The following is a 56,079-nucleotide window of genomic DNA, read 5'->3' as shown; positions in this document are numbered from 1 at the left end:
TCTATCCGCAATATTCGGCAACGACGACCGCGACGGTGAACGACAAGTTCTTCGAAGCGCTCATGAAAAAGCGCTTCCAGCCAGCGGTGCGCATCGTCCCGTCTTACGAGACGGAACCCGTTTACATCGAAGCACTGGCCCGCTCCATCGAGAAACATCTGGAAACACTTTCCTTCAAGCCGGAAGTGGTCCTCGCATCCTATCATGGCATTCCGAAAAGCTATTCGGACAAGGGCGACCCCTACCGCCAGCAATGTCTTGAAACATCGCGCCTGCTGCAGGCCCGGCTGGGCCTTGATGACAGCCAGTTTCGTTCCACATTCCAGTCGCGCTTCGGCCCGGAAGAATGGCTCCAGCCTTATACCGACGAAACGGTGGAAGAACTGGCCAAGCACGGGGTCAAGTCGATGGCCGTTCTCAATCCGGGTTTCGTGGCCGACTGTCTGGAAACAGTTGACGAGATCGGCAATGAGGCTGCTGAAGAATTTATGGAAAACGGCGGCGAGAATTTCAGCCATATTCCTTGTCTCAACGACAGCGAAGACGGCATGAAGGTCATCGAGACACTGGTGCGCCGCGAATTGCAGGGATGGGTGTAAGGCAATAGGCGATTAGGGCAGTATGTTTGCCGCGCTAAAGCATCTATTGTCATATTGCCCTACTGCCTTAATGCCTTAAAAGGGAAACAATCAATGACCGGTTTCGATATCACGCTGCTCATTCTGGCCGCACTGGTTCTGGCAACGCTGTTTGCCGGTATCAAGACCGTGCCGCAGGGGTTCAACTACACAGTCGAGCGGTTCGGACGCTATACGCGCACCCTCAATCCCGGCCTCAATCTGATCGTGCCATTTTTTGACCGTATCGGCGCGCGCCTCAACATGATGGAGCAGGTGCTTGATGTGCCGACGCAGGAGGTCATCACCCGTGACAACGCCATTGTCGGCGTTGACGGCGTGGCTTTCTATCAGGTGCTGAACGCAGCACAGGCAGCCTATCAGGTCGCGAACCTGCAATATGCGATCCTCAATCTTACGATGACCAACATCCGTACCGTCATGGGTTCGATGGATCTCGACGAGCTGCTGTCGAACCGCGATGCCATCAATGATCGTCTGTTACGAGTCGTCGACGAAGCTGCCCATCCGTGGGGCCTCAAAATGACCCGCGTGGAAATCAAGGATATCAATCCGCCGGAAGATATCGTCACCTCGATGGCGCGCCAGATGAAGGCAGAGCGTGACAAGCGCGCGCAGGTTCTTGAAGCCGAGGGCGACCGCAACGCGCAGATTTTGCGCGCCGAGGGTCAGAAGCAGTCACAGATTCTCGAAGCTGAAGGCAAGCTGGAAGCGGCCAAGCGCGAGGCAGAGGCACGCGAGCGCCTCGCGGAAGCCGAAGCGAAAGCCACCACCATGGTTTCCGATGCCGTTGCCAACGGCAATGTACAGGCGCTTAACTACTTCGTTGCACAGAAATATACGGAAGCTCTCAGCAATATTGCCAGCGCCAAGAACCAAAAGGTCGTGCTGATGCCGCTTGAGGCGAGTGCCCTTATCGGCTCGCTCGGCGGCATTGGTGCAATTGCCAAGGAAGTCTTTGGTGATGGCAGCAGGCCGGTAGACCCGGCACCGCAGCCGCCGACCCCTTCCCGCCCGCGCAGCGTTCCCTCCGCAGGGCGCTAAAGCTGCTCAAAAAAGAAGAGAGGGCGCCATGATTATCGAATTTCTGTCCGGCCTTGGCATATGGAACTGGCTCGTTTTCGGGCTGATCCTGCTCATTCTGGAAATCTCGGCGCCCGGCTTCTTCTTCATCTGGTTCGGGCTTGCAGCACTTGTAACCGGTGCGCTCGCCTTTCTCTTGTCTTCGACGACAGGGTTTGGCTGGCAGTTTCAGACGGTTGTGTTTCTGGTTCTGGCCGTCATTTTCGTGCTGGTGGGGCGTCGCTTTTTTGGCTCACGCAGCACCGATGCAGACGAGCCCTTACTCAATCGCCGCGGTGAACAGCTGGTCGGCCAGCGCGCGACATTGACCGAACCGATCATCAATGGTCGCGGGCGTATCCGTATCAACGATACGATGTGGCGCGTGAAGGGCCCTGATCTGCCAACCGGAACAGAAGTCCGCGTTGTGGCTTTTGATCCGGTCTCGCTGGAGATTGAAGTGGCAGAATAAGGCAGTAGGGCAATATGTCTGCCCTACAAAATATAATGCCTCAATACTCTATCAAGCAGCGCCGATCCGCAGCAGGTCGTGGAAATGCACAAGCCGATCGGGCGTCCGGCCTCGGTGACGATCAGTGCGCCGATGTGATTTTCATTGATGGTGTTGAGTGCTGCCGTCGCCAGCATGTTCTGGTCAACCGTCTTGGGCTTGCGTGTCATGACGTCGTCAACCGCCAAAGCCGCAAGGTTTCGGCTCAGATTGCGCGATATATCGCCGTCTGTGACGATGCCTGCCAGATCACCACCACCGTCGACAACCACAACACACCCAAAACTCTTCTGCGCCAGAACCTTCATCGCGTCCGGCAGAGAGGTGCCCACTTCCACCAGCGGGAGGCGTTCGCCGCGATGCATGATATCGCGGATATGGATAAGACTTGCCCCCAACGAACCACCGGGATGAAATGTCTTGAAGTCACTCGGGGTGAAGCCGCGCGCTTCCAGAAGTGCTATTGCCAGCGCATCACCGATGGCAAGCTGCATCATGGTTGAGGTCGTGGGTGCCAGACCATGCGGGCAGGCCTCGGCAGTTTTCGGCAAGAGCAGCACGACATCCGCAGCACGACCAAGCGCAGAATCCTCACGTGAGGTGATCGCGATCAATGGAATGCGGAAGCGCTGCGAATAATTGACGATCCCCTTCAATTCTGCCGTTTCACCCGACCATGAAATGGCCAAAATAACATCGTCGCGGTCGATCATGCCGAGATCGCCGTGATTGGCTTCCGCCGAATGAACGAAGAATGCCGAAGTACCGGTCGAGGCAAAAGTAGCAGCGAGCTTGGAGCCGATATGGCCGCTCTTGCCGACGCCCGTAACGACCAGACGTCCGCGCGAGGCGACGATACGCTTCACCGCTTCGACAAAGGGGCCGGAAAGGCCGTCATTCAGCGCTTCTTCAAGCGCTGCGAGGCCCGCATTTTCGGTCTTTATGGTGCGCAGCGCCGAAGCAATAGTCGCTTCCGCATCTGCCGGAGGGATGATCTGATCGAGCTTTTCCATGGCGGCAAGGGTTAACTTTTTCACAGTCGGTTGTCCAAACATTTGTGCAGCGAGCATCGCCATGAATTCAGCCGCAGCAACCAAGAATTAACCATGTGCCTTTACCGTTCATCTACCACGTTGCGACGGTTTGAAAACACGACATGCTATTTGCCAAGACCCCTTCTGGCGGTTCGACGCCCATTGCCCGCAGGCTGCAATGCCTGTTTTTGTCGGGCGTGGCGATAGCAATCTGTCATGGTTCTGCATTTGCTCAGGAAGCCTATCTGCGCGGAAGCGTTGCCGAGGACGTGCTTTCAGCCTCCTCGCCGGAAACGCTCGCAAATCGTGGGCTTGCCGCCCCCGGATATGATGACGGCACCAGCGAGACGACCGACGACAGTTATACTCCGCCTGAAAACACGACAGCGGCAGACCCGACCACCACAACACAAACCGCTCCGACCGTTCCCGTGCCGCAGGACCGTCAGCCGCTTCGACCCGACAATATTCGTGTTGGCTCGGTCGATACCGACGCAAGCGACGAAACGGGCCGGGCACAGCGCGAAAATCTCCGGCAATCGCCCGAGCAGGGGCGCAGCTCCACGCAGGAAGCCGATCCGTTCGCGCCGGTCGGCATTCGCACCGGTTCGTTTATCCTGCGACCGTCGCTGGAACAGGGTATCCGTGTCACGACCAACGGCGACAACAGCGCAAGCGGTTCCAGCGCCGTTCTCAACGAAACCACGTTGCGGCTCAATGCACAGTCGGACTGGGCGCGCCATCAGGCAACACTCGATGCTTCGGGCACATGGGCCAAGTCCATTTCGGGCGAAGACGTTTCCGAACCGCAGGTCGATATTCAGGGCAAACTGCGTTTCGATCTCGGTGATCAGACGACCGTCAACACTGGCGCAGGCTATCGGCTGCGCCGCGAAAGCGCGTCAAGCCCGAACGGGGTCGTCGGCGCATTGCAACGGCCTCTGGTTCACACACTCAATGGAAGCCTCGGCGTCGAACGAGACATGGGCCTGATCTTCGGCAGCGCAACCGGACGGGTCGAGCACAATATTTATGGCGATGCGGAATTGTCCTCCGGCGGCACGGTCAGCCAGAAGGATCGCGACAACACCTATGCCAGCATTACGCTGCGCGGCGGTTTCAGCTTGTCCCCGGCAATCAAGCCCTTCACTGAAGTTGAGCTGGGCAAGCGCATCTTCGACGAGAAGGTAGACAGCAACGGCTATGAACGCAGCGGATCACAATTTGCCCTGCGTGGCGGTATGATGCTGGATATGGGCGAAAAGCTGAACGGCGAATTCGCCGCCGGTTACATGCGCGCCAACAGCGATGATTCTCGTCTTGGCGACATCAGCGGACCGTCGATCAATGCAGCGCTCAACTGGTCACCGCTACGCGGAAACGATGTAACCCTCTATGCGCAGACAATGGTCGATACTTCGACCACGCCCGGCATTGCAGGGTCGCTCCTGCATTTTGCCAGCCTCGATGTGACGCACCGCATACGTTCAGACCTGAGCCTCAATGGCAGGCTCGACGCGAATATCCGGCAGAACAAGGATGGCACCGGAACCGACTACACGATCGGTGCGCAGATCGGGGCAACCTACTGGATCAACCGGTTTGTCGGGCTGGATGCGCGCCTGCGTCACGAATTCCTGACAAGCAAGATTTCCGATCGCGAATATACCGCCGACAGCGTCTATCTCGGCGTGAAGGTGCAGCGTTAGAGCATGTCTCCCGAAAGCGGGAACCGGCTTCGGATAAAGACATGATTGAAAACAACAGATAGAGCATTTCCAATGATTCAATCAAAACAGGAAATGCTCTAGTGTGGAGATAGGACAGCACCCCTTTCGGGATGCCGTATTATCGTGAGTTTAAGCGAGCCAGAACAGAATACACGCCATGCCGAAGCCCAGAAGCCCGATAAGGGTTTCCAGAACCGTCCAGGTTTTCAGCGTTGTCTTGACGTCCATATTGAAGAAACGACCGACGAGCCAGAAACCGGAATCGTTGACGTGGGAGAGCATGACCGACCCAGCAGCAAGGGCGATCACCACCGCGGCGGTCTCAAGTCCGTGATATCCGGCAGCCTGAACGGCAGGCTGGATAAGCCCGGCAGCCGTTATCAGCGCTACCGTTGCCGACCCCTGTGCTACGCGCAAAATCGTTGCGATCAGGAAGCCTGCCACGATGACAGGCAGTCCTGTATCGGCGAACGCATTTGACAAGGCGTCGCCAATGCCGGAAGCACGCAGAACACCGCCAAACATGCCGCCTGCGCCCGTAATCAGGATGATGGAACACACCGGACCGAGCGCCGAATCGAGAATGCGTTCGACGCTGGCTGCATCTCTGCCGCGCCGTGGCCCGAGCACATAGGATGCCACCAGCACTGAAATCAGGAGAGCAACCGGCGTCGATCCGATCATTCGCGCCAGCTGATACCAGTTTGCATCGGCACTGACCCAGCCTTGCGCGCGGGCAAAATCGAGCCCCGTATTGATGAAGATCAGAACCAGCGGCAGCAGAAGCAGCAACATGACCAAGCCGGAACTCGGAGGATTGACAGCTTCTTCTCCGTTTTTCCCGGCATCAAAACTATCGGGGATCGGAAGTACGATCTTCTTGCCGATCCATGCACCAAAAAGGTGCCCGGCAATGAACCAGACAGGTATGACGACCACGATCCCGACGAGGATGAGAAGCCCCACATCTGCACCCAGAAGCTCGGATGCGGCCACCGGGCCCGGATGCGGCGGCACGAAAACGTGCATCACCGAAAAGGCCGCTGCGACCGGAATACCGTAGAGAAGCAAGCTTCCTTTAAGGCGCCGTGCGACGGTGAAGACCACGGGAAGCATCACGACCAATCCCGCATCGAAAAAGATAGGGAAGCCGAAGATGAGCGACGCGATGCCAAGCGCCATAGGCGCGCGCTTTTCGCCGAACCGTCGGATGAGATCGTCGGCCAGTGCCTGTGCGCCACCGGATATTTCAAGCAACCGGCCCAGCATTGCGCCAAGACCGACCAGAAGTGCCACCCCGCCAAGGGTTGACCCGAAGGCGGAAGTGATTGTCGTCAGAATATTGCCTGCCGGGATGCCGGTCGCGAGCGCCGTCAAGAGGCTGACGATTATAAGCGCTACGAAGGCATGGACACGAAACCGGATGATGAGCAAAAGCAATAATAGAACAGCGCCCACCGCGATCGAGATGAGCGCGCCTGCACCCATCGTCTGCTGGAATTCCTGCATGCTTTATTCCTTATGAGGGGGAGGAACCTGTTTGACCGATTGCACCCAAAAGATGTTTCACACTTTTTTGGGTACGTACTAGGCCAAAAGCCTATTGTCATTGTCAAAAAAAGCAAGTTTCACGGAAATAATACCCGCGACCATAAAAAAACGCCCCCTTTGCAGGGGGCGTGACCAGAGATTTGACTGGTTATATCAGGCTGGTTTGATGGTGTTCAGCAGATTGCCGATCGAGCTTTCGACGGAAGGCCGAATGTCGTTGCGCCACAACGCAAAGGCAACGTTGGCTTCAATGAAACCAGCCTTGGAGCCGCAGTCGAATGTCAGGCCCTGATAATCGAAGCCGAAGAATTTCTGTGCGTCGGCAAGCTTCAGCATGGCATCCGTCAACTGGATTTCGTTGCCAGCGCCCTTTTCCTGCTTGCTCAGAAGTTCGAAGATTTCCGGCTGCAGGATATAGCGACCATTGATGTAAAGATTGGAAGGCGCCGTGCCCTTGGCAGGTTTTTCAACCATCTGCGTGATTTCGAAACCGCTGCCGATGGCTTCGCCCTTGCCGACGATACCGTATTTATGCGCTTCTTCCGGGTCGCATTCCTGCACGGCGATGACGTTGCCGCCGGTCTTTTCGTAAAGCTCGACCATCTCCTTCAGGCAGCCCTTCTTCGACTGCATGACCATATCTGGCAGCAGGAGAGCGAAGGGTTCATCACCGACGAGCTCACGAGCGCACCAGACTGCATGGCCAAGACCGAGCGGCACCTGCTGGCGGGTGAAGCTTGTCGTTCCCGGCTGCGGCTGGATATCCTGAAGATGCTCCAGTTCCGCCTTCTTGCCGCGCTCTGCGAGCGTGGAATAAAGCTCAACCTGCGCATCGAAATAGTCTTCGATGACCGCCTTGTTGCGCCCGGTGACGAAAATCAGATGTTCGATACCAGCTTCGCGCGCCTCATCGACCACATACTGAATGACGGGCTTGTCGACGACCGTCAGCATTTCTTTGGGGATGGATTTGGTGGCGGGCAGGAAGCGGGTGCCAAGACCTGCAACAGGGAACACGGCCTTGCGAATTTTTCGGATCGAACTCATTCCTCTCCTCGATTTCACTATTTCAGATTTACTATCAAAGCATTGAAACGACTGAATTTCAAATAAGGCCTTTTCATTAAAGAACGACGAAATTGCGTGACCCATCCCATCACATTCAATGACCCGACCTTAATGTTGCTTGATTCAAAAATTTTTCGAAACTTTAGCGAATTTTAAAGCAAGGCCGCGATGGTAAACCAATTGCTAACCGACAGGTTCTAAATTGAACGTTCAACGGTTCGATCCGGAATTTTCTGCTGGCTCAAATTCAACACAGGATGGTATTAATTGAATAATGCAATCCGGAGCGGGCAGAATCCAGGTCGAAGGGAAACGCGCCGGTATCGGCTAAATTTGATTGCAGAAGGGAAACACAGAATGCTGCGATTTCCATTCACGGTGGGCCAGACGATGAAGCTGAAAGCAGCTGCAACGGTTGCGATAGCTGTGCTCGCCTCAACGCTGACGACCGGTTCCGCACTGGCTGATGCGAAATTTCGCCAATGGGTCGCCAGTTTTCGCCCTGTCGCCATAAATGCAGGTGTTTCGCCTTCCACGTTCGACCGCGCATTTCGCGGCGTGGATGCGCCAGACCCGGTCGTGCTGCAGAAGGCCCGCTATCAGCCCGAATTCACCGAACCGGTCTGGAACTACGTCGATAACCGCGTGAACGAACATTCCGTTTCGGTCGGCCAGAACATGGCGCGCAAATGGGGTCCGTGGCTCCAGCGCATCGAACAGCGTTTCTCGGTCGATCGCAATATCCTGCTCGCCATCTGGTCGATGGAGAGCAATTACGGCGAAATTCTCAAGCGTGATGACGTCATGCGCGATGCCGTCCGTTCGCTGGCAACGCTTGCCTATGCAGACCAGCGTCGCGCCAAATATGGCCGCACACAGCTGATTGCTGCAATGAAGATTCTCCAGACCGGCGATATTGACCGCGGCCATCTTTCCGGTTCCTGGGCCGGTGCGCTCGGCCACACACAGTTCATCCCGACGAGCTATCAGGCTTATGCCGTCGATATGGATGGCAATGGCAAGCGTGACATCTGGAATTCGATCCCAGATGCGCTGGGCACAGCGGCCAACCTCCTGCATCGCAATGGCTGGCAGCCAGGCCGTAGCTGGGGTTACGAAGTAGCACTGCCGCAAGGACGCAAGTTCCCTTCCGGCTCACTCTCGATTGCCGAATGGCAGAAGATCGGTCTCGTTCGTGCCAACGGACGCGCCTTCCCCGATCCGAGCGAAAAAGCAACACTGAAAGTGCCGGATGGCCGTCAGGGGCCCGCCTTCCTGATGACAAAGAATTTCTTCGTCTTGAAGCGCTATAACAACGCCGACAAATACGCACTTGCTGTCGGCCTGCTTGCCGACCGCATCGGCGGCTATCAGGGACTTCGTCAGGACTGGAATCGCCCATTCACGCCGATTACCATGGACGAGAGGCAGGAATTGCAAACGCATCTGAAAGCGCTCGGCTATTATGACGGCAATATCGATGGCAAGATCGGCTCCACTTCGCGGGCGGCAATCGAAGCCTTCCAGCAGCGCAACGGACTTCAGCCGGACGGTCATCCGAGCAAGGAAGTTCTGTCGGTCCTGCGCCGTCGCTAGACTGTCGGGTTAAATTATCAAATGGGGCGCGCTTCTGATCAAGTGCGCCCCATTTTGTTTTTCCAAACAGCCAAGCTAATATACAGGCCATGAAGGCAAGACTGATGCGCGAAAATCGGATTGGGAGACGAATGGTGAACGCTGCTGGCGTCCTGCTGGCAGTCGCAGCTCTGCTGTTCTCAGGCATCGTCACGGCTTCTGCACAGGAACGTCCGCGCACGCTTTTCGATCTCTTGTTCGGCTCGCGGCAGGCACAGCCACAGCGCCAATATCAGCAGCCCGCTCCACAACGCGCCCGGCCAAAGGCGAAGCGGCCCAAGACCACCTCTCCCGCTTCACGACCGACGCCACCACCGGCTGCGACCCCGGCAGTCGAGTTCGTCGAGAAAAAGCCAGATGCCAAAAAGGTTCTTGTTGTCGGTGATTTCATCGGCAACGGTCTGGCCGAAGGCCTTGATGTTGCTTTCGCGTCGGACCCCGATCTTCAGGTTGTAACCCGGATAAATGGCTCCTCCGGCTTTGTGCGCAACGATCATTTCGACTGGCCCGACAATATCGGCAAGATACTGGACGAGGAGAAACCGGCTGCTGTCGTCGTGATGATCGGTTCCAACGACAGACAGGCAATCACCGAGAAAGGCTTAAGTCTGCCAGCCCGATCCCCGGAATGGAATGAAGAATATCAAAAGCGCGTCGCCGCCTTCATCAAGGTGATCAACGACAAGCATTTTCCTCTGGTGTGGATAGGGCAGCCACCCTTTCGCCCGAAAGGCATGTCGCAAGATATGCTGGCGCTCAATGAAATCTATCGCACCGCCACCGAGAAGGCGGGCGGAAAATTTGCCGATGTCTGGGATGGTTTTGTCGATGAGGATGGTAATTTCACCCAGACCGGCTTCGATATTAACGGTCAGACCGCGCGTCTGCGCGGCAATGACGGCATCAACATAACTTCGGCAGGCAAGCGCAAGCTCGCCTTCTATGCGGAAAAGCCGCTTCGCGCCTATCTCGGCGGTGCAAAGGAAGAGGACCAGCCCCTGCCCGCGGCAGGCACGCATGACCCGTCCAAGCCGGTTGATCGCGTGGCACCGGTCAGCATTCGGGACGTTGATAAGGACGAAAGCGGCGTTTTGCTTGGTGGCAACATCACAGCGCGTCCGCAAGCCACACGGCCAGCCCGGACTGAGAGCAAACCTTCACCCGGACGAGCGGACGACTTTTCCTGGCCACAAAAGAGCTCAAATCCCTAAATTATTGCCGCTCCTCAATAGGATTGAGCTATCAGCTGATTGATAGTCCGCGCCTTTCTCTATCCGATATGATTCTAATTGCTACATTCTGCGCTGTTCACAGGAGCGTTCGCATCGTCTATCAGAAGGCGCCGTCTGCCTGAAAAGGCTGGACAGGAAGGGCGCTTTTCCTCGCGCGAGCGGGAGTAGTTTCCAGCGTCCGCCAGAAACAAGAGGCGTTTGAATGAATATCGCATCAAAGCCTTCTGTCGATCCACATCGGGAGGAGGAACCCCATCTTGCACGCAATCTGTCCAACCGACACCTGCAGCTGATCGCCATTGGCGGCGCCATCGGCACCGGCCTTTTCATGGGTTCGGGCAAGACCATTTCGCTGGCAGGCCCGTCGATCCTGCTGGTTTATGCCGTGATCGGCTTCATGCTGTTCTTCGTCATGCGCGCATTGGGCGAAATCCTGCTGTCCAATCTCGAATATCGCTCCTTTGCGGATTTCGCAGGCGATTACCTAGGGCCGTGGGCACAGTTCTTCACCGGCTGGACCTATTGGCTTTGCTGGATTGTGACCGGTGTGGCCGACGTGGTTGCCGTTTCGGGCTACGTCTCGTTCTGGTTCCCGGAACTGGCGCTCTGGATACCGGCGCTCGGACTGATCTTCACGCTTCTGGCGCTCAATCTGCCGACCGTGCGCAATTTCGGTGAAATCGAATTCTGGTTTGCCCTCATCAAGATCGTCGCCATTGTCGGGCTGATCATCGCGGGCGTGTATATGCTCTCGACCGGCTTTACGCTTCCGAATGGAAGTCAGGCATCGGTCGCCCATCTGTGGAACCATGGCGGGTTCTTCCCTAATGGCTTCCTCGGCTTCGTTGCCGGTTTCCAGATCGCGGTTTTCGCCTTCGTTGGCATCGAGCTCGTTGGCACCGCCGCCGCTGAAACCAAGGACCCGGAGCGCAATCTGCCCAAGGCAATCAATTCCATCCCGATCCGCGTGGTACTGTTCTATCTCGGTGCGCTGTTCGTCATCATCACCGTCATTCCGTGGGATCAGGTCGACCCGAATTCGAGCCCGTTCGTCGCCATGTTCTCGCTCGCCGGTCTCGGCATCGCAGCCCATGTCGTGAATTTCGTCGTGCTGACTTCAGCAACGTCGAGCGCAAATTCCGGCATCTACTCGACCTCGCGCATGATCTACGGCCTTGCCACTTCCAAACTCGCGCCGAAAGCGCTCGCCAAACTCAACAAGCGGCAAGTACCGGTCAATTCGCTGTTCTTCTCGTGCGTTTTCCTGCTCGCAGGCGTGGTTCTGCTTTATGCTGGCCAAAGCATCATCGAAGCCTTCACCATCGTCACGACGATTTCGGCGCTGCTCTTCATCTTCATCTGGTCGATCATTCTGGCGTCTTACCTGCAATATCGCCGCAAGCGCCCGGACCTGCATGAAAAGTCCACATTCAAGATGCCCGGCGGACGCGCAGCCGTCGTGATGGTCTTCGCTTTCTTCGCCTTCATTCTCTGGGCGCTGGCGCAAGAGCCGGACACTGCAGCCGCGCTGAAAGTCACGCCGCTCTGGTTCGTGCTTCTCGCCGTCGCGTATCTGGTGATGAAGTCGCGACGCAGCCAAGGCTAAAAACAAAAAGCCCGCCAATCTGGCGGGCTTTTCATTTCTTTGGGTCTCTCTTAGCGCGGTAGAACGGAACTACCCATCAAATCAGCATCGATGGCGTGCGCTGCCTGACGGCCTTCGCGGATTGCCCAGACAACCAGCGACTGGCCGCGGCGCACATCACCGGCTGCATAGAGCTTGTCGACATTGGTGCGGTAGTCACGCTCATTGGCCTTGACCGACTTGGAGCCGCGACGGTCGGTCACGATGTCGAGCTTTTCGCCCAGTTCCTTGACCACGCTGTCTTCTGCCGGTCCGGCAAAACCGATTGCGATGAAGGCCAGATCGGCCTTGATGAAGAATTCCGTTCCGGCAATCGGCTTGCGCTTTTCATCAACCTGACAGCACTTCACATGGGTGAGGCGGCCGTCTTCGCCGATGAACTCCAGCGTTGCCACCTGAAACTCGCGGGAAGCACCTTCCGCCTGGCTGGAAGAGGTACGCATCTTGGTCGCCCAATAAGGCCAGACGCTGAGCTTGTCTTCCTTTTCCGGCGGCTGCGGACGAATATCAAGCTGAGTGACATTGACCGCGCCCTGACGGAACGCCGTGCCCACGCAGTCCGAGGCGGTATCGCCACCGCCGACCACAACGACATGCTTGCCGCCTGCCAGGATCGGAGCCGAAGTCCAGGCAACGGATTCGATATTTTCGCGCCCGACGCGGCGGTTCTGCTGAACCAGATAAGGCATGGCATCATGCACGCCTTCAAAATCTGCACCCGGAATACCCGCCGGGCGCGGCGTTTCCGAGCCACCGCTGTAAAGCACGGCATCATAGGTATCGAGGAGACCGCGCAACGGCTTGTCGACGCCGATGTTCACACCGCACAGGAAGCGAACGCCCTCGCCTTCCATCTGCGCGACGCGGCGGTCGATGAGGTGCTTTTCCATCTTGAAATCAGGAATGCCGTAACGCAACAGACCGCCGGGGCGGCTTTCGCGCTCATAAACATCAACCATGTGACCAGCACGGGCCAGCTGCTGCGCAGCGGCAAGGCCAGCCGGGCCAGAGCCGATGATGGCAACCGACTTGCCCGTCTTGTTGGCGGCTGGCTGCGGCACGATATGGCCGAGCTCATAGGCCTTGTCGCCCAATGCCTGCTCGACCGTCTTGATCGCAACCGGCGTATCCTCGAGGTTCAGCGTGCAGGCTTCCTCGCAAGGGGCCGGGCAAACGCGACCCGTGAATTCCGGGAAATTGTTGGTCAGATGCAGGTTGCGGATCGCCTGATCCCAATTGTTGTTATAGACGAGATCGTTCCAGTCCGGGATCTGGTTATGCACCGGACAGCCCGTCGGGCCATGGCAGAACGGAATGCCGCAATCCATGCAGCGCGCCGCCTGCTTCTGCACTTCGCCATCCGTCATCGGAATGGTGAATTCCCGGAAGTGACGGATACGATCCGACGCTGGCTGGTACTTCGCTACCTGCCGGTCAATTTCAAGAAAACCAGTTACCTTACCCATTCTCTTACTCCCCTCGGCCTGCGACCAGCGCGTGGTCGGCTTTGCCGGAAGTTGCCCTGTCTGCCGCATCATCTTCCAATGCGCTGGCATGCAAGGGCGTTGTTATCTCTCATGTGGCTAAGGGCACCCGACCCAAAGGCCGGGTTCCACTTTTCAGGATCATGTCCTATTCAGCCGCGACACCGATCCGCATACGCTCCATGTCTTCCAGAGCACGGCGGTATTCGACCGGCATGACTTTCACGAATTTGGGACGATAGCTCTCCCAATTGTCGAGAATATCTTTCGCCCGCGTCGAGCCGGTGTAATGCAGATGATTGGCGATCAGCTGCACCAGACGTTCCTCGTCATGATGGGTCATGTTGGCCGAAACGTCCACACGGCCCTTGTGCATGAGGTCGCCGCCATGGTGATGCAGCTTTTCGAGGATGTCGTCTTCTTCCGGAACCGGTTCCAGTTCGACCATCGCCATGTTGCAGCGCTGGGCGAAATCGCCTTCCTCGTCAAGCACGTAGGCGACGCCGCCCGACATACCGGCCGCAAAGTTGCGACCCGTCTGACCGATAACCACGACGACACCGCCGGTCATGTATTCGCAGCCGTGGTCGCCCACGCCTTCGACAACCGTAACCGCGCCGGAGTTGCGGACGGCGAAACGTTCGCCTGCAACGCCGCGGAAGTAGCACTCGCCTTCAAGCGCACCGTAGAGCACGGTATTGCCGACGATGATGGAGTCCTCGGCAACGATACGCGTGTCTTCCGGTGGACGGATGACGATGCGGCCACCCGAAAGGCCCTTGCCGACATAGTCGTTGCCATCGCCGATCAGCTCGAACGAGACGCCGCGCGCCAGGAACGCACCGAAAGACTGGCCAGCCGTACCGCGGAGCGTAACGGCGATGGTGTCTTCCGGCAGACCCTTGTGGCGGAAGCGCTTGGCAACTTCGCCGGAAAGCATCGCACCGGCAGAACGGTCGACATTCTTGATATCGATGTCGATCTTGACCGGCTGGCGGTCTTCCAGTGCGGGCATAGCCTCGGCAATCAGCTTGCGATCAAGGACATCCTCAATCGGGTGATGCTGACGCTCGGTCCAGTAGATTTCGTGCTTCTCGGCTTCAGGCTTGTAGAAGATGCGGCTGAAATCGAGACCCTTGGCTTTCCAATGGTCGATCATGGCCTGCTTTTCCAGAAACTCGGTCTCGCCGATAATCTGTTCCAGCTTGGTGAAGCCCATCTCGGCAAGCAAGGCACGCACCTCTTCCGCCAGATAGAAGAAGAAATTGATGACGTGTTCCGGCGTCCCCTTGAAGCGCTTGCGCAGAACCGGGTCCTGCGTTGCCACGCCCACCGGGCAGGTGTTCAGATGACACTTGCGCATCATGATGCAACCGGCAGCAATCAGCGGAGCGGTCGAGAAACCGAACTCATCCGCACCGAGCAGCGCGCCAATAATGACGTCGCGACCGGTGCGCAAGCCGCCATCGACCTGCAATGCCACGCGGGAGCGAAGCCCGTTCAGCACCAGCGTCTGGTGGGTTTCGGCAAGGCCAATTTCCCAGGGACTTCCGGCATGTTTCAGCGAGGTAAGCGGCGAAGCGCCCGTACCGCCATCATAACCCGACACGGTGATATGGTCGGCACGCGCCTTGGCAACACCGGCAGCAACCGTGCCCACACCCACTTCCGACACCAGCTTGACCGAGATATCGGCAGCAGGATTGACGTTCTTCAGGTCGTAGATCAGCTGCGCCAGATCTTCGATCGAGTAGATGTCATGGTGCGGCGGCGGCGAAATGAGGCCGACTCCCGGCGTTGAGTGACGGGTCTTGGCGATGGTCGCATCGACCTTGTGTCCCGGCAGCTGACCGCCTTCACCCGGCTTTGCACCCTGCGCAACCTTGATCTGGATCAGATCGGAGTTGACCAGATATTCCGTCGTCACACCGAAACGGCCAGAAGCCACCTGCTTGATGGCAGAGCGTTCCGGGTTCGGCTTGCCATCCGGCAGTGGATAGAAGCGATCCGGCTCCTCACCACCCTCGCCGGTGTTCGATTTGCCGCCAATCGCGTTCATGGCGCGGGCCAGCGTTGTGTGGGCTTCTCTGGAGATTGAGCCGAACGACATTGCCCCTGTCGAGAAACGCTTGACGATTTCCGTCGCCGGTTCGACCTCATCGATGGAAACCGGCTTCAGGCCGCGCTCTTCGGCGAAACGAATATTGAACAGGCCGCGAATGGTCTTTGCCTGCGCCGACTTGGAGTCGAGCATGCGTGTATATTCAGTGAAGGTCTCCGGGTTGGAGGTGCGCACTGCATGCTGCAGTCTGGCGACTGCATCCGGCGACCACAGGTGGGCCTCGCCGCGCATACGGTAGGCATATTCACCGCCAACTTCCAGCGAGGTCAGGAGAACCGGATCGCTGCCGAAAGCGTCGGTGTGGCGACGTACGGTTTCTTCCGCGATTTCATCGAGACCAACGCCTTCAATACTCGTTGCCGTGCCGAAGAAGAACTTGTCGACAAAGCCCGTCTGCAAACCGACGGCATCGAAAATTTGCGCGCCGCAATAGGACTGATAGGTCGAGATGCCCATCTTGGACATGACCTTGAGCATGCCCTTGCCGATGGACTTGATGTAGCGCTTGACCACTTCATCCTCGTCCACTTCCGGCGGGAACTCGCGACGGCGATGCATGTCGAGCAGCGTGTCGAAGGCGAGATAAGGATTAATCGCCTCGGCACCGTAGCCAGCGAGGCAGCAGAAATGATGTATTTCGCGCGGCTCGCCCGATTCCACCACCAGACCTACCGAAGTGCGCAGGCCCTTGCGGATCAGGTGATGGTGCACGGCTGCCGTCGCCAGAAGAGCCGGGATCGGAATACGATCCGGACCAACCTGACGATCCGACAGGATGACGATGTTGTAGCCACCGTGAACAGCCGCTTCGGCACGGTCACAAAGGCGTTCGATGGCGCCGTGCATACCGGCTGCCCCTTCACCCGTATTGTAGGTGATGTCGAGCGTCTTGGTGTCGAAGCGGTCTTCCGTGTGGCCGATGGAACGAATCTTTTCCAGATCGCCATTGGTCAGGATCGGCTGGCGCACTTCCAGACGCTTGCGGCGTGACGTGCCGACAAGGTCGAAAATATTCGGACGCGGGCCGATGAACGAGACAAGGCTCATCACCAGTTCTTCGCGGATCGGATCGATCGGCGGGTTGGTGACCTGCGCGAAGTTCTGCTTGAAATAGGTGAACAGCATCTTCGACTTGTCGGACATGGCCGAAATCGGCGTATCCGTACCCATCGAACCGATGGCTTCCTGACCGGTCGTGGCCATGGGCGACATCAACAGCTTGGTATCTTCCTGCGTGTAGCCGAAGCTCTGCTGCCGGTCGAGAAGGCTCACATCCTTGCGCAGCGCACGTGGTTCGACCGGATTGAGGTCTTCCAGAATGAGCTGTGTGTTGGCGAGCCACTGCTTGTAAGGGTGCTTTTGCGCGATCTGGGACTTGATTTCCTCGTCCGAAACGATGCGGCCCTCTTCCATATCGATCAGCAGCATGCGGCCTGGCTGGAGACGCCACTTCTTGACGACTTTCTTTTCCTCGACCGGCAAAACACCGGCTTCCGAAGCCAGAATGACGAAATCATCGTCCGTCACGATATAGCGCGCCGGACGCAGGCCGTTGCGGTCGAGCGTCGCGCCAATCTGGCGACCGTCCGTGAAAGCCACCGCTGCCGGACCGTCCCATGGTTCCATCAGTGCTGCATGATATTCATAGAACGCGCGGCGTTCATCCGACATCAGCTTGTTGCCTGACCATGCTTCCGGGATCAGCATCATCATCGCATGGGCAAGGCTGTAGCCGCCCTGGTGCAGGAATTCGAGCGCATTGTCGAAGCAAGCCGTGTCCGACTGGCCTTCGTAGGAAATCGGCCAGAGCTTGGAAATGTCGTTGCCGAACAGTTCCGAGTCCACCGAAGCCTGACGTGCAGCCATCCAGTTGACGTTACCGCGCAGCGTGTTGATTTCGCCGTTATGCGCAACCATGCGGTATGGGTGCGCCAGACGCCAGGACGGGAAGGTGTTGGTGGAGAAGCGCTGATGCACCAGCGCCACCGCGCTTTCGAAACGCAGGTCTTTCAGATCCTGATAATAAGCACCGACCTGATAAGCGAGGAACATGCCCTTGTAGACAACCGTACGCGCCGACATGGACACGACATAGAAGCCCTTATCGTCGCCGTCATTTTCCTGATAGATGCGGTTGGAAATGACCTTGCGCAGAACGAACAGGCGACGCTCGAAATCGTCATCCGTCTCCAGCATCGGATTGCGTCCGATGAAGACCTGAACGTGAAACGGTTCGGTTGCGGCAATATCCGGCGCCTTGGAAAGGGACGAATTGTCGACAGGCACTTCGCGCAGGCCGATAAAGGTCTGGCCTTCGGCAGCGATGACTTCCTTGACGATCTCTTCAATATGGGCACGCAATTCTGGATCGCGCGGCATGAACAGATAGCCGACGCCGTAATGACCGGGCTGCGGCAGATCGATGCCCTGGCGCGCCATTTCCTCGCGGAAGAAGCGATCCGGAATCTGCACGAGAATGCCGGCGCCATCGCCCATCAGCGGGTCGGCACCAACCGCACCACGATGGGTGAGGTTTTCCAGCATCTTGAGGCCGTTTTCAACGACCTGATGCGACTTCTTGCCCTTCATATGCGCAATAAAGCCAACGCCGCACGCATCATGTTCGTTGCGCGGATCGTAAAGTCCTTGCGCTGCGGGCAAACCCGCCGCTGTCGTTTTTCGCGTCGTTCGGTTGGGAGCGGTCGTCGCAGCTTTGACCGTTCCGTTCTGTACGTTGTGAGAAACCACATTCGATACAGATGGCGTCAAATGCGTCATCGTCATTCCCTCCGTTTGGCCCTCATCATGAGGTGCGCGATCAGTATATACCGAGATGGTGTGACAACCATCCCGCCGTTGCTTTACGTATAAAGGAAGCCTTATCGACAAGGCGTTGGACGAGGTCCCGGGCGAGCGGCAAAGCCGGTGCGAGGAACGATGTTTAGCGCCTTATTCTCATCAGGCTTGGACAGACGACACTCAGCCCACCAGAAAATGGCGCACTAGAATTCCTCCTGTCGCGGTCGGGGCGCCTGTTACCGCCAGGCTATGTGCCTGCCAGTACGGCGCCTCTTTCTGAAACTTTTCGGAGAGCGTTGTGTCGCTTCCGTCTGCATCAGCGTTTAATTGGACAGCATTGCTGTCCTAATTACGTATGACAGAATTCAAATTGCCTCACAAGATGGAAACGCAATTTTTCTCAGCAGCTTCCGTAATAAAATATCAAAAGCTGTGATTTTACTGGATTTTAATTGCGTTTAGTGGCCATTGCGTCAGTTTGGCGCGCTTTTGCCTGCCCCTTGAATGCCTAAAAAATAGGCATGTTGATGACATTTTTCGCGCAAGCCGGACCTTAACCGCTTCTGTCAGACAGGTTATAGAAACATCGACTGTGCGACAGCCCATTCAACCCATCTGGAGGAACACGTGCATTTTGCGTCAGACAATTGGGCAGGCGCCCACCCGAAAATCGCCGAGAGCCTTTCGTTGCATGCTGCAGGTTTTGCGGCAGCCTATGGCGCAAGCGAACTCGACAAGCGCGTCGAGCAGCGCTTCAACGAATTGTTCGAGCGCGAAGTGGCCGTCTTTTTCGTCGGCACCGGAACGGCCGCCAACTCGCTGGCGCTGGCCAGCGTCAACCGTCCGGGCGGCGTTTCGCTGGTGCATCGCGAAGCGCACGTCATCGAGGATGAATGCGGCGCGCCTGAATATTTCACCGGCGGCGCACGTCTGCATCCGATTGACGGCGCGCATGGCCGCATCGACCCCGAACTTCTCAAGCGCGAACTGAAGCGGTTCAATCCGGCTTTCGTTCATGCTGGGCAGCCCATGGCCGTCAGCATCACGCAGGCGACCGAAGTTGGTACGCTCTACCAGCCCGAACATATCGCCACCATTTCCAAGATCTGCCGCGATGCCGGTCTGCCACTGCATATGGACGGCGCACGCTTTGCCAATGCGCTTGTTTCGCTGGACATGACACCAGCCGAAATGACCTGGAAACAGGGCGTGGACATCGTTTCCTTCGGTGGTACGAAAAACGGCTGCTGGTGCGCCGAAGCATTGGTCTTCATGGACCCGGCCCGCGCCAAGGACCTACCGTTCATCCGCAAACGCGCAGCACAGCTCTTTTCCAAGACACGCTTTGTAGCAGCGCAATTCGATGCTTACCTGCGAGACGATCTCTGGCTGGAACTGGCACGCCACTCCAATGCGCTCGCCGCGCGCCTCGCCGGTCATATCAATGCGTCGAGCCAGATGCGCCTTGCCTGGAAGCCGGAAGCCAATGAGGTCTTCGCCATCATGAAACAGTCGGTCTATGATCGTCTGCGCAATGCCGGAGCGATTTTCTACGACTGGAACCCGCCGCATTCGGAAGTGAACCGCATCAGCGACGGCGAAATTTTCGCCCGCTTTGTGACGAGCTTCGCCAACACGGAAGAAGATGTCGACCGGTTCGCCGACTTGATCGCCTGACGCTCTTTCGTATCTGTCAAAATGAAAAAGGCGGCGCTTCAAGCACCGCCTTTTCTTATTCATTCTCAACCAAGCTTAATGCGCGGTTTTCGCCTCGATCTGCTGAGCGCTGTCGGAGCCAGCCTTGGCAACTTCGATCTTGCGCGGTTTCATCTGTTCTGGAATCTCGCGCTTGAGATCGATGTGCAGGAGACCGTTCTTGAGGCTCGCACCGGCGACTTCAACGAAGTCGGCAAGCTGGAAACGGCGCTCGAAAGCACGTGAGGCGATACCACGATAGAGAACTTCACCGATATCGGAAGCATTTTCATCCGCCTTCTGACCCTTGATCGTCAGCAGGTTGCGATGCGCTTCGATTTCGAGTTCACTTTCGGAAAAGCCCGCGACCGCCATGGTGATGCGATAGGTGTTCTCACCCGTGCGCTCGATATTATACGGCGGATAGGACTGGTTACCTTCCGGCGAAGCGAGCGTATCAAGCATGGAGAAGAGCCGATCGAAACCGACCGTGGAACGATAGAGCGGGGAAAAATCTACGTGACGCATGTATTAGCCCTCCTTTAGAGCGACATGATGCTTGTTTCAGCATGATCTGTTCCGAAGAGCGCTGAGCGCATTCGGGACCATACACGGCGGCGAAACTCCCTTATGGCGAATTCCTTGATGCCGGCGGCCCCTTCCAGGCGACCGCAAAACTCATTTGGGAATGGTTCTTTTTCATTTCAAGGCCGCGTGCGCGCGAAGCTTGCGAAACACGGGCTGTCACGCCGCGTAATAACTCCTGATCAATAGGGGCCTACATTTTGGGGGATTCGCCGCACGATGAACCCAAAATGAACATCATCTTTGGCGAGCGTTCAGCCGCTTGGGGCTAATGTCCCACCATGCCTGCTGCAAAGCGGGTTCATTAAAGGATCACGGTTATGAGAAAAGCTGTTCTCGCTTTTGCCGCACTTGCTACCGTCGCGACAGGGATTGCGACACCCACCCTTGCAGCCGATAGCGGCCTGCGCGTTCAGATTCAATATTACGATGATGACGGCTATCGTCCGCCGCGTCCATATCCGGGTCCACGCCCTGATTGGGATGGTGGCCCGGATCGCCGCCCGGGCTGGGGCGACGATTATGGTCGTCGCGACATCATGGGACCGCGTCGTATCGCACGCTCGCTGGAACGCCGCGGCTATGATGTCGGCGACATGCGCCTTAACCGCGACACCTATTTCGTGCGCGCCACAAGGCCGAACGGCCGCCGCGTCATCGTCATGGTCGATGCCTATTCAGGCCGTATTGTCGGTGAACGCCGCCCTGGCGGATACTGAGCACCGTCTTCAAATTTTCTCTACAGACCAGCTGGTGTAACGTCCCTTGCACCGGCTGTTCTTTGAGCCGGAAGTTCGTTCTCGAACTTCCGGTTACTTTTTATCATCAATTGCCCCATTATGCTGGAGTCCCATATCCCAATCTGAAGCAGAAAGGTTCGCAATCGGATGTCGGAACTACTTTTCGAAACCGATGCGAATCCGATTCCGCACGGGATTAAAGCCGGAATGCTTGAAGCGAAGGGCGGCAAGACCCTGCGCTATGCCATTCTGAAAGCCGACGCGAAACCGATACGGGGAACAGTGGTCCTGCTTCAGGGACGTAACGAATTCATCGAAAAATACTTCGAAACCATGACCGATCTGACCGCGCGCGGCTTCACGGTCGTAACTTTCGACTGGCGCGGACAAGGCGGCTCGCACCGGTTGCTGAAGGACCGCCAGCGCGGCTATGTCCGCAGTTTCGAAGACTATTCCGACGATCTCGACCTTATCCTTGACCAGATCGCCTTGCCTGACTGTCCCCCACCCTTCTACATTCTCGGCCATTCCGCCGGTGCGCTTGTGGCGCTTTCTTCGATGGCTAGACTGACATCGCGCATCAGTCGCATGGTGCTGTGTGCGCCCTTCATGGGGCTTGATGGGCAAAGGCTCAGCGATGACAATGTACGCCGTATCGCCTCCGCCTTTCGATGGCTCGGCCTCGGCCAAGTTTACGCATCCGGCGGACGCAGACTGGCTTCGCGTCCCTTTGCAGGCAATCCGCTGACCAGCGACCCGGCACGCTTCATGCGTAATATGGAAATTCCACGCCTTCACCCGGATCTTGCGCTTGGCGGTCCGACCGCCCGGTGGCTCTGGAGCGCTCTCGAAACGTCTCGGTGCATCAATCAGCCGGATTTCTATAATGGACCCACAGTACCGGTCCTCATCGTTGCCGCTGGCGCAGACCGCGTGGTTTCCACGTCGGTGATCGAACGTTTTGTCGCCCGCACGCGCAATGTCTCACTGACGACAATTACCGGCGCACGTCATGAGATGCTTCAGGAAGCCGATTTTTATCGTGAGCAGCTCTGGGCCGCCTTCGATGCCTTCATTCCGGGCTCGTCAGAGGTCGAAACCATGCCGGAGACCATTGAGCCCCTAGCCTCCGGTATTTAGAGCGATTTCGCCTGCGGTAGAAGCATTGAAATCGCTCTAAATTTTTTAAGCATTATCCGACGCAAAACCGCTTCGCACTTTTGCTGGAAATGCTCTTATCAGCTATTCAGCAGATCAAGCGCTGCCCTGTGCAGTTCCGGAGAAGCAGCTGCCACGACATCACCGCCCTTTTCCGCCGGGCTGCCATCGCGTTGCGTCACCACACCGCCAGCCTGCTCAATCAGCGGAATGAGAGCGACAATGTCATAGGGCTGGAGACCCGCTTCAACCACGATATCGGCAAAGCCGCTTGCCAGCATGGCGAAGGCATAGCAATCGACCCCATAGCGGGACAACCGAACAGCGCTTTCCAGCCGATCAAATCCCTTGCGGCTTTCACCCTTGAAAAGAGCAGGCGTCGTCGTAAACATCGTGGCATCGGCCAAGGTTGCATTCTTGCGCACCGACAGACGGCGAGGCGCGTCTTCGCCGCCATTACGCGCGAGATAAGCACCATTACCATCGCTGTAGAACAACTCGCCGGTGAAGGGCTGCGACATCATTCCCGCCGTGGCATCGCCATCGACAGTCAGTCCCAAAAGCGTGCCCCAGACCGGCAGGCCGGAAATGAAAGCACGGGTCCCATCAATGGGATCGATGACCCAGACATGGCTGCGGTCAATATTCTCCGGCCCGTATTCTTCCCCAAGAATACCATGGTCGGGAAAAACACTGCCAATAACAGCACGAATCGCACGCTCCGCCGCCCGGTCCGCTTCAGTCACCGGATCGAAACCAACGCTATATTTGTTGTCGATTTCCGTCAGCTGACGAAAACGCGGAAGCGTCTGAGCAGCTGCCGCTGCAGCCACTTCGGAAAAAAATGCCTTATCGATCAGCAACCCCGAACTCCTGTTTCCAACACATGGCGCATACTTATGCAAACCATGCTAATTTTGCCTACATAATGAGCATAATGAAATTAGCCCAAAAAATATGCGCATTTTCTTGACGTTACCGCCATTCGGACGTAACTTAAATCCCAGACAGGTTTTCCTGTCGATGCCTTTCGGGGCATTTCCTCCCTAGTCTTTGACCGCGCTCGTATCGTTCGGGCGCGGTTCTTTTTATCTGCGAGAGGCGCTCGTCGGAACGGATTATTCTGCGGCCAGAGGCGGCGCGATAAAGAGATCGTCCGGCAGGGATGTCAGGTCGCTCAGAAACCCATGCAGATCGGCACAGAGCGTTTCGAAACCGGCAAGCTTATGCAGGTTCTGCTCGTTCACATAAAGACTGCGATTGATTTCAATCTGCAGGGCATGACACGCCATAGCAGGCCGCCCGTAATGCTCCGTGATGAACCCGCCCGCATAAGGCTTGTTGTGCGCAACAGTGTAGCCCAGATCCTGCAGCAGATCGATGGCAGCCTGCGTCAGCCTTTCACTGCACGAGCGACCGAAACGATCACCGACGATGAAATCCGGACGCGATCCGACTTCGCCGGGCCGTGCGCCGCCGGGCATCGAATGGCAGTCAATCAGAACCGCATAACCGAAACGCTGACGGGTGGACTGAAGCAGTGCATCAAGCGTCTGGTGGTAAGGCTTGTAGAGGTCTTCGATACGGTAAAATGCTTCGGCGAGCGGAATGCGCCCCGGATAAATCAGCTGACCCTCACCGACCAGACGCGGCACCGTGCCAAGCCCGCCTGCAACGCGCGCCGACTGACCATTGACGAAAGGCGGCAATGGCTCGGCGAACATGCGCGGATCGAGTTCATAGGCTTCGCGATTCACATCGAGAAACGCACGCGGAAAATGCGCCTTGAGCAAGGGCGCGCCGAGCCGCATGGCGGAAGCAAAAAGCTCATCGACATAACAGTCTTCCGAATGACGTATGCTCAAGGCGTCGAGACGCGACGCTTCGACGAAAGAATGCGGGTAATAGCGTCCGCTATGCGGTGAATTGAAGACGAACGGAATGCGCTGTTCCGCCGGAGCGCATATCTCGAAGGGCGGTATCAGACTAAAATCGCGCTCCAAACTCATTCTTCACCCGTTTTCGGCCGGAACATTCAGGCCATTCGACGACGATCCACGTCAGTATTATAACAAATTACGTCAGACGGCCCATGCGTGCAAATGGCTGGCAGCCGAATCTTCCGGCCTTTGCATGGCGTGCATATGCGACAATCCTGTCACACTGAACAGCTTGTTGCCAAATACGCGCCATAACAATTAACATTCGCGCGAGCATTCATTCCATATTTACCAAAGAAGCGTTTTCTACGGTGGATATTGAGTCGTTAAGGGTCAGCTTTTGGGCGATGAACACGACACAGAATTCGGACGGAACAATGAAGAGAATCCTTCTAGCTGAAGATGACAATGATATGCGCCGCTTCCTCGTCAAGGCGTTGGAAAAAGCCGGCTATCACGTGACGCACTTCGACAACGGCGCGAGTGCCTATGAAAGATTGCAGGAAGAGCCTTTCTCCCTTCTGCTGACCGATATTGTCATGCCGGAAATGGACGGCATCGAACTGGCGCGGCGCGCGACAGAAATCGACCCGGATCTGAAGATCATGTTCATTACGGGCTTCGCCGCTGTCGCCCTCAACCCCGATTCGGACGCGCCGCGCGACGCAAAGGTGCTTTCCAAGCCGTTCCACCTGCGTGACCTGGTGAACGAAATAGAAAAAATGCTGATCGCCGCCTGAGGCGATCCCACTGATTTGCGGCCCTTTGTTTTGTCATCAACAAAAAGACGAAAAAACTTCATAAAAGGGCATTGACGGGCGCAACGCGATATGGTGTATGCGCCACATCGAATGGGCGTGTAGCTCAGCGGGAGAGCACTACGTTGACATCGTAGGGGTCACAGGTTCAATCCCTGTCACGCCCACCATTCGAACCCCTGAGTATCAAGGGTTTGTTGCAAAAGCTTCCCCACTTTCGTTTTCTTCAATTGGCCAGCTTGGGTGCATGTTGGGTGCATTTTTGCAGTTTCCCTATAACAGCATCAGTAGCGTGCATCGCGTCTGCAAGGTACTCAGGATCGAACGCTTCATAAGCGTCCGCCGTTCGGGCTTCATCGTGTCCAAGCCAAACGTCGCGCTGCTCTTTGTCGACACGCGTCTTTTCGCGACGGACCATCGTAGCCATGAAATGCCGAATCGTGCCTTGGGTGAATTGTGGAAGCCCACACTCCTCAGCATGACGTTTGAATGTCCGCTTCATGGTAGTGACCGGGAGGCCATTCCAAACCATCGGCGCGCCGATTGCATCGGCCGTTCTTTTGGCTTCTTCCGCCTCTTCCTCTGCCTTCCAATTATCCAGCCATCCGTGCAGGTTCGCTGTCAGCCGGATTTTCGGTCTATACTTATTGGTCTGCCGACGACCTGTCGGATTTAGATCGAGCACGCCAAATCTCCGATTAACCCGATCCTCGGTGTCTCGAAGGTCGATGATGGTATCAGGGCGGGCCCACGTGTTGAGCGAGAGGATGACAAACCGGAAGAGGTTCTCCTGCCGTTTGCCGATCATATCGATAAAGTGGCCAAACTCATCAAAGGTAGGCAGCCAGTCTCGCGGCTTCGGTTCCGGCACGTTAAGAAGCTCGGCAACCTGTTTTGCCTGGGTGATCACCTCAGGCGCGCTGTCGAGCAATTGAACCTCATGTTCGTTGCCAAGGCCATCACGGACAACGAGCAGCTTTTTCCCAATCTGAAATGCAGCGGAAACCACAGACAGATTGCGGGCGATGTAAGCAGGGCTGTGGCCGAACTTCTCCTGGCTCCATTGCATGAACTCTCGCTGGCGGATTGGCTCGAAAGAAGCGACATTGGCGGTCGGAAGCATTTTCTCTGAGAGAAACTCCCGAATAATTGAAATAGCGCGAAACGCTTGTTCCCCGGACGGCTTGGCCTTAACGTCATTCTCGTAATAGTGGTCAAGCGCCGCCAGCATCATCACGCGCTCGGGCGCACGTCCCGAATCTGCCTGGAGCGTTCCGACGAGTTCGATGAGCTTGTCTTGGGCTTCGCTGAGAACTTTCGTGCCAAGTGATCGGCGAGCAACTTTTCGCTTTCGCTTGTTGTACCAGTAGGCATAGAGGTTGTCGGAATTGCCCTCGGTACCGATCCAATAATCTCCATACTCCCAGAGACGTTCTGACATTCTTTTTCCTTACGAGATAAATAGGCGGCAACGGCGGACGGATGATAAAGCACGGTCCCCTTCTTGCCAGACACGTAGGCGATTTCGCCATTCTGACGGGCTCGACGAAGTTCTCGCAGACCGAGCAGCACAGAAAACCGTTTGCAAATTTCACCTTCGGTTAGCAGTTCCTCAAAGCGCGTGAGAGCGTTGTTCGCTACCATTTCGTCACCTCATATTTCAGACGTATCTCACGCATGTTGACAAGGATGGGCTGTGCGCTCGTCGGGCGCACCATGGCCCAGCCTTCGGCTATCGTCATCACACGTGCAGGGTGTTTCGTTTCACGGTTTTGCAGCCGACTGCCCGGCCTGATCTTTCGGGATCGATCAGCCATGAAGCAGCCTTTCCATTTCGCGAGCGACATCGTACAGCGACAAAATTGGGTAACTCCGCCCTCCAATGTAGATTCCGTTTTCCTGCATAACCGGTTGCAGGAACCGCTCACCGTCAATCGCGATGACTTCGAAGTCTCCCCGTCTGAGTGCTGTAGCGAGCGCATCTTCTATTTCATTGACACGTGTGATTACGGAACGACCATCTTGCATGGCTGACACTCCTAAACCCGCATCGGCATGAAGGAAATGCGGGATGAAACCAGAGAAGGCCTGAAAGAGACGAACAAGCGCCTCGATCAAGTACTCGCCGTTCTAGCGCAGGATAAAAAGGTTTGACCTGAAAAGAACCCCGCAGCGAAGAACGTGCGGGGCTGGAAGTCATGTCTCATCGGCACCCAAAATTTTATTGAGGGAATCGGATTTGTAAAGCCCCGACTTCACGCATTGGCTTAAACGGCGAGCGCTCAGAAGAATGGGGCTCGTTGCACGGCGATTGTAAGGAGTATGGCTGCTGGTAAGGCAATCGACATGCCAGCCAACTCGGTCGATGATGCTGTTCGAAGCGAATTGCTCTGAGTTGTGGATGTCATGTTACCCTCCTTTGAGCACATAAAAACACATCGTGCCGGACCCAGTAAACCCGCTTTTAGGGTTGTTACAGTGGTCACCGAGCTGCGAAAATTGCAAAAAAAAGCCCCGCAACTCGATTGCGCGGGGCTAAATGGAAGGTGTCGTATGCCTGCGTTCAAAATTTTATTCAGCGGATATGAAAAGTAAAGCCCCGACGCCTCTCCAAACGTCGGGGCCGCGCTCGGCTTAGTGTGCCTGACCTAGCTTCGCGCCATCATCCAAAGGCGTTTCACAAAACCTCGGATGATCTCAATGCCACTGACAAGGGCGAATTGTCATTCCCGCGGCCTTGGCGGCTTTGACAAACGATTTACGCGCCGTGTTCGGTAGCCCTTCCAGATCGGCAAGGCATGCCTGCAAGGCTTCCTCGTATTCCTTGCCGTGGGCATTGTGTGGCCAGTCGTTCAACAGACAGCGCGCAGCTGTCGGGGTGTCTGGTACAACGCGGTACTTTCCAATTCCATAAAGTTCAACGTCTACTGGTTTTCCCCAAGCCATATTTCCCTCCCAGAAAGGAATGCCCTGCCTAGGGACGAGCTGAGCAGGGCTGCGTCAGCGACGTTTCTAGTGGTGAAAGAAATGTGCTGGCGCTCGGCAGTGTCAATGCCACGTGAGAAACGGCGCTCGCGAGATTTTGTTCCGCGTCAAGCAAACGGATCGTATTTCGCGGGAACAGATGGCGCAGCCTGGGCGGAGGCATTGTTGTTTGCCGCTGGAATTGTCTGAATGTCGTGCCTTGTCTGATATCTCTGGTGAGCAAGACGCGCGGATAGCTCACAGATGTACAATTGGTCTCTCAACCCGCTCTCATACAACATGATGATGGTCGATGCTAATTCTGTTGGAGAATAGTTGCGGTCGCTCTCTTCGAGCATGATCGCTGCATTGCCAAAGCAGCTCCGCATGAAATTCACTTCGATGGGGTTATATATGCGGCTCGCTTCGTTAAATAGCGGCATAGTGGCCTCCCTTCAGCTAGTGCTAAAGCAACGCCCCTCACAACAATGAATGCATCCAGAAATTATGATGGATGACCGTATTCGAATCAACTCGAAAAGTCCTCGCCGGCCAGAATGTGACCGACGAGGGGACGCCTGCCGAAGCGAGCCACGCCGCTACAGACGCCGCACACCCTACTTGCAGAAATTGTGATTGTTCCCAAAAAAAAGCCCTGCCTTGAAATTTACAAGCAGGGCTGCGTCAGCTGCAACCATTTACTGACGCGGAGTTTTCCAAGAGGTTGTATAACGATTTGGCGTCTACGAAGTTCCCGCAATTCACTCCGATCTTTTCCGGAATGTCCGACAAATAGCCCGCGCGATACATCATTGATTGCTCGGGCCGCCTCCATGGCAGACCAGCCCGATTCAGATTTCTACAGGTCTCTTCAGACCACTACTGGTGGCTACAGACGGTTACAGCATTTTTGATAACCGTTCGGAAATCCAGCCTTTTCATTAACACCTGTATGACTTGAACAAGATCGTATACTTCACGGAGAGTCTGAAAGCGTTGGAGCAGAAGGGGGCCTTTTAAAATCAGCTGCTCGCTAAAGAGGGGACTGCAACGATTAAGAGGCTCCGGTTTGCTCCAGAGCCTCTGTTGTGTAAGTGGGTTGGTTATCTACGATAAGCTAAGCCACCCCAAATTCTGCCCTCGTCACGATGGCGACCACCGTGTATGGCTCCGATGTAGGCTGCCACAGCGGCCACGAGAGCAGACGCTGCAAGCAGGAATGCAGTGAGAATACCAGTTATTCTAGCCTTTTCAGCAGTTTCAGCCGCTTGAGTCTTTACTTCTTCAGCAGTTTTTGCAGCTTGTGCTTGAGCGTCGGCGACTGCCTTCTTTGCTTCGTCCACCTTCGCCTGGGCTTCCGTACGGAGCGCCTGAACGCGTTCAACCGTCTGGTTCACACGATTCTGGGCGTCATCTTGACTAAGCCCTGTCCGGGTGGCGACCTGATTTGTGAGCCAGGCGCGGTCCGCATCAGAGATTTCACCGGTACTAAGCAGGTTTCCCAGAATACTACTTATCTGACGTTGGAAATCCGCCACGTTCTGAGCTTCCTGACCGGCTACGGAGCTTCCCTGACCGTCTGTGCGCAATAGGCTATCCGTAAGATAGTCTAATGGGTTTGTTTTTAGTCCTTGAGGCAACATCTGCTCAACGGATGGAGCGGCGGCTTGTCCTGCACCCTGCGCAAGCCCGGAGACAGCTTGCCCTGTACCTGAAACGATGCCACCAGCTAACTGACCGGCGCCCTGAGCGGCGCTACCGACAACCGTGCCAGCGGTTTGTACTGCAGTCTCAGCCGCGCTTCCCACCGCTTTTGCGCCACCTGAAATAGCGCTGACGAGTAGTAGTGTGGAAACAATAGTGCCTAAGCCCCAAACAACCAAGCCATTCAGGCCGTCCCGAACGGTCAATTCGTCACGAGTTGCGGTTCCAGCGGGTCGGCGCATTCTTCCGGTGATATATCCGCCGAGCATATAAGACGCGACCGTCGATATGACGATAAAGAGCGCCGTAATAACGAGCCATACGGTGCTTATATCTCCTCCTTCATCGACGGAAAATGAGCTTAAGCCAATACCACCGGCGAATGTTGTAAGAACGGCCATTACACCTGATGCCACTGTAGCGCCCGCAAAGATTGCCGCCCAGTCTACATAGCCGCGATCACTCGTGTTTTCTACAATAGTTGGCTCTACCATCAACGTAACCCCAGAAACGAGAGGATGAACAACACGATAACGACTAGACCTACTAAATAGATAATGGAGTTCATGTTGATTATCTCCTTTCGATAAAAGAATACCCGTCCTGCATTTTTATAATGCAGCGAGTTTTTCTAACTGAGACAACTCGCTAGATAGCAAAAGGTTTCAGCGAAAGGTGAATTATTGATTCCATCAATCCTTTGATCTATCCGGATATGGCTCTTTTGGGGCCCGAAGATTTGGATTGCCCGGCGCGTTTGATTGTTCGTGTGTAGGTTTTTCCTGACGATCGCTTGGCTCGACCTGGGACGGATCAGTTGCTGATTTCTCTCTCACCAGATCGGGATCGGACCATGGGCTTCTTTTTTGTGCCATCGCCTGTCCTCCAGATTTTGAAAGCCCCGACGCGCTCTTCCCGGAGGCGTCGGGGCCGCGCTCGACAAATGAGGTGCGTGCCCTTGCCTTGCGCTTTATCCGCTGAGCTTCGTACGACCCAGCGAATAACTGAAAAATGCCCTGCCGAGGGACGAGCTAGGCAGGGCTGCGCCAGTGACGGTTTTTGGTGGTAGTAGAGGTAAACTAGCGCGAGGTTATCGTTCTTGCATCATTAAAACTCTGGGGAGGGGGAATGGTTCCGCTGTGAGCGCCACGCTATTCCTCCGGGTCTGTTCCCATCTCACCCATTTGAGCGCCCTTAGCCATGCTGGCGATGGCTCGGGCTATCTCGATGCGATCCCAACCGGCTTCTTGCGCATTGTCTATCAGGCCGAACAGCCCATCGGCCAAGGCTTCCTGACAATCCATAAATCTGTCTGCGTGGTCTCCGTCTTTCTTCGGCCCTTTCATTCCATCCTCCCTAGAACAAACTTGCCTGCGCTTCCTTATTGTCATTACTTGGTGTGAGGTCGATCAGATCAGCATCAGGTAGGGGCTTCTGCATGTCCTTGGCTTCATTCCATGGGGCGCGTAGCCAAGTGTCGATTTCCTCCGTGGTGCGGAGAATGACCGGCATTGCCTTTGGGTGAATTGGCTTCACCACGGCATTTGGCTCCGTTGTCAGAAACCCGAAGATATCGACCTCAACCGGCCCTTCCTTTTTCTTCCGCACACCCTTCCAACTTGTCCAGATGCCAGCGAATGCGAAAAGCGGCTTCTCTTCATCGAGAGCGAACCAGTGAAGCGGCTTGCGCTTGGTCTTTGGGTCCGGTTCCTGCCCGTATTCGGAGAACGATGTGGCCGGCACAACGCAACGGCTTTCGACGCCTTGCCGCCGCCGCCAGTGAGGCGAGGTGAGATTGCGGATATTCGTTACCCCGCTATCCGCTTCGCCTTTCAAATACATCGGAGGCGTCGGCATGCCCCAGCGGAGCATTGCCAGCTCTGGCTCATCACCTTTGATGTTTCGCAAAACCGGGGCTGGATAGTCGGGAAAAATATCCATCTGCGGATCAACGCGGTTTGTCAGATCCGAGAATTTCTTGAACAGGCGGCGCATGGCCTCATGTGTCGTGGTGATATTGTATAAATTGCACATGCACGCCTCCTCGTTGTGAAGAGAATAGCGCGGTTATTGCCGCCGTCCAGTGAGCGCATCTAACAGCCTCCCAGCCTTGGCCGCATGTGCATCGCCGTTAGTTTATCCGGCCATTATCCCCTCGGCATCTTCGTAATTCCAAACTGCGCATAGCCCTTTGTCGTGCAGGCCCGGCATCGCATGCGTCGGTGCAGGTCAACGAAATAGGTATGCGTTCCATATTTGCGAAGGATCATTTCTCTATCGACTGATCCAATGTGCCCGCACTGGCAACAGAACCCGTATAGCTCGTACCATTTGAACAGGTCCATGATCCGGGTCGATACCGGCATTTCGGTCAGGTAAGGTGGACGCGGTTTCATCGATCAAAGTACGTCTCCCACGGCTTGGATTTCTTGTCTGCCGGGTCGTAGGGAACGCTGCTATATAGCTGGATGAACTCTTGCTGGCCTTCCTTGGTTGGGAATTTCACAATCGAGAAGTAACGGCCTTCATGATATACGCAGTCATGCAGGCGATAAGCACCGAGCCGATGTTCGTCCGCAATCACTTCCAAAAGCCTTATGCGCAGCTCATCAGTCAAGAAAAGCACGACCTGAAACGGATAGTGCTTATTGATGAGCGTCTTTGGCGGCTCACCACGGGATCTGCCGCTCATTTCACGAACACCGTAGGCTTCCAGCCGCGTGCGAAGCCCATCGACATAGCCAGACTGGCGTATTCGATCTCTTTAACGAGAAAATCCCGATCCTTGAGAAGCGCCTCTATTGCAGCCCGCACATCGCCTTTGTGGTAAGCGAGAACCATTTCAATTTCGTCTTCGTATTCATTTTCCTGCGTAGCCGCATTCATTGTTCTGCTCCATCGAAGCAGACACACACGCCACCTAACGTGTCTGGATTTTATCAGCGCCGCTCGCTGATGTTCCTAAAATGTTCTCATTCTGAAAAAGAGTCAATCGCGATTTTGCGATTGTGAAAATCCGCCCCGACCGGGGTGGCTTTCGGTGCAGGCAAACACACCGAAAAGCGGCGGCTTAGATTGGACGTCAGATCCGCCCGGCATGACGGTAAGTCAAATGCCACACCCCGACCCTTGCGGGCGGGGGCATACTGGCCAATACAGGTTAACAAAAAATGCAAGAAGGGTTTTCTTTCACATCCGTTCATCCAGTGTCGCCGGCAGCGAGCTATACCCGGTTGCTGGGGGAGCCCTGAACACAAGAAGCTTCAAACTCAAAATTTCAGTTATGAATTGGTTCGGCCAGATACCTCCGCTTATATAAGCAAGTCCGAACCCAGTCGTGAATTTACTCCGGAAGCTTTGGCTGACCATCTGCTCAAGATTCTGATTGAAACCCATGGACGTAACAGGGATCGTCATTAACCTGAACCTCTTGTAGCGCTTCACTTAAGTTTTGGGTGAAGCTTGGGTGCAAAACCGCTTTTGTTCGTGTAGTGTTCTGCAAACGTTTATATTAGAACACCCACCAATAACCGCGTAAATTCGCGGTTCTTTGATTTCGCGATTGCGTTGACATCGTAGGGGTCACAGGTTCAATCCCTGTCACGCCCACCATTCGATCTCCTTGAAATTGTTAAGATAATTTGTGCGAACTGAACGTTTGCGCCCAGAATGAGTTTAGCTTAGCAACACGCTAGCAACTTGAAAATTATGATAGCTTTTTGGTACTAACGCAGACAAACGCCGACTTCTTAGCGCGGCTGATTTTCCCTGACGTTCCTTCTGACGATCGGTATTCAATCGTCACATTCGTACGAGACTATCGGGTTTTAACTAAAAAGAGCTCGAAAGCGGTCGTGGCTGATGCGTTGATCCAGCCATCTCATTGCCAGTCGGGATACTACCCGTCTATCGTGAAATCCAGCAGTTGATACCGATATGATGATCCGGGAGCAAAGCTCGCAATCAGCACACGGCCTTTCTCATGAAATGCTGCATCACATTTGATTAGCGTAGTACTGATGCCACGCTCGCCTATGGGCCGTTCATTGGAACCATTTGGACGGGCCTTTCGTTTTTCCTGTTTCTCTGGCCTTGGTGCTGATGTCTACAGAGAATGGATTGGGTCCATTTCGACCCGAGAGAGCGACAATGAGAAATTTTGAGAAAGCTCGTGTCCAAATGGTGGAGCAGCTTGTCCATCGCGGTATCCATGACACGCGCGTGCTGGAAGCGATGGGCACGTTGGCTCGTGAGAAATTCATCGATGAAGGCTTTATCGAGTTTGCCTATGAAGACACACCTCTACCAATCAAAAATGGCCAAACGATCTCACAACCATATATGACTGCCTTTATGATTGCATCGGCGCATCTGGGTGGGGGTGAACACGTTCTCGAAATTGGAACAGGCTCCGGCTATGCCGCAGCGATCATGGCACAGATTGCTGGTCAGATATTTACTGTCGAACGGTATTCCACCCTTGCCGAAGCCGCGCAACAACGCTTCGAAGACCTCGGCTGCGATAATATCCATGTGCGCACGGGCGACGGCAGCAATGGTTGGCCAGAAGAAGCTCCTTTCGACGCGATAATTGTTGCAGCAGGTGCTCCGGAGATCCCCTCCCCGCTCAAAGAGCAGCTCAAACCAGGCGGGCGGCTCATCATACCGGTCGGCAGTATGGCGGGTACCCAGCGCCTTTTGTGCATCACCCGTAAATCTACGGAGGAATTCGACGAGGAGGAGCTTGGCGGCGTGATGTTCGTACCGCTTGTGGGAAATAAGGCCTGGCCCGACATGGACTGACATGGACTGACATGATTTAGGCCGCGAAGAACAGGAGAAGACCATGGTAGAGAATGGATACAAACTTCAGAAAGATGGGGATGGGACCTGGTCGGTGATCGACGCCTTTAAGGGCAATCCGATCACTTTCGAAGGCAAGCTACAGATCGCATTGAATGAAGACGAGGCAAAGCGGGTTCTCGACTGTCTCAACCGACAGAATCTCGAACGCCACCCCGAAGACGGCAGCGGACGCTTGCCTTGATCCCTAGGCACGCTCGAAACACGAAGTGATCAAATGGGCCTATCTTAAACAGTCAGGAAGCGTATCGTTGATGCTTCCGAAAGGAGAAGGAGATGCCACTCTTCAACGAAGCGAGCCGCATTTATAAGCCAGAAGAAGTGAACTTCATGCGCAGCTGCTTTTCCAACACCGCATCATTCTTGAAGAAAGCGACAGGGAATATGCTGCGACTGACCTTTCGTCTGCAATCATTATGCTTTACCAGAACGGGCTGAGGGATTTGACCTACATCGCGGAACTGGCGTCGCGACTTGCTCGCAAGAGATATATGGAGCGTCACCCTGATATGCCTGTCGCAGCGAATGTGAACGTTCTGCCCGGTTCGAAGGCCCCTTCCTGAATTCCGAACCGAACTAGGGTTTGCGGGTTAGTCGCAATCAGGAATTCTGCTCAACATCTATAAACTTGTTAAAGCGGCTATCCTCCGTTTCTTCGTAGAGAAAAGCCAGCTTTCTATCGTCAAAGATGGCGAAGAAATCATCCCAATTGATTTCCTCTAGATTCTGGTCTTTTTCTGCGAAATCGATACGCAATATACCGCCTTCACTACCGGTTTCCACCATTGCGGGCCGCCCATTTCGGTCTTCAGCCCACTGGCGGATCTCATCGTGGTCACGTGTGATCTGAGCCATGGTTCTACCCTTCCGCTTTAAATTTCTTTGCTTCTTCAAGCAATTTTTGTCGATCTCTTCCAAAACGCTCGATCAACTGCCGAGCCTGCAGCGGAGAAATATCCGAGTTCTCGGCCAGGAACTTGATGTCTTCATCATCCGTCAGTGGGGTGGTTGATTTCTCGTTCATGATTGATCCTCATTTCTGGTGAGCGGGCGGCTGCACCGGCTGGTCGCCGCCCGTGCCGGTCTGTGGTCGGTCATTTTTTACCGGCGGCTTGGTCTTCGGCTGGTCGGCGGAACCTATGGGAGAAGGTGTCTGGATGCCTTGCTTTTGCGACACCGAGCCGCCACCGGTCAGGCTCCACCCGAGAAGGAGAAGGAGCAGAACTGCCACTATGACTAATGCAAAGGGCGGAAAATATCCGAGCGCTCGCGGCGAAGCCTTACGTCCCTCCTCTCGTTCACGTTCTGATCGCTTGTTCATGGCCACATCCATGAGACTATAAAATATCCGATTACAACCACGGCAATGATGAACCACCAAACCATGTAGGCTGGACCTTCACGCATCTGCGTAGTTTTTCTTGCGGATCGCGCATTCTCTTTTGATGCCCATGCGCGCAGGCCGGACGCATGACTGGAAGCGCTGCTGTCACCGGGTTTTACCGGAGCCGTTAACGGCTGTGTCCCGTGATCCTCAGCCGGTTGAGAGCTACCGCCAGCCTCTGCATCTGTTTCCATTGGCGCTACCGCAGGATCAAAGCCGGGAACCTTGTCGCCGGTTTCACCCCGTTGAATCGCGCCTCTTGCGCGAGCGCCAGAGCTTTTATCCGGTGGAACTGTTTTCATCATTATGGGCCTCTAAGCTCCAACCATGAGGAAAACCAATTGTTCCGCAGAATTTCATTGCTTCAACCTTGCCATTTCCCGCTCCATCATTCGGTGCTCCTTTTCACTCAATGAAACAATCCGAGGTTTGAAAGGTTGGGCCGCCGTCTCAATAAACGGAGGTTTCCATGAAACACGATCCGAAAACCGGCACCACCGATCAGAAGCCGAAATGGGAAGGCCCGCCGGAAAACCGGCCTCGTGGTTACGAACCCGCTGACGACGATCCCGCAAAGAAACGCGATGCCGCGGGGCACAATCTTGCCGATCCTGACCGCAAAAACCTTGCTGATGCGTTGAGTGAACCCAAGCCACCAGGAGAAAGGGAGGTGGAAAATGACAGTGTCTTCCCTTCCTCCCCTCAAAGCTATCGCGCTCAATGCCACCTTGAAGCGAAGTGCAGACCAGAATCCATCTTCGACCGACAGGATGCTACATTATCTCGATACACATCTTGTTCCTTATGGCGTGCAAACGGAGCATGTGCGGCTGAGTGAATTCAACATCGAACCCGGCGTTACATCGCGCGAAAGCGAAGACGACGAGTGGCCGGCACTCAGAACCAAAATCCTCGATGCGGATATTCTTATTTTCGGCACGCCGATCTGGCTCGGTCAACCATCAAGCATCTGCAAGCGCGTGCTGGAACGTATGGATGCATTTCTTTCAGAGACCGATGATGCCAACCGAATGCCGTCTTACGGGCATGTCGCCGTCGCGGCAGTGGTTGGGAACGAGGACGGGGCACATTTCGTGTCATCCCAGCTCTATCAGGCGTTGAACGATGTGGGCTTCACCCTGCCTGCCAACGGCGTAACCTACTGGGTGGGCGAGGCGATGCAATCAACCAATTTCGTCGATCTGGGAGAGGTACCCGAAACAGTCGTTTCCGCTACCAAAATACTGGCTGCCAATTGCGTACATCTGGCACGATTGTTGAAGGCCGCTCCTTATCCCGGTTCAGAATAACAGGAGGGTGGCGCGCAAAGCATTGTCGGCTGGCCCGGATTGACCGGCCCGGGTGATGGATGTTCAGGTATAGGAAGGGGCGGTATCTGTTCAGGTTCGTCGGGACTGAACGGCCCCTTATCTGGTTGCGGAATGGTCTCCGGCGGCTCAACCGGAATACCTTCAGGTTCATTTTCAGGAATTTCCGGCGGGTCGGACGCTGCCCCGGAACCCGCAGATAAAGCGATCGTCCACCATTCAGCGATATAGATTTTCACTGGTCCCTCCCTTGTCCAAAGCAGGTTAACTCCGATCTGGTTTGCCGTAAGCCTTGCGCAATTCTTCCTTGGCGGTTTCCAGCACTTGTTTGCGCGTTTCCGGCAAGTTCTTGCCAGCGCGGTTGATGTAGAAGGTCAGCATGGACATGGCCGAGCGAAACGGTTCCGCCTTGCGTTTGTGGCTCTTGTCAGCCGAGCGTTTCAGGGAAGCTGCGATTTCCTTCGGATCATCCTGCTCGAACACATGCGGTTCGATATCTAACGCGTCGCTGTGTTCGGTCACGTCGGCTGACCATTTCTTTGCCTGGACCATATCAAAACTCCTCTGTTGCAAGTTTCGATAACCGTCGAGGGCAGTTCATGTTCCCCTTTCACTGCTCTGCAGCCGTGACCCAGGATTACGCGCAGCTTCGCAAAGCTTCCTGCTCTTATGGAACAAAGTATCTGCCAGCTTGTTCCGGACCATTATTAACCACCCGGGTCTTCGCAATGGAGAAAGTACAATGTTCAATACTGACCCTTCAAACTGCGGGTTGCTCTTTTTCAACAAAGATCGAGTCGGCGCGGGCGAACCGTCCCAGCGCGAAACACGGGACCATCAAGCACGCCCGACGCATGAGCAGTCCAACGCACCCGGCAATCCACACCAGCCCCAACCGAACGATCCGCAAAAGAACTTCGATTTTGACGACCCCAATGGCGCGCGTCCGAATGACCTTGCCAATCCCGGTCCGCGTGTAATGAGACGCGAACGCAGCGATCGAGACTGACCGACCCCTTACAGGAGATGTAAGATGCCTGCGAAATCCAAAGCACAACAACAGGCTGCCGGCGCGGCCTTGGCTGCAAAACGTGGAGACAAATCAAAAAGTCAACTCCGTGGAGCATCCAGGGAAATGGCCAAGTCCATGAGTGAGAAAGAGCTCGAAAAATTGGCCTCCACCAGACAGAAGGGCAAGCCGGAGCATAAGTCGAAGTCCTGACAAAACGGACAGGAAATAACGATGATTATCCTGAAGTGGCTTGCCGTCATCATGTTCGCCGCCGCATTGTTCGGGCTGGGAACCCTGTTCATCACATCGGACAAGGGGGACGTCTCTCCAGAAAGTCCCACCCAACCGTCCAGCTCCCCGACGCAACCCTGATCGCGACTGCTCGCCTGTTTTTTTCGATCGCGCGAAACAAAATTATTCCTAGCGGGTTAGGTGCGCCGTCGTCGCAATTTTCAACCGCACGACAAGAACAGTTTATAACCACAAGGAGGAGCCGGAAATGGCCAGCACCAAGCAACGCAATCTCGATGACCTATTCTACGACACGCTCAAGGACATTTATTATGCGGAGCGTAAGATCTTGAAAACGCTTCCCAAAATGTCCCGGGCGGCCACTGATGAAAAGCTCAAGAACGCGTTCGAAAAGCACCGGGAACAAACCGAAGGACATGTCGAACGTTTGCAGCAATGCTTCGAGATTCTCGGTAAGCGTGCGCAAGGCAAGACCTGTGATGCCATTGAAGGTATTATCGCTGAAGGGGAAGAGATCATCGAAGAGTTTTCGAATAGTCCCGCCCTTGATGCCGGTTTGATATCTGCGGCCCAGGCGGTCGAACATTACGAAATCACGCGTTACGGCACATTGAAGCGTTGGGCCGAAACCCTGGGCCACAAGGATGTGGCGAAACTCCTCGACCAGACCCTGCAGGAAGAAGGTCAGACCGATAAGGACCTGACGAAACTCGCGGAGTCCTCTGCCAATCCCCGTGCGGAAGCCGCCTGAGCGCAGACTTTTCAAGACCGCTAGCGAGGTGATGACATGGAAAGTGCCCTATTCCGGGGTGATCCTACGGGAAAAATTCGTGTCGTTTGCCAGTCTTCCGACAGTCCTCACAATGTAGCCAGCGTGGAAGCGTTGGCTGCCCGCCTATGTTCGCTGACCGGCAGGCAATTGCGGCCCACCCTGCAAAGCTTTGACGAGAACAACGAAACGTTTTTCGTACCGACTTTTGCTCTGGTCCGCCAGGACGGGCACCCCGAAATGAGCATTGAGAACTTCTACGGCGGCATCGTTCACCACGGTTTTATGGCAACGAAACTCGTTACCCATCCACACTGGCACGACGATGACAATTTGCCGGAAGGTTGGGCAGGAAACTTTGCAGCTTGTTTACAGGATTGTGTTCTACCCGGCTTTTCGGTCTTTTCACATGGCCATGCACTGGATGCCGCTGGTGCCCTGCTAAAAAAGCACAAGGTTCGATTCAAAAATCCCTATGCGTCCGGCGGAAAAGACCAGACCGTCATCGAAACCGTTCGCGCCCTCGACGGATTTCTGGAAACCGTGTCTGATCGCGAAATTGCGAACGGGCTCGTCGTCGAAGAGGACGTTGAAAACTCTACCACCTATTCCGTCGGACAGGTCCAGATCGAAGATCACATCGGAAGCTATCTAGGCCGTCAATATACTTCGCACGACGAGGACGGGAGTAAAGTTTATGCGGGTAGCCGTTTGCGTGTGGTGCGCGGCGGCTGGGACGCTCTGCTTCACCAAGTCCAATCGCCCGTTGCACGCAGGATCGTAGAGAATGCCAGACGTTACGATGAAGCAGCTCTGCAACATCTCGGTCTCGTTGCGTCGCGCAGGAACTACGACGTTCTTGTCGGGCCGATAACGGAAAATGGCGTCCGCTGCGGCGTATTGGAACAATCATGGCGTGTGGGAGGTGCCTCCCCTGCCGAAGTTCTGGCATTGGAAAAACTGGCGCAGGACGAAACTGTTACCGCCGTACAGGCAGTATTGCGCGAGAGCTATGGTCAGCCATCTACATTCAACGAGGACGATTTCGTCGTTTACGTCGGCGACGACGATTTCGGACGACCTCTCCACAAATATGCGCGAATAGAGAAAATCTATCATGATCCGTAACGCCACCGCCGTCAGCGTCGACCAGCACGAACTGGCCGCGACTGTCATCTCTCCGGATACCACCATTCCGGGCGTTCTATTTCTGCACGGTTGGGCCGGTAGCCAGGAACGCGATATCGAAAGAGCAAATGCGATATCCTCGCTCGGTTGTGTTTGTCTTACCTTCGACATGCGCGGCCATGGGGAATTGCTGTCCAGCAACAAAACCGTAACGCGCGGTGAAAATCTTGACGATGCTATTGCTGCATATGACCGGCTGGCCAGCCTCAAAATGGTCGAAGACGGTTCGATTGTGGTCATAGGAAGCAGCTATGGAGGGTATCTCGCGACATTGCTGACCGAATTTCGGCCCGTCCGTTGGCTGGCATTAAGAGCCCCGGCACTTTATCGTGACCAGCTTTGGCAAGTCCCTAAAGCACGGCTCGACCGCAGTGACCTGCAATCCTATCGTTCGACACTCGTAAAGTTTGATGATAACCGCGCACTTCGACAGGCCCGAGAATTTCTTGGCGATGTACTGCTGGTCGAGTCCGAACACGACATCATCGTCCCACATCCCACGGTCGCAAGTTATCAAACTGCCTTCATCAATTCTCAATCGTTGACCGTTCGGATGATAGGTGGCGCGGATCACGCACTTACCGGAGACCATCATCAAAAGGTCTACAATCAGCTTTTGACCCGTTGGATCAGAGAAATGGTTCTCGGAGCACGCTAACGGAACAATGTAAGGGTTCATTGGTTGGGACAGTCCCTCAGAAACAAGGGAGCCAACGATGAAACGGTCTATTCGAAATCTCGCAGGCGCAGCCTTCTTGCTGCTCGCACCAGCGGCGTTTGCCCAAACTACACCTACTGAAGAACTTCAGACTCCCGCAGTTACCACGCCCGGAGAGAAAAATCCGAAGGCACCGGTGCCTGGGCAGAACAGTTTTACCGAGGATCAGGCAAAGGAACGCCTGACCGAAGAGGGGTTCAGCAACATTATGAATCTTCAACTCGGCGAAGATGGCATCTGGCGCGCCGAAGCCGCGCGTGACGGTCAGCCTGTCAAAGTTCTTCTCGACTTTCAGGGAAACATCACCACGCAGTGACCGGTTGTAGTCGCAACACCATAAAGGAGATGAAAATGGCTTATATCACGGGTCTATTCGACAATCACGACGAAGCCGTCGATGCCGTTAGAGCGCTCGAAGAAGCCGGGATTCCGGCTGAAAATATCAGCCTGATTTCGAATAACACAGATGGTCGATATGCAGGCGAGGCCCTGAAGGACGAAGAGAGCGCAGTCACAGGTGCTGAAACCGGCGCCGGTCTTGGTGCAGTAGCAGGCGGTGGTGCCGGGCTGTTGACCGGGCTGGGCCTGCTATCCATACCGGGTGTCGGTCCGGTCGTGGCGGGCGGTTGGCTCACCGCCACACTGGTCGGACTGGTCGGCGGAGCGACTGCCGGCGGCGTCGCAGGCGGTATTGTGGGCGCTCTCGTGGAAACCGGCGTGCCCGAAGAAGAGGCGCAGGCCTATAGCGAAGCCATTCGCCGTGGCAGTACTCTGGTTGCCGTTCGTTGCGATGAGACGGAGCGAGAGAAGGTCGAAGCTATTCTTGATGATTGGGCGCGGGTCAATATCGGCCAAAGACGCGATGCTTATATCGAAGAAGGATGGGAGAGCTTCAATGCGTCGGGCGCGCCCTACACTGCGGACGAAATTGAACGCGAACGTCAGCGCTGGGGCTAGGCGGATTGACTATGAAAGAAGTAGATCCGCGCAAGGCCCGTCAAGGTTTGAATGGACGGCGTATTCTAATGATACTCATTTCCAGCCTGATACTGGCCGTGATTGTCTGGGGCGCAGTCGAATTTTACGGGAAAATGCGCCCCGGTCGCGGTTTCATGGATGACAATAGCAAGCCGCCTGCATCCACGGAATCACAGACGCCGCCTTCGGCAACAGGTCGGCAATGACAGTACCAGCAATCACCCGTCGCCAACAGAATCTTGAACAAGTCTGCGCGGAAGCGCGGACTTGTCGGCGTTGTGAGCTCTATCAAAATGCAACACAGACGGTTTTTGGCGAAGGGCGCACCGGCGCCCGAGTTTTCTTTGTTGCCGAACAACCTGGCGACAAGGAGGATATTGGAGGAAGGCCCTTGATTGGCCCTGCAGGTCGGCTCTTCGATGCCTGCCTAAACGAAGTCGGTATCAAACGCGAGCGATGCTATATTACCAATGCGGTAAAACACTTTCGACATACACAGCGCGGTAAAAGGCGCATTCACCAGCGCCCGTCAACCAGCCACATTGAAGCTTGTCGCTGGTGGCTCCAGCAGGAAATTGAACTGGTTGAACCCCACATCATCGTTGCGCTGGGCGCAGTTGCCGCCCGTTCCCTTTTCGGAAAGCCGATGAAAATCGCAGCGATACGCGGCATCCCTCTCGAGTTCGAGAACCACCTTATCCTTGTGACGATCCACCCATCCTACCTGCTACGCTTACGTGCCCAGAGCGGTTTTGATCGCGAACGGGCGATGTTTCTCAAAGAACTGGCCAAAGTCGCGGAGTTCGAGCGCGCCGCCGAAACGTGAAGTTTATTACAGTCGTTTTCCCGGAACATCATTTGCTCTGTCTTGTTAGGCTTATGTCACGCGCGACAAATTCCACTCCCAACAATCAATGGTCTAAAACCACTGAAAGGAAAGAGAATGGCACAGAACCACACGCAAGGTGGCACACACGAACAACACGTGAAAGCCGGCCAGCAAAGCCACAAGAACGATGGCAAGCATGCGAGCAGCGGAGGCGGCGACAAGCAACAGCAGCAGACGTCTTCCCGTGGGGGAACCCATGAGCAGCATGTAAAGGCAGGTCAACAGAGCCATAAGAATTCGTAATTCAAAGGGGCGGTCTCGTGCCGCCCCATTCTCAAACCGGACTTTTGTTCGGAAAGGCTAAGACGATGTCTTTCAAGCCAAATCCCGACTACATGCTGGAGCCGGAACATCTCGTTGAGATGATACCGGCTTTGCGCGCGTTTTCCCGCACATTTTACCGTCAGAAAGAAGATGCTGAGGATCTTGTTCAGGAAACATTGTTGAAAGCACTGGCCAATCGAGAAAAATACGTTCCCTATTCGCCCCTGAAATCCTGGCTTTTCACCATCATGCGCAACACGTTCTGCACGCGTATTCGCATCCAGAACCGTGAAGCACCGGGCGTGAGCGAGTGCGTTTCACCCATAGCTTCAGTCAAAGCCTCGCAGGAGCTGACGCTCGAGGCGCACGACGTGCAAACAGCAATGGAAACCCTGCCTCACAAATATCGCCGCGTTCTGGCATTGGTAGTGTTGGAGGGCAAAAGCTATGAACGAACGGCCCAGCTTTGCGATTGCTCGATCGGAACGGTGAAAAGCCGCCTGCATCGCGCTCGTCATAAGCTCCACGATATCGTGGAACGCGCCTAGATGATGTTATCCAGGCATTTGCATTCGCAAAATCGCGTTGTGGTTCGTGATGCGAAATCAGCACGAGACATATTGTCATTCGGTTTCAGACATGGCCAACTGTTTGTAATGATTAGATCTAGCGATGATACAATGCGTTTATTCTCAGGAAAGCGTATTTTGGTTTTTGAAGATGGTTTTCTGCTTTCAGAGGAAGCAGGAGCCTGTCTGACGAAGGCTGGCGCTGTCGTTCTCGGTCCGGTAAACACGGCTTATCAAGCACTGTATTATCTGGAACGTGAGAGGGTAGACGCTGTTGTTATGGATGTCACTCTGGAACCGGAAGCGGTGCTTCCGGTTGTCGCCGAACTGGAACAGAGCGCCATACCCTTCATATTCGCCCTATCAGACAACCCCATCCTGGACAGCCTGGGCTTCGCAGGATTTGTACTCAGCGCGCGCCACAGAGACCTGTCCACAATAGCGGAAGCATTGTTTCTTCATCGTAACGTGGAACATTAATAGTCCTCCCAAATCTATTGATCACTGTTTCTCCTTCAAATGCTTCTGAACGCCTGGAACAAGCAGCGTATTTCGTTGTTAGGGCGACAGGGTGAAAAGGAAGGACAAGCCGATATGGAAAGCCAATATCCCAAGCCACCATTCGAAACAAAGCAGCAACCGATGCCGGGCATAACCAATAAGATGAATCCGAAACCGGATCACGGCGAAACAACTTATAGCGGTTCGGGGAAACTGAAGGGGTTGAGGGCAATCATTACTGGAGGAGACAGCGGCATTGGTCGTGCGGTTGCGATTGCATTTGCACGGGAAGGCGCGGATATCCTGATTGCTTATCTGGAAGAGGATGAGGATGCACTGGAAACCAAAGCGCTTATCGAGAAAGAGGGTCGAAAAGCCGTCTTGATGAAATGCGACATCCAGCATGCCCAAACCTGTCGCGACCTGATTGATCGTGCGGTAGGCGAACTAGGCGGAATCGATATTCTGGTGAACAACGCCGCTCATCAGGCAAGTTTCTCCGAACTCGGTGATATCAGCGACGAAGAATGGGAGCTAACATTTCGCGTCAATATTCATGCGATGTTTTATCTGACAAAAGCGGCCCTTTCTCATATGAGACCCGGCGCTGCTATCATCAATACTGCTTCCATCAATTCAGATATGCCGAATCCAACTCTTCTGGCCTATGCGACGACAAAGGGTGCGATCCAGAATTTTACCGCTGGGTTGGCCCAGCTTCTTGCAGAAAAGGGAATCCGTGCCAATGCGGTCGCGCCCGGCCCGGTTTGGACCCCACTCATACCGTCGACCCTTCCTGAGGACGCGGTACGGAATTTTGGCAAACAGACGCCAATGAAAAGACCGGCCCAACCAGCGGAACTCGCTTCCGCATATGTCATGCTGGCAGACCCGCTATCGAGTTTCACGTCCGGCGCTACAATAGCAGTCACTGGCGGCAAGCCGATTTTGTGATGCGTACTCGTTCGCTTTGCGGCCATGGCTCCATTGCATTGTTATTTTCGTGGATCAATCAGCGCTATGCCGAATTCCGGTCGATAGGTCCGCACCATAGTGCTGGTATTTTCCTTAATCATTACTTCGAGCGTCGGCCGCACCAAGGCTTCAATCAGGTGCCCGCCTTTCGCCTCACCGTTACGCATTCCCAAAACCACATGCAAATGAAGAATCGGACTGCCCTCTTCGCCCAGAGCGCAATCACCCAGCAAGCTGAGTACCTCGCACTGCTCGTCAAGTTCGATCCGGTGATAGTCTTGTCGCTCAAGGTCGAAAAATCCAAGCGTAGCGCGTCGGAAAGCTCCAATCGCGGTCACCGAGGCTGCCGTTAAATCCCTTTTCTGGACAAACCGGTAAGTGTCGCGACCACCGCTTCTTCCGGAGCGAGAATGACGACGAAAATCCGCTGCCCCGCTCCTTCTCCCAACAGTTTGAATTGCATTATCTGTGCCTCCTGTTTTCGTGTTTTGAAGATGCAACCAATAGCGGGACAAAAAGTTTCAGCTTGCCGTCAAAGGAAAATTCGGTCGCAACTCATTTCCAGATTTGTCCGCTACCGTACCAAAAATCATTTGCCGGATCAGAGTGTTATAGAACCCCAACCGTCAAAGAGAGTTGGGGGGCACAACGGCGAATAGCTGGTACTTTGCCCGAAGTAGCACAGATGTACGACGAATCTAAACTGCACAACCGCCTGTTGAAGAGCCTGCCTCCAGATATTCTCAATAGTATTTGTTCGTCCCTGGAACCTGTCACGCTTGAGCGTGGTCAAGTTATTGTCAGGGCCAATCAATCGATCGACTATCTATACTTTCTTTGCGGCGGGATCAGTTCGGTCATCGCCGTATCGACCAGAGGTCAGCTGGCAGAGGCTGGCATGGTCGGACGCGAAGGGTTTTCACCAACGTCAGGAGCGGTTGGCGCTACAACCAGCATTCATGAAATTATCATGCAAGTCAGCGGCTATGGTCATCGGATTGCCGTCAGTGCTGCACGAGAGGAAATCAATCGCAACAGCGTGTTTGCCAGTTTGTTGGCCCGTTACATTCAGACTTTTGCCTCACAGGTTTCTTATACTGTTTGGGCCAACGTAAACTTGCATGTTCACGAGCGGCTGGCGCGCTGGCTCTTGATGTCACATGATCGTGTTGACGGGGATGAAATTATCCTGACCCACGACTTCATCGCTCTCATGCTCGGTGTAAGACGCCCCAGCATTACGACAGGACTTCACCTACTGGAAGGCAAAAAACTGGTGCGATCAGAGCGAGGCCGCATCACAATACGTGACCGTAGGGGTCTCGAAGAATTTGCTGGCGAAGCCTACGGAAAACCCGAAGAAGAATATAGCCAGCTTTTCGGCGCTCGAAACTAGACGTCACCGACAGGTTCAAATCCCTGCATCAGCCGCACGTATTCCTTTTCCGGCCAGCCATAGGCATCTCGAGCATAGCGTTCCAGCCCGTGACGATTACGAATAAAGACAACTCCTCGTTCAGACTTGATCAAGCCCAATCCTTCAAGAACATGAAGAGAATTCGTGACACTTGGCCGACGAACTGCAAGCATTATCGACAGGAACTCGTGAGTGATTGCTATTTCTTTGCCTAATATTCGGTCATCACACATCAGCAACCATCGGGCCAATCGTTGCGTGACTTCATGAATGGCATTCGAGACGGCGGTATAGGCAAGCTGAACGGAAAACGCCTCGATAGAGCGGATCATGATCCTGGAAAAACTGCGGCTTTCGTCCATCCACCGCCGAAACTTCTCATAAGGCATTTCATAACCTTGCGCAGCAACCTGAACCAGGACGTCATAAGAACTGTTTTCGACACCAGCGATTGCAGACGTTGGAATATACCCATCGAAGCCGAAAATTCCCGCTTCTGCACGTTTTCCTTCGGCGGTCGTCACAATAACCGAGCCGATACCTGTCGTAAGAAAATAAACTTTCGCGATCGGTTTCCCCGTTTCTGCAAGCACCGTCCCACGCGGAAGTTCCACATAAGTAGTTTCCTGGATAAGGGCTTCATAATCGGAGGGCGGAAGCAAAGCCAAAAGTTTGTTAGCAATGGCATTCTGTGGAGGAAACGGCATTTCGTGATCCTCATTCCATCATCATGAAGTGGAAACACCGCGGAAGGATGGTTGGTTCCGAGAAGCAATAGGTAAACGCTTTTTTCGGTACGCTACCGCACCAATGCGAAAGAACAGGTTTTAAGACTATCTAAGTCCAGTAAACAGCGTATCATTGAAGCTTCGTTTCTTGATGGAGGCTGACATGCCGTTATTTAATGAAGCCAGCAGAATTTACTCATCAGTTGAAGTTAATTTCATGCGTAGTTGTTTTGCTCAATCTGCAATAATTCTCGAAGAAAGTGACCGTTCTTATTCGGCCACTGAGCTCGCAGAGTGCATAATACGACTATATGAAAGCGGCTTGCGTGATCTTAATTACATTTCAGAGCTAGCTGCAAGGCTCGCTCACTCACGATTTGAGATCCGGCATCACGATTTCGCGGCCAACACCGATCACTCGCAGAAATTCGTTTAAGCTATCGTTTCCGAAGACTCTTTTCAGCCGGATACAAGTCGCTTTCGAGTCGCGCTCTTGCTCTGTTAAGCCTGCTCTTGATCGTTCCGACCGTGCAGCCTGCCGCCATCGCAGCCTTTTCGTAACTCAGCCCGCGAAATATCACTAGGTCAAGAACGCTCTTATATGCCGGCGACAGTTTACAGAAAGCCTCCCCGACATCCTGCAATTCCATGGCCCAATCCTGTGATGGGTTGATTGTCGGTCCCTCCCAATCCTCAATTGCATCTTCGCGGCGGGATCTCTTGATCCTGGTGCAGAATGTGTTCTTCATGATCGTGAACAGCCAGGATTTGAGCGATCCATAGGGGACGAACTTATCGCGATTGCACAGAGCTTTTAATAGCGTTTCCTGAACAAGATCCTCTACGTCGGAACGCTGGTGGTACATCGTTCTGGCGAACTGATGAAGCGCAGGTCCAAGTGCCAGCAACTCTTCTTCGAACTCGGATATCGAGGGCATGTGTCTCCTCCTTCCCCAGGTAAGGTAAGGCCCAGCCAGCCAGTTAGTTCCTCCGCAAGGTCTGTCTGTACGATAGCGTACGGTTGTGAAGCGGAGCGCGATGAGCGTGGGAATCAGCCGTATTCGGCTTCGCTCGTCGCTGAAACCTCGGGTATTTCAATCTGGAACGAAAGCAATTCTGGCGGGTTCGGCATATTTGGCAGGAGTTTGGCAAATGACTATGGAAACCCAAGTCGTTTCGATGGAAGACGATGAAGCTTATTCGGTTCAGTTTTTTGACGATGAAGGAACTGCCGTTTCTGTCTACTTCCAGAACCCGCAGCATGTTCACTTGTCAACAGCCGACGCGGTGAACGAAGCAACGACGCGGATGTTGCGTCTGCTTGAGGGCGCCTGTGGGCAAATCGTCGTAGAAAGACTTGAAGGATAACATGCCTCTGGAAACCGGGCTTCTACGCGGAGATTTGCGAGGCGGCTGCATGCATCTATGCATAGACATGCAGAATCTTTTCGGACCTGCTTCGCCTTGGCACGTGCCATGGATTGAAGCGATCTTGCCCAATATCGTGGATATCTGCTCCCAGCGCAGTGAAGAAACGATCTTTACCCGCTTTATACCTCCAAGGTCACCCGACGCTGCCCTGGGAGCATGGAGAGGTTATTACCGCAAGTGGGAAACCCTTACTCTCAATCGTATCGATCCGTCATTCATCGACCTCGTGGACCCGCTAGGAGATTTTTCGCCGCCTGCTGTTGTACTCGATAAGACTGTTTACTCCCCCTGGACCGAAGGCTTCCTCCAGCGATATCTGCACAAAAGGCGCGTTCATACTTTAATCGTTAGCGGAGCGGAGACCGATCTTTGTGTTCTCGCAACACTATTGGGCGCCGTAGATCGCGGATATCGGGTGATCATTGTCCACGATGCAGTATGCAGCGTTTTCGATCAAACCCACGACGCAATTATCTCTCTTTGTCACCAACGATTTAGTGAGCAATTGGAACTCGTCTGCACGGATGAGCTGATCGAATCCTGGCGATAAGACTTGGCAAGGTCACAAACCACGGAACTTTCAAATTGATGAAGGGTTTGACCTGCTCCCCTTGTTGTCCGCGATTATAAGCTCGCCATGGAAAATGGTACACCGGGATGACGCTTTGGTCATTAAAATTGCGGACGGCTTCACGCAGACGGTGAGAACAGTCGCAGATGCCGAGAATATATTGCTGTCTCAATGGAATAGGTTCAAACTAGATAGTCTCAGCGTCGCTATCACGGTCTGCCTTTTATGCACGCACGACATTGGGAGTACCGAAGACGCAAGACTTGCTTTCGAAATGCCGCTTCGATGTCAAGAATTCTGGCTTAACTCTTTGGCTGAGCATGACCTTTCAGGATCCATCTCAAAGCGACCTAAACACGTCAGATACCCATCTGTCAGCCGTATAATAAAGCTCATGACGCGGGGGATTAGAATTAAGCATTCCTGAGCCAACTAAGTAGAGTCAAAAAGACGACCTTCACCCTGCAACTGGCGAAGAGGGGCAGAGAATTTCGCAACAAACCCTTCGGTTCCATAGTCAGCGTCAACCTCACCGGCGCCTAACAGTCCCATTTTTATGAGCTTGGAACCAAACCCGGTCTTAGTTGGCGCGATAACAGGTGGCCCGCCAAATTCAGCCCAACGCAACGAGAAAACTGCATCATCCTGTTTTTTTGACACAGCTACTTCCAACAGCACATGACCCTCATTGTTTGAAAGAGCGCCATATTTGATCGCATTGGTGGTCAGTTCGTGAATTAGAAGCGACAGCGTTGAAGCTCCTTTAGGGCCGATCAGCACATCCGGTCCGCTTATCTGTACGCGATCCGCCACCGCCAGCGCGTTTGTTATTCCGCTCACAATCTGACGAAGCGAACCTTCGGAGCTTTTGCCCAATCGTAACACATCGTGTGCATTTCCGAGTGCAAACAGGCGTCTGGTAAAGGTGTTGATCACTTCTTCATCAGCATTGTTATTGAAAGTCTGACCAGCAATCGCCGCTACTATGCTAAAGGTATTTTTGATCCGATGAGCGAGTTCGGCATTCAGTATGCGAGCATGTTTTTCCGCTTCAACCTTTGTCGTGGTCTCGATTACAGTATCCATCATGCCGGCTATTTGTCCCCGTTCATTATAAATCGGGCTATAGCAGAAGGTAAAATAACATTGCTCGGGGTATCCGTGCCGATCGATGACCAAGGGAAAGTCTTCAATGAAGATGGCTTCACCCGCATAGGCCTTCTGGACCATCGGTTGAATTTCATCCCAAGCCTCGGCCCAAATATCGCGGAATGAAGCTCCCATGCAGTTCTCTTTCTCACCGAGAATCTGTCGGAAGGCATCGTTATAAATCGTGGTGAATTCCGGTCCCCAGATAATGGCCTTTGGGAAATGCGAAGCCAGCATCATCTGAACCGCGGTTATCAGAGAGGTGGGCCAGTTTTCTGGCTTTCCGATTGGATTGCTGTTCCAATCCAACATCCGGATTTCATCGGCCGACTGTCCACGCGCATGCAAGAAAAGCACTGCACTATCCATAAATTTTTCCATACCGGTATGCGGAAGATTCAAAGGCGACCAAGGAAAAACATATTGGATTCAAAGCGTAAATGCCAGGCGAATGTTACTCATGAGACTTCGCAACAAAAAGGCGACCTCGTGGACCGCCTTTTCATATCTCTGAGATAATGCTTGTCAAAACTTGTAAGCTACACCTAAACGAACGTCATGTGTTTTGAACTTGTCTTCGACACTTACATCCGTGCCAAAATCAAAGTCCTTCTTACCATAATCAGTGTAGCGATATTCAAGGCGCAGAATGAGGTTGTCAGTAGCAGCGTAGTCCACACCCGCACCGGCCGTCCAGCCGGTATAGGTTTTGCTTTGCGATACGCTGATTTCATCCACACCGTCCGTTGCTGAAAGCGTGTTTTTCACACTACCGAATGCAACACCGCCCGCGATATAGGGCATGAAGCGATCAAATGCGACACCGGCCCGTGCGCGAACAGCACCCGACCACCGCAACTTGCTCTCAAGGTCACCAGCAATATCTCCGTCAGTAGCGCTGTAGTTGTCCTTTAGATTATTATAGGTGATATCGCCGTCGACACCGAGAATGAAGTTATTGCCGATATCAAAGTTATAACCGGCATAAAGACCACCGAGAAAACCGTCCGGTTTCACACGGAAAGCATCTTCGAATTCCGATTTTCCCCACCCGTAGCCGATCTGCCCACCAATATAAGCGCCAGTCCAGCTAAAAATAGGTTCAGCAACGATTACCGGCGCAGGCTCCTCAACGATAGCGTCAGCAGCTTTCGCACCCGTTGTAGCAATAAGAGCAACAGTTGACGCCAAAAGAAGAGACTTAATTTTCAGAGACTTAATTTTCATGGCATTTCTCCGTGACCTAATAAGCCTAAGGTTATTTCGTTATTTAAAAGATAACTCATGAATGAAATATGTCTGTAGTATTAATGTCACAACCAGATCGAGAGCCGACATTTCGCCACCTACTGTTAAAAGCAGTTAATTAAGTCTTTCCGCTAACCTAAAACATGTTGATCGAGCATCATGATGACCAATGGCGTTCTGTGCCTGCCAATCCATAACCGCATCGTGTTGCGAGATCGCGAACCGTCAACAGCCGTCGTCATCCGTTGGTCAGCTCTTTTCCGCATCGATGAAAAGTAGCCATTTCAAAGTGCGACGCTCGGCATCGCTAAGTTCGGGCGCAACTAGCCGGATAGCTCCAGCGGCATCGATCTGCGAGCCAAGTTTTCCGGCCAGCCAGTGTTCGGGGATGGCAGGATGTATGTAAGACTGCCGGCATACCGTTCTTGTATTGCCGAGCATGTGCGCAACCTTATCGATTGCGCTATTAAGCCTTTGCTTTTGCGCCCTGTCACTGTCAGGCAAATCGAGACAGCGTAGCAACTCAAGGGCAGTTGCCGTTGCAGCCCAAGTTCGAAAATGCTTCGACGTGAAATCGGACCGCATAGTCACTCGCAGATAGTCATTTATATCCTGAGAGGAGACGGGACAGCGATCACCCGCCCCGTCAATATATTGAAATAACTGCTGCCCAGGCAGTTCCTGTATGGAGCGTATGATACGCGCAATTCGTTTATCGGAAAGCTTGAGACTCCACATTTTGCCCGATTTGCCAGTAAATGCGAGCCGCAATCCGCCACGCTCATCCCGCAAATGCCGATTGCGAAGCGTAGTGACCCCAAAGCTCTTGTTGTCGCGTGCATAATCTGGATTTCCGACCCGCAGCAATAGTCGATCCATCAGCCAGATGACGGTCGCAACGACCTTTTCACGACAGAGCGAGCGTCGCCGCATATCGATATCGACCACTTTGCGCAGTCGGCTGAGTGCACCGGCGAAATCTGGCAGACTTGAAAATTTGGTTTCCTCCTGCATCGCCATCCACGCGGAGTGATAACGATATTGCTTTCTTCCGCGCGTATCACGCCCGGTTGCCTGTATATGTCCGCGCTGATCGCAACATATCCAGACATCGTTCCAAGCAGGCGGAATGGCAAGCTTAGCAATCCTGTTTCGATCCGCGACTGAAATCGCCTTTTTGTCAAACCGAACATAACGAAACCTGGCTCCACAACGCAGGCGCCTAATTCCCGGCGCGGTGTCGCTGACATGGACCAACTCATGAGCAGCATTGTTTTGTAGCAGCGGAACAGCGGAAGACTTTTTAAGCAATTTGCAACCCCAGTCGTACTTTCCTTGCCGAATAACCACTACAAACCACAACAGGTTCCCAGACGGAAAAAATCTAATCGGGAACTATCGGGCTTCAAACAGGTTATCCTGTTCTTCCGGAGGATCAGTTCGTGCCCCACGCTTTCTGGAAAGGCTATCTCAAACTCTCGCTCGTCACCTGTGCAGTGGAGCTGACACCTGCGACCAGCGAAAGCGAGAAAGTGCGCTTCCACACCCTGAATGTTGAGACCGGCAACCGAGTGATCAGCCGATACGTGGATTCGGTTACGCACAAGCCAGTGCCGGATGATGACGAGGTCAAAGGGTTCGATAAAGGTGACGGAAGTTATGTCATTCTTGAAGAGGATGAGCTGGAGGCTGTGGCGCTTGAGAGCACAAGAACTATAGACATCGACAAGTTCGTACCGCGGGACAGTATCGGCTGGATCTGGTACGACAAGCCGCATTATCTCGCGCCTTCCGACAAGGTGGGCCAAGAAGCCTTTTCCGTCATCCGGGAGGCAATGGTTAAAAGCGCAGTCTTCGGTCTGGCCCGGCTTGTCATGTACCGACGCGAAAGAGCAGTGCTTCTCGAACCGCGCGGTCGCGGAATTGTTTTGTGGACGTTGCGTTTCGGCGATGAAGTGCGGAATGCCACCGACTACTTTTCCACTATTGAAGATAGCAAACCCGACAAGAAGCTTCTTTCCATGGTCCGCAGGCTCATCAAGGGCAAGACAGAAGATTGGAAACCCGATTTTCTTCAGGACCCAATGCAGAAGAACCTTCAGTCGATGATTGCTGCAAAGAAAAAAAAGAAAACGGCATCGGTATCGAAGCCGCGCAAGACGGCACCTGAAACCGAAGGCAATGTTATCAACATCATGGATGCCCTACGAAAAAGCCTTGCCGGTGAAAATACAAAAAGCTGATGCGAAGAGTTCTGCCTATTTCTTCAGCTTAGGCAGCGGCGTTTCCGCGTTGCGAAAATCCTGCCAGGGATCGCTATTCAATGCGGCCAGCCGGTTCGGCGTGTTGACAATAGTAAAATGGGCGGGGCCTATTGCTGACGTCACTTCCTCCCACCCAAGCGGCATGGAAACTGCAGCACCAGGACGTGCCCGCGGCGAATAGGGTGCTACAGCAGTCATGCCGCGCTGATTGCGCAGATAATCAATAAGAATTTTGCCTTTGCGCTTGGCCTTGGAAATCGTCGAAACATAGCGATCAGGACTGTCTGCAGCCATCTGGTCGGCAATAGCCTTTGTAAAGCTCTTGAGGGCGTCCCAGTCGACCTTCGGCTTCAATGGCGCGGCCACATGTAGTCCCTTGCCACCGGACGTTTTAACAAACGTCTTCAATCCGAGTTTTTCCAGACGTTCCTTGGTCTCGATTGCGGCTTCGATCACGCGCGACCATGGAACGCCCTCACCCGGATCGAGATCCATTGTCAACGTATCCGGTAGCTCCCAATTTTTGAGCGTAGAACCCCAGGGGTGAATTTCCAGCGTCGCGGCTTGCACCAGACCGATCAGCCCGTTGAAGTCCCGAATGCTGATATAAGGCTCCTCTTCCTTGTTCTCTGGATCTTGAACTTCGATAATATGTTCATTCAACCCCTTCCACGCGTGCTTTTGAAAGAAGTGTTCTCCGTCAATTCCGGTTGGGCAGCGTAACAATGCCAGGGGGCGGTTGACGATGAAAGGTTCGATGCTGGACCAGATAGCGGAATAATAATCTGCGAGACCCTGTTTTGTGACACCTTCGCCCGGCCAGTAAACCCGGTCGGGATGTGTGAGCTTCACGTCGATCTCCTCGGGGCCTTTACTGGAAATACGGGGTGACATGGTTTGCTTCTCCCATATGACGTCCTTGGCAGCCTTATCGTCTCGTACCCCCCTGAAGGACGCGTGACGCAATCGCTTATCGGCAGTCCAGGCACGAAATTCGATTTCCGCTACCAGCAGCGGCGTAACGAACTTGGCTCCGCGCCTTTCATCTGCCGTCAGCGGCACGGCGAATGGGCTCCCTCCCTGCCGCATGGCTTGCAGCCGTTTGTAAAGTTCTTTTGCAATCCTGACCGAAAAGCCTGTTCCCACCCGGCCTACGGGAACCAGCCCCTTCTTATCCTGTACACCCAAAAGGAGCGAACCGATTGCCGCTCGCGTTACCGTCGACGGAACATAGCCTGCAATGACGAATTCCTGTCGTCCAATGCATTTCGACTTACGCCAATCGTTGCTGCGACCGCTTCTATAAGATGCCTCCCTGAGCTTCGACACAATGCCCTCAAGGCCAAGTCCGCAGGCATTCTTCAGTACCGCAGCCCCATCGGCATCAAAGGCCTCGCTGAAGCGAAGTGTTGACGATGATGCAGAAATTAATTTTTCGAGCAACGTTTTGCGCTCAACCAGAGGCGTCTGGCGAAGGTCTTTGCCATCAACATGCAGTAGATCGAAGAGGTAATAAACGAATCGAT

General features: G+C 54.4%; 61 protein-coding genes, 1 tRNA gene and 1 pseudogene (2 of these 63 running past the window's edge). 32 read left to right on the top strand and 31 right to left on the bottom strand.

Translation table 11 applies throughout. The features are described 5' to 3' along the window. From hemH to LJ361_RS12120, 3 genes are all read left to right on the top strand, one after another. On the top strand, positions 1–599 hold the 3' portion of the coding sequence (hemH, locus tag LJ361_RS12130; protein ID WP_029376175.1) for a ferrochelatase. It extends 454 nt beyond the left edge of the window; 599 of the gene's 1,053 nt are visible here — the last part of the coding sequence; its start codon lies off the left edge, out of view; it ends in the stop codon at positions 597–599. A 93-nt stretch (positions 600–692) separates the two neighbouring features. After that, positions 693–1,682, top strand: a complete 990-nt coding sequence (locus LJ361_RS12125; protein ID WP_010660672.1) for an SPFH domain-containing protein — start codon at positions 693–695, stop codon at positions 1,680–1,682. Between the two features lie 28 nt (positions 1,683–1,710). Beyond that, the gene (locus tag LJ361_RS12120) at positions 1,711–2,172 is read left to right on the top strand and encodes an NfeD family protein (protein ID WP_010660671.1); all 462 of its coding nucleotides are present in this window, start codon (positions 1,711–1,713) and stop codon (positions 2,170–2,172) included. A gap of 51 nt (positions 2,173–2,223) precedes the next feature. On the opposite strand, the pseudogene LJ361_RS12115 reads toward LJ361_RS12120, so the two are convergent. Beyond that, positions 2,224–3,224, bottom strand: a pseudogene (locus LJ361_RS12115) (KpsF/GutQ family sugar-phosphate isomerase). A 143-nt stretch (positions 3,225–3,367) separates the two neighbouring features. Between LJ361_RS12115 and LJ361_RS12110 the strand changes: the two are divergent. Continuing rightward, entirely contained in the window at positions 3,368–4,954 is a 1,587-nt protein-coding gene (locus tag LJ361_RS12110) for an outer membrane beta-barrel protein (RefSeq protein WP_264811609.1), read from the top strand. Between the two features lie 150 nt (positions 4,955–5,104). Here the strand turns inward: LJ361_RS12110 and LJ361_RS12105 are convergent, their stop codons facing one another. Next, positions 5,105–6,484, bottom strand: coding sequence for a GntP family permease (locus LJ361_RS12105; protein ID WP_010660668.1), 1,380 nt, complete (start codon positions 6,482–6,484; stop codon positions 5,105–5,107). A 195-nt stretch (positions 6,485–6,679) separates the two neighbouring features. After that, positions 6,680–7,573 carry a UTP--glucose-1-phosphate uridylyltransferase GalU gene (gene galU, locus LJ361_RS12100; RefSeq protein ID WP_012093562.1) on the bottom strand — a complete coding sequence of 298 codons (894 nt, stop codon included), beginning with the start codon at positions 7,571–7,573 and terminating at the stop codon, positions 6,680–6,682. 378 nt (positions 7,574–7,951) lie between these two features. Between galU and LJ361_RS12095 the strand changes: the two genes are divergently transcribed. From LJ361_RS12095 to cycA, 3 genes are all read left to right on the top strand, one after another. Then, a complete protein-coding gene (locus LJ361_RS12095; RefSeq protein ID WP_012093563.1) occupies positions 7,952–9,190 on the top strand; it encodes a lytic murein transglycosylase in 1,239 nt (412 codons plus the stop codon). A gap of 104 nt (positions 9,191–9,294) precedes the next feature. After that, a complete protein-coding gene (locus tag LJ361_RS12090) occupies positions 9,295–10,440 on the top strand; it encodes a DUF459 domain-containing protein (protein ID WP_029929777.1) in 1,146 nt (381 codons plus the stop codon). Between the two features lie 223 nt (positions 10,441–10,663). Continuing rightward, entirely contained in the window at positions 10,664–12,067 is a 1,404-nt protein-coding gene (gene cycA, locus LJ361_RS12085) for a D-serine/D-alanine/glycine transporter (RefSeq protein WP_010660664.1), read from the top strand. Positions 12,068–12,117: 50 nt separating this feature from the next. On the opposite strand, the gene LJ361_RS12080 is transcribed toward cycA, so the two are convergent. Both LJ361_RS12080 and gltB read right to left on the bottom strand, forming a co-directional pair. Next, a complete protein-coding gene (locus tag LJ361_RS12080) occupies positions 12,118–13,572 on the bottom strand; it encodes a glutamate synthase subunit beta (RefSeq protein ID WP_010660663.1) in 1,455 nt (484 codons plus the stop codon). A 166-nt stretch (positions 13,573–13,738) separates the two neighbouring features. Then, positions 13,739–18,490 (bottom strand): glutamate synthase large subunit, encoded by a 4,752-nt coding sequence (gene gltB, locus LJ361_RS12075; RefSeq protein WP_264811608.1) that lies wholly within the window; start codon positions 18,488–18,490, stop codon positions 13,739–13,741. 648 nt (positions 18,491–19,138) lie between these two features. Here gltB and LJ361_RS12070 point away from each other — a divergent pair. Then, a complete protein-coding gene (locus LJ361_RS12070) occupies positions 19,139–20,188 on the top strand; it encodes a threonine aldolase family protein (protein ID WP_043062000.1) in 1,050 nt (349 codons plus the stop codon). 75 nt (positions 20,189–20,263) lie between these two features. On the opposite strand, the gene LJ361_RS12065 is transcribed toward LJ361_RS12070, so the two are convergent. Beyond that, positions 20,264–20,734 carry an Hsp20 family protein gene (locus tag LJ361_RS12065; RefSeq protein ID WP_010660660.1) on the bottom strand — a complete coding sequence of 157 codons (471 nt, stop codon included), beginning with the start codon at positions 20,732–20,734 and terminating at the stop codon, positions 20,264–20,266. Positions 20,735–21,111: 377 nt separating this feature from the next. Here LJ361_RS12065 and LJ361_RS12060 point away from each other — a divergent pair, with 377 nt between their 5' ends. Next, positions 21,112–21,510, top strand: coding sequence for a hypothetical protein (locus LJ361_RS12060; protein WP_010660659.1), 399 nt, complete (start codon positions 21,112–21,114; stop codon positions 21,508–21,510). A gap of 168 nt (positions 21,511–21,678) precedes the next feature. Next, the gene (locus LJ361_RS12055; RefSeq protein WP_264811606.1) at positions 21,679–22,671 is read left to right on the top strand and encodes an alpha/beta fold hydrolase; all 993 of its coding nucleotides are present in this window, start codon (positions 21,679–21,681) and stop codon (positions 22,669–22,671) included. A 98-nt stretch (positions 22,672–22,769) separates the two neighbouring features. On the opposite strand, the gene hisN is transcribed toward LJ361_RS12055, so the two are convergent. Together hisN and LJ361_RS12045 are read right to left on the bottom strand one after the other, a co-directional pair. Beyond that, positions 22,770–23,552, bottom strand: a complete 783-nt coding sequence (gene hisN, locus LJ361_RS12050; RefSeq protein WP_012093570.1) for a histidinol-phosphatase — start codon at positions 23,550–23,552, stop codon at positions 22,770–22,772. Between the two features lie 255 nt (positions 23,553–23,807). Continuing rightward, positions 23,808–24,698, bottom strand: a complete 891-nt coding sequence (locus tag LJ361_RS12045) for an N-formylglutamate amidohydrolase (protein WP_264811605.1) — start codon at positions 24,696–24,698, stop codon at positions 23,808–23,810. Between the two features lie 308 nt (positions 24,699–25,006). Here LJ361_RS12045 and cpdR point away from each other — a divergent pair, with 308 nt between their 5' ends. Together cpdR and LJ361_RS12035 are read left to right on the top strand one after the other, a co-directional pair. After that, a complete protein-coding gene (gene cpdR, locus LJ361_RS12040; RefSeq protein ID WP_002966536.1) occupies positions 25,007–25,369 on the top strand; it encodes a cell cycle two-component system response regulator CpdR in 363 nt (120 codons plus the stop codon). 113 nt (positions 25,370–25,482) lie between these two features. Beyond that, positions 25,483–25,557: transfer RNA gene (locus tag LJ361_RS12035), tRNA-Val, on the top strand. 56 nt (positions 25,558–25,613) lie between these two features. Here the strand turns inward: LJ361_RS12035 and LJ361_RS12030 are convergent. The 10 genes from LJ361_RS12030 to LJ361_RS11985 form a co-directional block, all read right to left on the bottom strand. Beyond that, positions 25,614–26,828, bottom strand: coding sequence for a hypothetical protein (locus LJ361_RS12030; RefSeq protein WP_264811603.1), 1,215 nt, complete (start codon positions 26,826–26,828; stop codon positions 25,614–25,616). Between the two features lie 196 nt (positions 26,829–27,024). Further along, entirely contained in the window at positions 27,025–27,204 is a 180-nt protein-coding gene (locus LJ361_RS12025) for a hypothetical protein (protein WP_264811602.1), read from the bottom strand. Then, on the bottom strand, positions 27,197–27,505 hold the full coding sequence (locus LJ361_RS12020) for a hypothetical protein (RefSeq protein ID WP_264811601.1): 309 nt from the start codon (positions 27,503–27,505) through the stop codon (positions 27,197–27,199). The genes LJ361_RS12025 and LJ361_RS12020 overlap by 8 nt, the downstream gene beginning before the upstream one ends. A gap of 579 nt (positions 27,506–28,084) precedes the next feature. Then, entirely contained in the window at positions 28,085–28,333 is a 249-nt protein-coding gene (locus tag LJ361_RS12015) for a DUF982 domain-containing protein (protein ID WP_076771358.1), read from the bottom strand. A gap of 146 nt (positions 28,334–28,479) precedes the next feature. Continuing rightward, positions 28,480–28,794 (bottom strand): hypothetical protein, encoded by a 315-nt coding sequence (locus tag LJ361_RS12010; protein WP_264811599.1) that lies wholly within the window; start codon positions 28,792–28,794, stop codon positions 28,480–28,482. A gap of 660 nt (positions 28,795–29,454) precedes the next feature. Further along, positions 29,455–30,549, bottom strand: a complete 1,095-nt coding sequence (locus LJ361_RS12005) for a hypothetical protein (RefSeq protein WP_264813596.1) — start codon at positions 30,547–30,549, stop codon at positions 29,455–29,457. 657 nt (positions 30,550–31,206) lie between these two features. Beyond that, positions 31,207–31,401, bottom strand: coding sequence for a hypothetical protein (locus tag LJ361_RS12000; RefSeq protein WP_264811598.1), 195 nt, complete (start codon positions 31,399–31,401; stop codon positions 31,207–31,209). Between the two features lie 10 nt (positions 31,402–31,411). Next, complete coding sequence (locus LJ361_RS11995; RefSeq protein ID WP_264811597.1) at positions 31,412–32,089, bottom strand: SOS response-associated peptidase; 678 nt, start codon at positions 32,087–32,089, stop codon at positions 31,412–31,414. A gap of 358 nt (positions 32,090–32,447) precedes the next feature. Continuing rightward, complete coding sequence (locus LJ361_RS11990; RefSeq protein WP_264811596.1) at positions 32,448–32,747, bottom strand: hypothetical protein; 300 nt, start codon at positions 32,745–32,747, stop codon at positions 32,448–32,450. Further along, positions 32,744–32,941 carry a CUE domain-containing protein gene (locus LJ361_RS11985; protein ID WP_264811594.1) on the bottom strand — a complete coding sequence of 66 codons (198 nt, stop codon included), beginning with the start codon at positions 32,939–32,941 and terminating at the stop codon, positions 32,744–32,746. Before LJ361_RS11985 ends, LJ361_RS11990 begins: the two co-directional genes overlap by 4 nt. A gap of 1,263 nt (positions 32,942–34,204) precedes the next feature. On the opposite strand from LJ361_RS11985, the gene LJ361_RS11980 reads away from it, so the two are divergent. Continuing rightward, on the top strand, positions 34,205–34,858 hold the full coding sequence (locus tag LJ361_RS11980) for a protein-L-isoaspartate(D-aspartate) O-methyltransferase (RefSeq protein WP_264811593.1): 654 nt from the start codon (positions 34,205–34,207) through the stop codon (positions 34,856–34,858). A gap of 43 nt (positions 34,859–34,901) precedes the next feature. Further along, positions 34,902–35,102, top strand: coding sequence for a hypothetical protein (locus tag LJ361_RS11975; protein WP_176038472.1), 201 nt, complete (start codon positions 34,902–34,904; stop codon positions 35,100–35,102). A 416-nt stretch (positions 35,103–35,518) separates the two neighbouring features. Here LJ361_RS11975 and LJ361_RS11970 read toward each other — a convergent pair whose 3' ends face one another. Genes LJ361_RS11970 through LJ361_RS11960 form a run of 3 tightly spaced genes read right to left on the bottom strand, consistent with a single transcriptional unit; the run spans position 35,519 to position 36,239 of the window. Next, positions 35,519–35,773 (bottom strand): hypothetical protein, encoded by a 255-nt coding sequence (locus LJ361_RS11970; RefSeq protein ID WP_264811592.1) that lies wholly within the window; start codon positions 35,771–35,773, stop codon positions 35,519–35,521. A gap of 4 nt (positions 35,774–35,777) precedes the next feature. Next, a complete protein-coding gene (locus tag LJ361_RS11965) occupies positions 35,778–35,942 on the bottom strand; it encodes a hypothetical protein (protein WP_086000501.1) in 165 nt (54 codons plus the stop codon). A gap of 9 nt (positions 35,943–35,951) precedes the next feature. Next, the gene (locus LJ361_RS11960) at positions 35,952–36,239 is read right to left on the bottom strand and encodes a hypothetical protein (protein ID WP_264811590.1); all 288 of its coding nucleotides are present in this window, start codon (positions 36,237–36,239) and stop codon (positions 35,952–35,954) included. Between the two features lie 740 nt (positions 36,240–36,979). On the opposite strand from LJ361_RS11960, the gene LJ361_RS11950 reads away from it, so the two are divergent. Then, positions 36,980–37,612, top strand: coding sequence for a flavodoxin family protein (locus LJ361_RS11950; RefSeq protein ID WP_012093578.1), 633 nt, complete (start codon positions 36,980–36,982; stop codon positions 37,610–37,612). On the opposite strand, the gene LJ361_RS11945 is transcribed toward LJ361_RS11950, so the two are convergent. Together LJ361_RS11945 and LJ361_RS11940 are read right to left on the bottom strand one after the other, a co-directional pair. Beyond that, positions 37,594–37,869: a hypothetical protein gene (locus LJ361_RS11945; RefSeq protein WP_012093579.1), complete on the bottom strand. Its 276-nt coding sequence runs from the start codon at positions 37,867–37,869 to the stop codon at positions 37,594–37,596. The genes LJ361_RS11950 and LJ361_RS11945 overlap by 19 nt on opposite strands. A gap of 25 nt (positions 37,870–37,894) precedes the next feature. Beyond that, positions 37,895–38,182 (bottom strand): DUF3175 domain-containing protein, encoded by a 288-nt coding sequence (locus tag LJ361_RS11940; RefSeq protein WP_264811588.1) that lies wholly within the window; start codon positions 38,180–38,182, stop codon positions 37,895–37,897. 190 nt (positions 38,183–38,372) lie between these two features. On the opposite strand from LJ361_RS11940, the gene LJ361_RS11935 reads away from it, so the two are divergent. The 10 genes from LJ361_RS11935 (at position 38,373) to LJ361_RS11890 (ending at position 43,373) form a co-directional block, all read left to right on the top strand. Continuing rightward, on the top strand, positions 38,373–38,639 hold the full coding sequence (locus LJ361_RS11935; protein WP_036588037.1) for a hypothetical protein: 267 nt from the start codon (positions 38,373–38,375) through the stop codon (positions 38,637–38,639). A 24-nt stretch (positions 38,640–38,663) separates the two neighbouring features. Then, positions 38,664–38,852 (top strand): DUF3008 family protein, encoded by a 189-nt coding sequence (locus LJ361_RS11930; RefSeq protein ID WP_043061992.1) that lies wholly within the window; start codon positions 38,664–38,666, stop codon positions 38,850–38,852. Between the two features lie 21 nt (positions 38,853–38,873). Then, positions 38,874–39,014, top strand: a complete 141-nt coding sequence (locus LJ361_RS11925; protein ID WP_155269255.1) for a hypothetical protein — start codon at positions 38,874–38,876, stop codon at positions 39,012–39,014. 127 nt (positions 39,015–39,141) lie between these two features. After that, a complete protein-coding gene (locus LJ361_RS11920; RefSeq protein WP_012093582.1) occupies positions 39,142–39,645 on the top strand; it encodes a ferritin-like domain-containing protein in 504 nt (167 codons plus the stop codon). Between the two features lie 36 nt (positions 39,646–39,681). Further along, positions 39,682–40,791, top strand: coding sequence for a DUF3182 family protein (locus tag LJ361_RS11915; RefSeq protein ID WP_080692087.1), 1,110 nt, complete (start codon positions 39,682–39,684; stop codon positions 40,789–40,791). Continuing rightward, on the top strand, positions 40,781–41,509 hold the full coding sequence (locus LJ361_RS11910; RefSeq protein WP_036588041.1) for an alpha/beta hydrolase family protein: 729 nt from the start codon (positions 40,781–40,783) through the stop codon (positions 41,507–41,509). The genes LJ361_RS11915 and LJ361_RS11910 overlap by 11 nt, the downstream gene beginning before the upstream one ends. 58 nt (positions 41,510–41,567) lie before the next feature. Beyond that, on the top strand, positions 41,568–41,885 hold the full coding sequence (locus LJ361_RS11905; protein WP_264811587.1) for a PepSY domain-containing protein: 318 nt from the start codon (positions 41,568–41,570) through the stop codon (positions 41,883–41,885). A gap of 35 nt (positions 41,886–41,920) precedes the next feature. After that, complete coding sequence (locus LJ361_RS11900; protein WP_012093586.1) at positions 41,921–42,526, top strand: hypothetical protein; 606 nt, start codon at positions 41,921–41,923, stop codon at positions 42,524–42,526. An 11-nt stretch (positions 42,527–42,537) separates the two neighbouring features. After that, positions 42,538–42,753, top strand: coding sequence for a hypothetical protein (locus LJ361_RS11895; protein WP_071630653.1), 216 nt, complete (start codon positions 42,538–42,540; stop codon positions 42,751–42,753). After that, the gene (locus LJ361_RS11890) at positions 42,750–43,373 is read left to right on the top strand and encodes a UdgX family uracil-DNA binding protein (protein ID WP_012093587.1); all 624 of its coding nucleotides are present in this window, start codon (positions 42,750–42,752) and stop codon (positions 43,371–43,373) included. The genes LJ361_RS11895 and LJ361_RS11890 overlap by 4 nt, the downstream gene beginning before the upstream one ends. A 93-nt stretch (positions 43,374–43,466) precedes the next feature. Here the strand turns inward: LJ361_RS11890 and LJ361_RS11885 are convergent, their stop codons facing one another. Next, on the bottom strand, positions 43,467–43,667 hold the full coding sequence (locus LJ361_RS11885; RefSeq protein WP_036588048.1) for a hypothetical protein: 201 nt from the start codon (positions 43,665–43,667) through the stop codon (positions 43,467–43,469). Between the two features lie 77 nt (positions 43,668–43,744). Between LJ361_RS11885 and LJ361_RS11880 the strand changes: the two genes are divergently transcribed. The 3 genes from LJ361_RS11880 to LJ361_RS11870 all read left to right on the top strand — a co-directional run bounded on the left by LJ361_RS11880 (position 43,745) and on the right by LJ361_RS11870 (position 45,724). After that, positions 43,745–44,248, top strand: coding sequence for an RNA polymerase sigma factor (locus tag LJ361_RS11880; RefSeq protein ID WP_043061987.1), 504 nt, complete (start codon positions 43,745–43,747; stop codon positions 44,246–44,248). 159 nt (positions 44,249–44,407) lie between these two features. Further along, a complete protein-coding gene (locus tag LJ361_RS11875; protein WP_264811586.1) occupies positions 44,408–44,749 on the top strand; it encodes a transcriptional regulator in 342 nt (113 codons plus the stop codon). Positions 44,750–44,863: 114 nt separating this feature from the next. Beyond that, complete coding sequence (locus LJ361_RS11870; RefSeq protein WP_043062020.1) at positions 44,864–45,724, top strand: SDR family oxidoreductase; 861 nt, start codon at positions 44,864–44,866, stop codon at positions 45,722–45,724. A gap of 41 nt (positions 45,725–45,765) precedes the next feature. Here LJ361_RS11870 and LJ361_RS11865 read toward each other — a convergent pair whose 3' ends face one another. Next, positions 45,766–46,083 (bottom strand): PPC domain-containing DNA-binding protein, encoded by a 318-nt coding sequence (locus tag LJ361_RS11865; protein WP_376787381.1) that lies wholly within the window; start codon positions 46,081–46,083, stop codon positions 45,766–45,768. 347 nt (positions 46,084–46,430) lie between these two features. On the opposite strand from LJ361_RS11865, the gene LJ361_RS11860 reads away from it, so the two are divergent. Next, on the top strand, positions 46,431–47,141 hold the full coding sequence (locus LJ361_RS11860; RefSeq protein WP_264811585.1) for a Crp/Fnr family transcriptional regulator: 711 nt from the start codon (positions 46,431–46,433) through the stop codon (positions 47,139–47,141). On the opposite strand, the gene LJ361_RS11855 is transcribed toward LJ361_RS11860, so the two are convergent. Then, positions 47,138–47,869: a Crp/Fnr family transcriptional regulator gene (locus LJ361_RS11855; protein ID WP_036588053.1), complete on the bottom strand. Its 732-nt coding sequence runs from the start codon at positions 47,867–47,869 to the stop codon at positions 47,138–47,140. The two genes, LJ361_RS11860 and LJ361_RS11855, sit on opposite strands and share 4 nt — an antisense overlap. Positions 47,870–48,327: 458 nt before the next feature. Beyond that, complete coding sequence (locus LJ361_RS11850; protein ID WP_151616077.1) at positions 48,328–48,828, bottom strand: sigma-70 family RNA polymerase sigma factor; 501 nt, start codon at positions 48,826–48,828, stop codon at positions 48,328–48,330. 100 nt (positions 48,829–48,928) lie between these two features. On the opposite strand from LJ361_RS11850, the gene LJ361_RS11845 reads away from it, so the two are divergent. After that, on the top strand, positions 48,929–49,258 hold the full coding sequence (locus LJ361_RS11845) for a hypothetical protein (protein WP_151610342.1): 330 nt from the start codon (positions 48,929–48,931) through the stop codon (positions 49,256–49,258). Position 49,259: 1 nt separating this feature from the next. Next, positions 49,260–49,871, top strand: coding sequence for a cysteine hydrolase family protein (locus LJ361_RS11840; RefSeq protein WP_151665133.1), 612 nt, complete (start codon positions 49,260–49,262; stop codon positions 49,869–49,871). Positions 49,872–50,324: 453 nt separating this feature from the next. Here the strand turns inward: LJ361_RS11840 and LJ361_RS11830 are convergent, their stop codons facing one another. From LJ361_RS11830 to LJ361_RS11820, 3 genes are all read right to left on the bottom strand, one after another. Further along, positions 50,325–51,410, bottom strand: coding sequence for a PAS domain-containing sensor histidine kinase (locus LJ361_RS11830; RefSeq protein WP_036588059.1), 1,086 nt, complete (start codon positions 51,408–51,410; stop codon positions 50,325–50,327). Between the two features lie 156 nt (positions 51,411–51,566). Next, entirely contained in the window at positions 51,567–52,253 is a 687-nt protein-coding gene (locus LJ361_RS11825) for an outer membrane protein (protein WP_264813595.1), read from the bottom strand. A gap of 285 nt (positions 52,254–52,538) precedes the next feature. Continuing rightward, on the bottom strand, positions 52,539–53,651 hold the full coding sequence (locus LJ361_RS11820; RefSeq protein ID WP_264811583.1) for a DNA topoisomerase IB: 1,113 nt from the start codon (positions 53,649–53,651) through the stop codon (positions 52,539–52,541). Positions 53,652–53,731: 80 nt separating this feature from the next. Between LJ361_RS11820 and LJ361_RS11815 the strand changes: the two genes are divergently transcribed. Then, positions 53,732–54,532: a Ku protein gene (locus LJ361_RS11815; RefSeq protein ID WP_166942341.1), complete on the top strand. Its 801-nt coding sequence runs from the start codon at positions 53,732–53,734 to the stop codon at positions 54,530–54,532. Between the two features lie 15 nt (positions 54,533–54,547). Here the strand turns inward: LJ361_RS11815 and ligD are convergent, their stop codons facing one another. Continuing rightward, positions 54,548–56,079: the 3' portion of a DNA ligase D gene (gene ligD, locus LJ361_RS11810; RefSeq protein ID WP_264811581.1), read on the bottom strand. The gene runs 973 nt beyond the window's last position; 1,532 of the gene's 2,505 nt are visible here — the last part of the coding sequence; its start codon lies off the right edge, out of view; its stop codon occupies positions 54,548–54,550.

Origin of the sequence: Brucella sp. JSBI001, assembly GCF_026014005.1 — a bacterium.
GTDB classification, from domain to species: Bacteria; Pseudomonadota; Alphaproteobacteria; order Rhizobiales; family Rhizobiaceae; genus Brucella; species Brucella anthropi.
This window is presented reverse-complemented; position numbering and strand designations above follow the sequence as displayed.

Excerpts from the sequence above, each read along its gene's own strand:
- LJ361_RS12125 (WP_010660672.1), top strand. The coding sequence starts at position 693 with ATGACCGGTTTCGATATCACGCTGCTCATTCTGGCCGCACTGGTTCTG.
- LJ361_RS11895 (WP_071630653.1), top strand. The coding sequence starts at position 42,538 with ATGAAAGAAGTAGATCCGCGCAAGGCCCGTCAAGGTTTGAATGGACGG.
- LJ361_RS11950 (WP_012093578.1), top strand. The coding sequence starts at position 36,980 with ATGACAGTGTCTTCCCTTCCTCCCCTCAAAGCTATCGCGCTCAATGCC.
- LJ361_RS12095 (WP_012093563.1), top strand. The coding sequence starts at position 7,952 with ATGCTGCGATTTCCATTCACGGTGGGCCAGACGATGAAGCTGAAAGCA.
- LJ361_RS11840 (WP_151665133.1), top strand. The coding sequence starts at position 49,260 with ATGCCTCTGGAAACCGGGCTTCTACGCGGAGATTTGCGAGGCGGCTGC.
- LJ361_RS11915 (WP_080692087.1), top strand. The coding sequence starts at position 39,682 with ATGGAAAGTGCCCTATTCCGGGGTGATCCTACGGGAAAAATTCGTGTC.
- LJ361_RS11905 (WP_264811587.1), top strand. The coding sequence starts at position 41,568 with ATGAAACGGTCTATTCGAAATCTCGCAGGCGCAGCCTTCTTGCTGCTC.
- LJ361_RS11900 (WP_012093586.1), top strand. The coding sequence starts at position 41,921 with ATGGCTTATATCACGGGTCTATTCGACAATCACGACGAAGCCGTCGAT.
- LJ361_RS12080 (WP_010660663.1), bottom strand. The coding sequence starts at position 13,572 with ATGGGTAAGGTAACTGGTTTTCTTGAAATTGACCGGCAGGTAGCGAAG.
- LJ361_RS12060 (WP_010660659.1), top strand. The coding sequence starts at position 21,112 with ATGAGAAAAGCTGTTCTCGCTTTTGCCGCACTTGCTACCGTCGCGACA.
- LJ361_RS12015 (WP_076771358.1), bottom strand. The coding sequence starts at position 28,333 with ATGGCTTGGGGAAAACCAGTAGACGTTGAACTTTATGGAATTGGAAAG.
- LJ361_RS11855 (WP_036588053.1), bottom strand. The coding sequence starts at position 47,869 with ATGCCGTTTCCTCCACAGAATGCCATTGCTAACAAACTTTTGGCTTTG.
- LJ361_RS12065 (WP_010660660.1), bottom strand. The coding sequence starts at position 20,734 with ATGCGTCACGTAGATTTTTCCCCGCTCTATCGTTCCACGGTCGGTTTC.
- LJ361_RS12090 (WP_029929777.1), top strand. The coding sequence starts at position 9,295 with ATGCGCGAAAATCGGATTGGGAGACGAATGGTGAACGCTGCTGGCGTC.
- LJ361_RS11870 (WP_043062020.1), top strand. The coding sequence starts at position 44,864 with ATGGAAAGCCAATATCCCAAGCCACCATTCGAAACAAAGCAGCAACCG.
- LJ361_RS11885 (WP_036588048.1), bottom strand. The coding sequence starts at position 43,667 with ATGGCTCTGTTGACCTGCCTTTACATGCTGCTCATGGGTTCCCCCACG.
- LJ361_RS12055 (WP_264811606.1), top strand. The coding sequence starts at position 21,679 with ATGTCGGAACTACTTTTCGAAACCGATGCGAATCCGATTCCGCACGGG.
- LJ361_RS12010 (WP_264811599.1), bottom strand. The coding sequence starts at position 28,794 with ATGCCGCTATTTAACGAAGCGAGCCGCATATATAACCCCATCGAAGTG.
- LJ361_RS11860 (WP_264811585.1), top strand. The coding sequence starts at position 46,431 with ATGTACGACGAATCTAAACTGCACAACCGCCTGTTGAAGAGCCTGCCT.
- LJ361_RS11880 (WP_043061987.1), top strand. The coding sequence starts at position 43,745 with ATGTCTTTCAAGCCAAATCCCGACTACATGCTGGAGCCGGAACATCTC.
- cycA (WP_010660664.1), top strand. The coding sequence starts at position 10,664 with ATGAATATCGCATCAAAGCCTTCTGTCGATCCACATCGGGAGGAGGAA.
- LJ361_RS11845 (WP_151610342.1), top strand. The coding sequence starts at position 48,929 with ATGAGCGTGGGAATCAGCCGTATTCGGCTTCGCTCGTCGCTGAAACCT.
- cpdR (WP_002966536.1), top strand. The coding sequence starts at position 25,007 with ATGAAGAGAATCCTTCTAGCTGAAGATGACAATGATATGCGCCGCTTC.
- LJ361_RS11910 (WP_036588041.1), top strand. The coding sequence starts at position 40,781 with ATGATCCGTAACGCCACCGCCGTCAGCGTCGACCAGCACGAACTGGCC.
- LJ361_RS11975 (WP_176038472.1), top strand. The coding sequence starts at position 34,902 with ATGGTAGAGAATGGATACAAACTTCAGAAAGATGGGGATGGGACCTGG.
- LJ361_RS11990 (WP_264811596.1), bottom strand. The coding sequence starts at position 32,747 with ATGAGCGGCAGATCCCGTGGTGAGCCGCCAAAGACGCTCATCAATAAG.
- LJ361_RS12045 (WP_264811605.1), bottom strand. The coding sequence starts at position 24,698 with ATGAGTTTGGAGCGCGATTTTAGTCTGATACCGCCCTTCGAGATATGC.
- LJ361_RS12110 (WP_264811609.1), top strand. The coding sequence starts at position 3,368 with ATGCTATTTGCCAAGACCCCTTCTGGCGGTTCGACGCCCATTGCCCGC.
- LJ361_RS12120 (WP_010660671.1), top strand. The coding sequence starts at position 1,711 with ATGATTATCGAATTTCTGTCCGGCCTTGGCATATGGAACTGGCTCGTT.
- LJ361_RS11980 (WP_264811593.1), top strand. The coding sequence starts at position 34,205 with ATGAGAAATTTTGAGAAAGCTCGTGTCCAAATGGTGGAGCAGCTTGTC.
- galU (WP_012093562.1), bottom strand. The coding sequence starts at position 7,573 with ATGAGTTCGATCCGAAAAATTCGCAAGGCCGTGTTCCCTGTTGCAGGT.
- LJ361_RS12005 (WP_264813596.1), bottom strand. The coding sequence starts at position 30,549 with ATGGTAGAGCCAACTATTGTAGAAAACACGAGTGATCGCGGCTATGTA.
- LJ361_RS12025 (WP_264811602.1), bottom strand. The coding sequence starts at position 27,204 with ATGGCTGATCGATCCCGAAAGATCAGGCCGGGCAGTCGGCTGCAAAAC.
- LJ361_RS11890 (WP_012093587.1), top strand. The coding sequence starts at position 42,750 with ATGACAGTACCAGCAATCACCCGTCGCCAACAGAATCTTGAACAAGTC.
- LJ361_RS11935 (WP_036588037.1), top strand. The coding sequence starts at position 38,373 with ATGTTCAATACTGACCCTTCAAACTGCGGGTTGCTCTTTTTCAACAAA.
- LJ361_RS11920 (WP_012093582.1), top strand. The coding sequence starts at position 39,142 with ATGGCCAGCACCAAGCAACGCAATCTCGATGACCTATTCTACGACACG.
- LJ361_RS11995 (WP_264811597.1), bottom strand. The coding sequence starts at position 32,089 with ATGTGCAATTTATACAATATCACCACGACACATGAGGCCATGCGCCGC.
- LJ361_RS11830 (WP_036588059.1), bottom strand. The coding sequence starts at position 51,410 with ATGGATAGTGCAGTGCTTTTCTTGCATGCGCGTGGACAGTCGGCCGAT.
- LJ361_RS11960 (WP_264811590.1), bottom strand. The coding sequence starts at position 36,239 with ATGAACAAGCGATCAGAACGTGAACGAGAGGAGGGACGTAAGGCTTCG.
- LJ361_RS11940 (WP_264811588.1), bottom strand. The coding sequence starts at position 38,182 with ATGGTCCAGGCAAAGAAATGGTCAGCCGACGTGACCGAACACAGCGAC.
- LJ361_RS11965 (WP_086000501.1), bottom strand. The coding sequence starts at position 35,942 with ATGAACGAGAAATCAACCACCCCACTGACGGATGATGAAGACATCAAG.
- LJ361_RS12105 (WP_010660668.1), bottom strand. The coding sequence starts at position 6,484 with ATGCAGGAATTCCAGCAGACGATGGGTGCAGGCGCGCTCATCTCGATC.
- LJ361_RS12000 (WP_264811598.1), bottom strand. The coding sequence starts at position 31,401 with ATGAAAGGGCCGAAGAAAGACGGAGACCACGCAGACAGATTTATGGAT.
- LJ361_RS11985 (WP_264811594.1), bottom strand. The coding sequence starts at position 32,941 with ATGAATGCGGCTACGCAGGAAAATGAATACGAAGACGAAATTGAAATG.
- LJ361_RS11970 (WP_264811592.1), bottom strand. The coding sequence starts at position 35,773 with ATGGCTCAGATCACACGTGACCACGATGAGATCCGCCAGTGGGCTGAA.
- LJ361_RS11930 (WP_043061992.1), top strand. The coding sequence starts at position 38,664 with ATGCCTGCGAAATCCAAAGCACAACAACAGGCTGCCGGCGCGGCCTTG.
- LJ361_RS11925 (WP_155269255.1), top strand. The coding sequence starts at position 38,874 with ATGATTATCCTGAAGTGGCTTGCCGTCATCATGTTCGCCGCCGCATTG.
- LJ361_RS11850 (WP_151616077.1), bottom strand. The coding sequence starts at position 48,828 with ATGCCCTCGATATCCGAGTTCGAAGAAGAGTTGCTGGCACTTGGACCT.
- LJ361_RS12030 (WP_264811603.1), bottom strand. The coding sequence starts at position 26,828 with ATGTCAGAACGTCTCTGGGAGTATGGAGATTATTGGATCGGTACCGAG.
- gltB (WP_264811608.1), bottom strand. The coding sequence starts at position 18,490 with ATGACGCATTTGACGCCATCTGTATCGAATGTGGTTTCTCACAACGTA.